Raw genomic sequence first — 57,671 nt, 5'->3', positions numbered from 1 at the left:
GGTTGCATCCCTTACCCCTCCCATTCCGCAAAAAATTGCAAAATTGTTTCTTTCGCTGTATCAATCATGAAAGTCATTTCTTCATCTGTTATGATATATGGCGGCATGAAGTACAATACATTCCCAAGTGGACGAATAAGTAAGCCCTTTGCTAAAGCTCTTTTATAAATCTGATAGCCAATCCGTTCTTCACTTGGTAACGCTTGCTTCGTCACAGCATTCGCTACAAGTTCAATTGCCCCGACGAGCCCTACCTGACGATATTCTCCCACATATGGCAACTGATTAAAGGCTGCTCTTGCAAGCTTATCCATGCGCTCTCCTTTTTCTTGCACAATGTCGATATAATGTTCCTCCTCAAACATTGTCAATACTTCTAATGCAACGCGGCATGCCAATGTATTGCCAGTATAGCTGTGAGAGTGTAAAAAGGCTTTCATTGTCCCATAATCATCATAAAAAGCGTTATATACTTTGTTCGAAGTTACGACAGCAGAAAGTGGCAAATAACCACCAGTAAGTCCCTTTGATAAGCACATAAAATCAGGGGTAATTGCTGCTTGCTCGCAGGCGAACATCGTCCCTGTACGACCAAAACCAACAGCAATTTCATCGGCAATTAAATGTACATCATACTGTGTACATAACTCCCGTAATTGCTTCAAATATATCGGTGGATACATTTTCATGCCTGCTGCCGCTTGAATCAGTGGTTCAATAATGACTGCGGAAATTTCTGTATGGTGTATGGCGAGTTCTTTTGCGACAAAGCTAATACATTGGGCTTGGCATGAGACCGGCTGCTCTTTAAACGGACAACGATAGCAATCAGGCCCCTGTGCACGCACTGTATCCAGTAAAAGAGGCTGATACACCTCGTTATATAGATCTACCCCACCTACGGATAAAGCACCAAGTGTTTCACCATGATAAGCATCCGTTAATGCTAGAAAGCGTTTTTTGGATGTTTTTCCCGTTTGCATATGATATTGGAAGCTCATTTTCAATGCGATTTCTATTGCTGATGAGCCATTATCTGCAAAAAATACTTTATTTAAACCTTCTGGCGTTAAAGCTACTAACTTCTCTGCTAACTTAATAGCCGGTTCATGAGAAAAATTCGCAAAGATTGCATGCTCTAATGTAAACGCTTGATCACTTAAAGCTTGACTAATACGTGGGTTGGCATGTCCAAATAAATTAACCCACCAAGAAGACACTGCATCCAAATAACGCTGATCTTTTTCATCGTAAAGCCAAACACCTTGTCCTTTTTTAATTACAATGGGTGGGAATTGTTCATAATCTTTCATTTGTGAGCATGGGTGCCATACATGTTGCAAATCGCTTGTTTGTAATTCAGTTAATGCCTGTGTCATTTTGTATACAGCCTTTCGAACAATGATGTGTCTGTAATGCTATAATCAACAATCTCCGAAATATTTTGAAGCTGTGAAATGATTGCGAATGGTAAAGCATGATGGAGTAATATCGTCTCTACATTATTTTGCTCCATTCGGCTACCTGTGTCACCATTAAATACAATGCCAAGTACTTCAATATCACGTGTCCGCAAAGATTCTAAAGTCAAAAGCGTATGATTTATTGTTCCCAGTGTTGTGCGTGTTACGACTACAACTGGTAGTTTACTTTGAACAATTACATCAAGGAGTGTCGTCTTTTCGATTGTATCTAGCGGGACAAAAAGACCTCCTGCACCTTCACAAATAACGACATCGTAAGATTGCTGTAACAACTGCATTTGCTTTAATAAGTGATGAATATTTATTTGCTGCCCCTCCAGTTGTGCCGCAAAATGAGGTGATGCTGGCTCTTTAAACGAATAGCCATTCACATTCTCTAGATCAAGCATTTGCATCGAATACTTTTCATACATTGCTGTATCCTGGTAATAACCTTCACTATCCTTATACACTTCACCAGTTTGTACAGGTTTGTAGGGTGTAACTCGAAGACCCTGCTGCTGTAATTGCCGCATCAATAATGTGGTCACACATGTCTTCCCTACTTCCGTATCTGTTCCAACAACCCAAAAATGTTGCAACGTTAACCTCCCCCTCTTTTGAGTTAACTAACTACACAAATTAAGTTAACACATTTATTTTCGTTTTGTAAATGCTCTTTCATTTTTTCTACAAAAACACTTCACTTCTTTACAAAATATAGCGAATTTCGCGAGAACTACAATTTTCTTCAAGCACGAGAACCTTTCTACGTATTTCTCGGCTCTAACAGCGATTCTTACCATGCTATCAGTATAAATCCATCTTCTATTAGCAGATTTATTAACTATAATGCGGAAAATGAAAGGGTTTTGAAGTTGTTCTGTAGTATTTAAATACATGGGGGTGGCTGAATGTTTGGAATATTTAAGGAATCTGAAAAGATCATCGATACATATGAGCATGTTGGTTTTATTCTTAAATCATTGCTTACTTATGAACTTAAGGACTTACCGATGCGTTACGAATTTTGGTACCGTATAGCCATTTGCCAAGAGGAATTTAAAATATTACAGGCTGAACATCGAATGAAAAGCTCCATGCACAGTGCTATTGGACGTTTTCATCAAACACAGTATGAGGCAACAAGACATAAGTGTACAAAGCTCGCACGTCTTGCAGATATATATAAATATTTTTGTATGGAAGATGAGCGAAAATCCTTAAATCATCGACTTCATTTTTACAAAGAAACAATCGCTGAGATATATGACCATGTCCAAAAAAAAGAGCTCTATACTTATTGCGATTCGGTACAACAGCAATTTTGGGAGGCAGTAAGTGAAGACATACTAAATGCAATAGCCCACCTAGATTAACTAGGCGGGCTACAGTATTTCTTTATGCTTTTATGATTTTATCTATTTCCTTTTCAATTAGACAATATAGTCGTTTCTTATCCATCGCCACAAAACCCATCAAGACATGCAAGGCAAGTCCATCGATAAAAGCGTGTAAATGATCGATTTCATCTTGCACAACTATCTCCTCTTTGAGTAAATTTTCCTGCTGTAAATAAGCAAAAACCTTATGAATTCCTCGCAAAATACTGTCTTCTGTAGGTTCTCCACTTCGTAGTTTATAAGACACGAATTCAAGCCACACTTGCATTTCGACAATATGCTGTTCGGATATTGGTACAAGTTCCAATAATATCCCAACAATTAATTGCTTGATAGGTAAGGGCTTCTGTAAATGTTTTGCTATACGTTCGTTTACTTGCTGTTCCACTAGTTCCATCGCAAAGATAATTAATGCTTCCTGTGTATTGAAATAATAGCGGACAGCCCCTAACGACAGCTTCGCCTCCTTTGCAATTGAACGTACTGTTGCACCCTTTAAACCATCTCATGCGATGACTTTCCATGTGGCTTTTGCAATACTTGCTTTTCTTTCTTCATGGTTTACTACCTTTGGCATATCTATTCATTTAAGTCCCATACAATCTCAAGGCTTGTAAATATAGGTGCAATCAAAGCTATTGATAGTTTCTAGAAACAAATTTGCAAAAAACGAATAGTGGATGTCGTGTCATTTCGATGTTTAGCCCCTTTACCTTTGAGAGCATTTTAAACGTCACTAGTCACCGTTAAACCTTGTGATTTGTCATTAAAAATTTCTTGCGATAAACGTGCGGTGGGTATCCAGTATATTCCTTAAAGCGATCAATATAATAACTAACCGTACTAAATCCTGTACTGGAGGCAATAGTCGTTACGGATTGCTCACTATCACGTAACAGCTCCATACTTTTACGAAGTCTATAATGTAAAATATATGTGAACGGTGTTATTCCCACTATTTTCTTAAAAAAGCGACTACATTCAGCTCGACTTAAAAAAACATGTGCGGCTAAATCGTCAAGCGTTATCTTCTCCTGATAATGATTATGTAAATAATCTAACATTTCCTTTGCACGCTCATGCTGCACTATCACCGATGGACTCATTAGCTCCTCTGTTAGCAAAGATTGGGTCAACATTGTTTCCCAAATTAATAACAGTTCTCTCCATACTTTCATCTCAAAAAATAGTTCTCGTTCTTTCAACAGCAGTGCTACACCTTCAACCGCCTGTGCTAACGCGCCAGATAGCCTTACAAATGGTAGGCTGTTAGTCGTAATATAGGGGTCAACATATTTTATAGCCATAATACGCCCCTCTTGTCCCCCTAATAGCATAGGATCAACATTGACGCAGTAAATCTTTGCTTGCTCTATTTCATAAGGTCTTGCTTCATGTAAACAAGAAGCATTAACAAAGACACCATCTCCCTGTTCAAGCACAAATACTTCAGCTCCAACACGATATTGCACACTACCTTCTTTGACGTAAACAAATTGAATTTCCTTATGCCAATGTAAAGGTAAAAAATCCAGACGATCTAGTCGCAGTATAGTTTCATACAACGCCACAGGAAACGCCTTCGTACCATGCAACGTTAATTCTTGTAAGTCCTTTGCTACTTTAATATGTGTTAATGCCACTTTCTCCACCTCAATATATTGATATTTTTAGCCATATAATTCGATATTTCATGCCATTAATAACCTTTATAATTGCTCTATATTGATAGTTTAGGAGATGTTATTAGATGAATCAACAAGCACCACTGCCGAAAAATCGAACACTGGGTTTTATCCTTGTCATTCTTGGCGCAAGCTTTTGGGGAATTGGCGGTACCGTCGCTCAAAAACTCTTCCAGCAGGAAAATATTGAAGTGGGCTGGCTCGTTTCCAGTCGCCTTCTTTTAGCAGGCATTTTATTAATTAGCATTTATAAAATTACACATCGGAAAGAATCCATTTTTGTGATTTGGGGCACAAAGTATAATACTTTTAGACAAATATTATTTAGCTTACTTGGCATGCTAGCTGTGCAATATACCTATATGATGTCCATTGCTTTAGGTAACTCTGCTGTAGCGACATTACTGCAATATTTAGCACCTCTTTTTATCATGGCCTATTATTTCATCACGAAACACAGCCAATTGACAAAACAGGATGGTATAGCTGTGTCACTCACACTTATTGGAACATTTCTATTACTAACTAATGGTTCACTCTCTACACTTTCAGTTCCAATAACGGCGGTGTTCTGGGGTGTTTTATCTGGGCTTTCGGCCGCCTTTTATACATTATATGCTGTACCGCTTTTACAACAGTTTCATTCATTGCTTGTCGTAGGCTGGTCAATGCTTATTGGTGGTGTGGTCATGAGTGTATTTTATCAACCATGGCACATCAATATTGCAAATTGGGCACTTTCAACTACGCTTTATTTTGTCTTTATCGTAATTTTCGGGACAATGCTAGCATTTTGGTTTTATATTGAAAGCCTACAGTATTTATCGCCTAAGGAAACAAGTTTACTTGGTAGTCTTGAACCTTTAACAGCTGTTGTCACAAGTGTACTTTGGCTACAAATCCCCTTTGGTGGTGGCCAAACCATCGGGACGTTACTCATTTTAAGTATGATTTTATATCTCACGGTATTTCAGAAAAAACGCATGAAATCGTGACAAAAATGCCTATATACATCGGATTATACAGAATTCAGATAATTCAAATAACAAATAGTTATAAATTCCTATAACAGCAATATAAAGCTAAGAATTTATACATAAAAATTACATAATTCATATATCTTTTTTCCTTGTTTGTCCATTATACTGAATTTATCATCATATGAAGGAGGAAATAATATGGTTAAAAAAGTGATTTTCTTCGAGGTGCAAGGTGGTAATGACAAAGGACCAGATGGTTACCGAAAAGATACAATGCCAATGGTTAATGCGCTGAAACAACGAGGACAAGATGCTGAAGTAATTTTTTTTGATGTAACAAAACAGGGAGAAATTTTTAACTATGTAAAAGACCATGGCATCGCCTACGTATCACGCATCAATCCTGGAAATTTAAAGCATGAGGCAGAATATTTTACGATGCTACGTGAGTTGTGCGCAATGGGTGTGATTGGTATGCCTCATCCTGATGCAATGATCGGCTATGGTTCTAAAGATGTCTTATCAAAGTTAGTTTCAACAAATCTTGTACCCGATGATACGTTTGCTTATTACACGATGGAAGCATTTAAAGCCCAATTTCCTACTTCGCTTGCCAATACTGAACGCGTGTTAAAGCAAAATCGAGGTTCTACAGGAGAAGGCATCTGGCGGGTGAAATTAGTCAACCCACTCGCAAAAGGAGTTACTGAAGTGCCCCTAGATGCAGAGATTAAATGTACAGAAGCTAAAGATAATCACGTAGAATATTGGAAACTAGGTGAATTCATGACGTTTTGTGAACAGTATATTACTGGTGCAAACGGCATGTTAATTGATATGCGTTTCCTCCCTCGTATTACAGAAGGCGAAATCCGCTTATTTATGTTGCGTGATAAACCAGTACATGTGGTACATAAAAAGCCAGCTGATGCTGAGGATGCCTTTAGTGCGACGCTATTTTCAGGTGCCCAATATCGCTATGATGCACCTGAAGATTGGGAAGAACTTGTCCAAAACTTTTTAATACAATTACCCCTAGTGACAAGCTTACTTGGCAACTATGATCTGCCACTAATTTGGACAGCTGATTTCATGCTAGATACAAATGGAGCTGGTGAAGACTGCTACATTTTAGGTGAAATGAACTGCTCTTGTGTAGGTTTCACATCTGAACTCACATTAGCCCATCAAGTGGCTGAAGAAATTCTAGCCTGTATTGCAGAGCAAACACAAATTTTAACATAAATATAAAACTTGCGACAAAAGGTATTGAGAAGTGCTTCTCTCCATACCTTTTGTCTTTTTCCAGGTGGTAACTCCAGCGGAAAAGCGTGGGCTAGGTGCGACCCGGCGAGCTCACAGACCGACCTTGGCAATTTCTATATTTATAGTAAAACAAAAAAGACTGTCGACAAACTTGAAATTTCCAGTTTGTTGACAGTCTGCAAGTACAACATTCTGTCGCACTTTTTTACATATACACTTTTATTCCCTGAATAAATTCATAAATAAAATAACCTGCAAAGCCGATCAATAATACACCTGATACCATTGTCAGCGTTTTGATCATCTTACGGCTCATCGCCCTACGCGTCACGGAAACAATCGTCATTAGACCGATATCATGCAGTAAAATACCACTCAGCACACCTGCAGCAATTACTAAAAAACTAGTCGACTCCGTCTGATCATATGACTTGGCTAGCACGACACCAAAAACATTAACCCAAAAAACTAGATTGCCTGGTGATACTGCTACAAGTAAGCCATTTCGATAGGATTTAAAAAAAGACTTCGTCACCTTTTCACCAGCCAATGTAATATCATGGTCTGCATTTTTAATAGAATCGAGTCCTAATAACAATAAAAATCCTGCCCCAATAATCCACATTGGCAATTGAATCATTGGCATTGCTAAAATGGAAGCAAGGCCCATATACAAAGCGAAAATTAATGCAATGTCGATTGTCATGCCACCAAGCCCTACAGCCCAACCGTGCACAAAACCATTTTTTAATCCTTGCTTTGTCATTTCTACCGTAATGGCACCTACTGGCATGGCAATTGCTAGCCCTACCATGACATACGCTACATACAAACTCACAGAAACACTTCTTTCATGCAATAAAATAAGTTTCATACGTCCGTTTATATGACAATTCTAGCATAAAAATACGGAAACATCTTGAATTTTTTATATTTATTCAAAAAAATGAGTTCACTGAGATAGTGAGCATTGCTACTCTAACAAATTATAGTAGATACTGTGTATTAACAAAAACAGGTCATACCATAAAGGCACCTATAAACGATTGAAACCGATGGCGGCAAAAGCAGGACAACAGCACTGAGCGTAGTTAGGGTTTGCTTGGGTCAGCATTAGTGAATCACACACTTCGTCAACTAGCTTTATAAAACAAAAAAGCTGCAAGACAATCTCGGAATTTTTCCAAGGTTGTCTTGCGGCTGAGCCAGCTTAAATAATAACAGATGCCTGTTTTCTTTATAACATTTGCTTTTTCCACTGAACTAGGAGATCTTCTGACTTCGCAATGTCAATCTTTAATGCAACCTGCTTGGCCGTGCAGCGTTTTTTCGCTTTGTTCCAAGCTTCCTCTAAAGCAGGCAAATAGCTTAAATTTTTCGTAGATGCGACAAGCTGTAAAAAGATATTGCCCTGTATGTAGTACCAACGAGCGTTCATGCTATCTAACTGAATAGCTTCTTCAATAAGACGCAGTGCTAAATAAGGGCTCGCTTCAATACGATTTAAAAACAGTGCAAAGGCTCCCCAGTAAAGTGCTGTATTGGGTTGTAATTTAATAGCTTCTGCATATTGAGCCATTGCTTTATCATGTTCGTTGGCAAGTATAAAATACTCCGCCATCGTATAGTAAGCGTTCGCCTGAGCCTCAATGGGTCCTGCCAGTAATTCATCTACCACTTTTCCAAACTGCTCATCATCCTGAGTGCCTAAAAAGCCAGCAAGTACATCACGCTCCGGATATGACCCATCCGCACGTTCGACACTTTGTTTCACCTTTTCACTAGTAGGGGTTGGCATATTGGCATAGCCATTGGCCTCTAAAAGTGCGACATGCTGTTGAACAATAGAAAAAGATGCATCGATTGTAAACAATTCATTAGCTAATAATGCCTTCGCAAAAGTATAGCTTTCTTTGACGCTACCATTTACAAATAATTCGTTTATTTGTTGAACTTGCTCATTAAATTGTTTTATCACTATTAAAATCCTCACCTTCACCAAAAGAAAAAGTCTTATAGGTAGTTTACCATCTTTAGCAGGATAAATAGCGATTATCGAAAAAAACAAAGTGAAACCATGCTATATTTAAATTTTTACTACTCTTGCAATTTAAACGTTTCTACATATTTATGGAGTTCCTTTGCCAATTGACTTGTTTCATTTGATCCATTTGCTACTTCATCAATACTTGCCGTCGTTTGTTGCGCAGCTGCTGTGATATGATTCATCGTCTCTTCGATTTCACGAATAGCCTGAGTTAACTGTTGAATCATTTGTACAACATGATCGGATTTCTCTGTCTCAATGGTCATTAACTTAGAAATACCTGTTATTTCCTCAACTGTTTCTGCAACTGCAGATGAAATATCACTTAATGACTGTGCTGTTAAACGTACGGTATTCGTACCTTTTTCAATATATTTCGTATTGTCGTTTGTGGAAGAAATAACATGTTGAATACGGAGCATGATGTCTTGTACTAATTTTTCTACTTCTAATACTTCTTGATTTGATTGTTCGGCAAGTTTACGTACTTCCTCTGCTACAACTGCAAATCCTTTGCCATGTTCACCAGCTCTTGCCGCTTCTATGGACGCATTAAGCGCTAAAAGGTTTGTTTGTGTAGCGATGCCCGCAATTGAATTCGTAATATCTTGAATTTTCGTTGCCGATACCACTAAGTTTTGCACCGTTTGACTGACTTCATCAGAACCGTTGCGTATTAACGCCATATCGTTACTTATGTCCTTCGCACGTTGCTCGCCCTCGGTTGCAATTTTCATCGTGTCATGTGAAATTTCAACGCTATAATCCGCCTTCACTTTCATATCTTGTAAATCCTCTGCCAATGAAGAAAGTGCTCCAGTAGCATTTTCTGCATGATGCATACCTTCTGTCACTGCTGTCGTTACCTCACCAATATTATTTGCAACGATTTGCACAGTGTTGGTCATTTCATTAAGTGTATTAGACGTTTCAACCGCATTGGCGGTTAATGAATCAGATGTGGATTGCATTGTTATAATCATATTTTGTAAACTCTTCGTCATACGATTTAAAGTATTGGCTAAATCCCCTACTTCATCATGACTTTTGACATCCGTCCCCTTAACGGCCAAGTTGCCATCCGCAATTTGTTTCGCCTGTTCAATCAGTAGGCTAATCGGTCTTACTTTTCGACGAATTAAAAAGCCTGTAATAATTGAAGCTAAAAGCATAGGAATAATGCTGATTAAAATACCATCTCGTACAACAGCCCACGTTCGTTCTTTCACGATGTTGGCATCGAAATCTATAACACTAATGGCTATAATTTCTTTACTGGCATCATGATCCTTAAAAATGGGTGCATAACCAGAAAGACGGTTCATTCCGCCGAATGTATATGGTTCAGAATAAGTTGGATGTTTCATGTCCAGTAGCATTGCAATAGCATCTTCGTCCATAAAAAAATCATCTCCAGGCACAAACCCCTTATCCGCTAAGTTTTTATCAAGTGCAAGTAGTGTGCCATCTAACGTTAAAATGTACTGTGTTTGGAATATATTTTTATGATTGGTAGTCCAATTTAAATCATTTCCGATACGTTCCATTGCTTGTCGATCTCCATTAAGCGCTTGTTCTATATCTGCTGGACCAATCAACCCTGTCGTTATATTGGCACAGCCATATGCCTCGACGCCAGCTGCATCATATAACTTGTTATAAGCCGTTATGTATGTAGCAATCGAAGTAATACCTAGCATCACCACTAAGATACCAGCAATAATCGTTCCAAGTTGAAAAGTTAATGAATTTCGTAAATTCACAATTCATACTCTCCCCTTTCTTGTAAAAATCTATGAAAATTCGTCCTTCTCAACCATCATACTATAATAAGATGTATTTAAAAAGCATCTTTTAATCTCAAACTTTTGCAAAGGTCTTGGTTATTTTTCCGAATTATGCGATAATTGAAGTGTATTTTCTTCATCTGAGAGGCAGTATTACATTAAAGGGGGGCTTGCTATGAATAGACGTTTTCATTTTTTGACACTTATTATGGGAAATCTGTTAACACTAGGGGCTATCTTCGTATATGCCATACAAAGCCAAGTACAGGTCGCCCTCAGCACCTATGGCCTCGTGATGGGATTTTTAAGCACGCTATTAATCTTTATTTTTTATTTATGGGGGAATGACAAGCCGCATGTTTCAAACCGTTTTTTCAAATAGCGCAAATGACTGAAGGTTGTAGTGAGTGCCATTGCTACAATCTTTATTGCTTTTGACACTATTTTAGAGTTACTAGCATTCTCCCTATTTTCTAAAAATGGCCACTTTATTTGTATTCCTACACAATAGTCTCGCAAGCACTTACGGTTCTTTAGCTAATTTTCCAAAAAATCTCCTCGTGTTCTCAAAGAGGAACATAATTAAAGATATTTTTTTAAAATGTCTTCGTCCTTTTTTACGTAATTTCCTTCTATTTTCGGGCTATTCACCGCTGAAAATGTTTGATGATTGTAGAAAAATAAAATTTTTTGTAGAAAATTAAAAAACAATGATTGAGTAGTAAATCAATTTTCTGTATAATCAGCTTGTTTGACAATACTTTAGATGAACTTGGGGGTAGACAATTGGGTAAAGCATTGATTATAGGAGCTGGCGGAGTTGCCAGTGTTGTGGTACACAAGTGTGTTCAAAATTCGGACGTATTTGAGGAAATCTGTATCGCAAGTAGAACTGTTTCAAAATGTGACGCTCTAAAAGAAAAACTAGACGGCGGAAAAACAAAGATTCATACTGCACAGGTAGACGCAGATAATACGGACGAGGTTATTGAGCTTATTAAAGCCTTTGGACCAGACGTTGTTATTAACGTTGCACTACCTTATCAAGACTTAACGATTATGGATGCTTGCTTAGCGACAGGTGTGCACTATGTGGATACTGCAAACTACGAGCCACCTGAAACGGCAAAATTTGAATATAAATGGCAATGGGCTTATAAAGAGAAATTCGAGAAAGCTGGCTTAACGGCACTACTAGGTAGTGGTTTTGATCCAGGCGTAACGGGCGTTTTCACAGCACATGCACAAAAGCATGAATTCGATGAAATTCATTACATTGATATTGTCGATGCCAACGCTGGTGACCATGGTTATCATTTCGCAACTAACTTCAATCCAGAAATCAATATCCGTGAAATCACAGCAAATGGCCGTTATTGGAAAGAAGGCGAGTGGATTGAAACAGCACCACTTGAGAAAAAAGAGGTATACAACTTACCCGAAATCGGTCCAAAAGATATTTACCTGCTATATCATGAAGAATTAGAATCAATTGCGAAAAACATTAAAGGCTTAAAACAAATCCGCTTCTGGATGACTTTCTCTGAGAAATACTTAACACACTTAAAAGTATTAGAGAATGTTGGCATGACATCGATTGAGCCAATCGAATTTGAAGGACAAATGATTCAGCCAATCCATTTCCTTAAAGCAGTATTACCGGATCCAGCATCACTTGGACCACGCACAAAAGGGAAAACAAATATCGGCTGTATCATTCGCGGATTAAAAGATGGCAAAGAGAAAACTTACTACGTCTATAACATCTGTGATCACGAAGAATGTTACAACGAAGTCGGTTCACAAGCGATTTCATACACAACAGGTGTACCAGCTATGATTGGTGCAATGCTTGTCATGAACGGTCAATGGCAAAAACCTGGAGTTTGGAACGTTGAAGAATTCGATCCAGATCCATTCATGGACGCATTAAACAAATGGGGTCTTCCATGGCAAGAAAGCCATAATCCTGAACTACTTGACCTAAATGTAGACAATAAGGAACTAAGCCGATGAAAGCAATCGATTTCACAAAGGTCCCATCCCCTTCTTACGTTGTGGATGAACGCTTATTAACCAAAAATCTAGAGCTTTTAAAATCGATTCAAACTCGTACAGGCTGTCGTATATTACTTGCCCTTAAAGGATTTTCGATGCATTCGACATTCCCTTTAGTGGGTGAATATTTAGCAGGAATTACGTCAAGTTCATTATATGAAGCGCGCCTTGGCTACGAAAAAATGGGCAAGGAAGTTCATGTTTATGCACCTGCTTATGTAGAGCATGAAATGGACGAGCTACTAGGCTATGTCGATCATATTGTATTTAACTCATTCAACCAATGGGCACAGTACAAGGACAAAGTAAAAGCAGCTGGTAAAACAATTGAATGTGGTATTCGTGTTAATCCTGAGTACTCTGAAATTGAAACGGCACTTTACGACCCTTGTTATACAAATTCACGTCTTGGTACAACATTAGCCAACTTCGACAAGACACAACTTGATGGTATTGACGGTCTACACTTCCATGCGATGTGTGAGCAAAACTCTGATACGTTAGAACGTATTATCAAAGTGGTCGAAGAAAACTTTGGTGATGTATTGCACCAAATGAAATGGTTAAATTTCGGTGGTGGTCATCATATTACACGTGATGATTACGATGTAGAAAAGCTTGTAAGCATTATTAATTACATGCAAGACAAGTATAATCTTCTTGTTTATTTAGAACCTGGTGAAGCAGTAGCATTAAATACAGGCTACTTAGTGGCAACTGTGCTAGATGTACAGAAAAATGGTATGGACCTAGCTATTTTAGATACATCGGCAACATGCCATATGCCGGACGTATTAGAAATGCCTTATCGCCCTGTTATAATCGGTGCAGGTCAGCCAAATGAACTTGCCTACACATACCGCTTAGGAGGGCTTACATGCCTTGCAGGTGATGTTATTGGTGATTATTCATTTGAAAAACCTTTACAACCAGGCGATCGTCTTGTTTTCACAGATATGGCACATTATTCGATGGTGAAAAACCATATGTTTAATGGCGTCAATCTTCCTTCTATCGTTTCTTATAATGATGAAGAAGGCATTAAAGTCATTCGTGAATTTAAGTTTGAAGATTATAGCGGTAGACTTTCTTAAATGAACTTAGAGCCCCTCCAACCAAACTTGAGGGGCTCTTAAATATTTACAAAGACATTCACTGTAAACATGAAAACACAGTACCTCCGCTCTTAGGAAGTACTGTGTTTTTCTTTACGGCAACATCGTCATCCAACTACCCACATGATGGATGGCAACGCCCTTAAAACTTGGTAAATGATTATAATGATGTTGAACAAGTGTTAATTGCTTATACATAAAGGCTTCACCTTCTTCATAGAAGGTAATCTGTTGCCCTTCACTAGAAGGACCCGTTTCAACGCCTACAACGATAGCTTTGTTTACTTTGTTTGCATAGACTATCTCATTTTCAACAATATTGATAATCTCTTGAGCGACATCACGATATGCCATAATCGTGACACTTTCTACTTGGTCAATAACCCATTCAGCTAATACACCATTCCCATATTGATTGTCATACGAAATTTCATCAAACCAAAATGGCATATCTACTTCAAGAGGAACTTGTAATTGCTGTGCCCCCTCTTTTGCTTGGAGAAGTATTGCTTGATATGCTTGAATTGTTTGTGCTTGGTTCATTTGCCATCCACTATTTAAATAAGGCTCTACATCTATATGAATACCTACAAATCGTGCTGATGGTATTGCATTATTATTGTAGGATTTTAACCAACCTATAAACTGATCCTGCTCACTATAGCCTTTAGCGGAAACCCAACTTGCAGAACCATCTAATGCGTATACGTTGATGCCGTTGGCAGTTGCTTTTTCAATAAAGCCGCTATAAATATCATGTGTTATTTCATAATTAATTTGTAAATATACTTTGGTAATGTGTTTACTTTCTAAAAATTGCAGTACACCCGCTTCATCTTCGATAAGCATTGCGGTATCCCATAACCAAGCAGTTCTCTCTTGTATTGACATCGCGTCAGCCTTTCCAAATAAAACCCCAAATGTACTTGTAATCGTTATCACGAAAATAATTACAGTTTTTAACAGTACAGACTTTACCATTTTTTCGCTTCTCCATTCATTCACCAAGGCTCATAGAATAGAACCTGGCAGCCTGACAATCTTACACTGCAATATTGTTTATGTCTGTAGGACAAATGGATAATTATCAAAACCTTAGGAACCAAAAACTCGCTCACACAGGTAGATTGATTTATGTCTCTCACTAATTAAAAGATAAATTGAAAAAACGTAGAGACTCAGGCCTCTACGTTTTCTTGTTCGTTTTCAAGCATTTTGTGTAAATAATTAATAATTTCACGGATACCATCCAATGAGTTAACAAGTATTTTAGGGTCAACGTAAGTAATCATACGATTTTCTAGGTTAGCCACAGCAGTAAAGTAACGGGTTTTTGAATAATTAACAAGCCCCATCTGTTTTAATACCGACTCTTCTAAATCAAGAATTTCACGAGCCTCCGTTACAAGCAAGCCATAATTCACAACATCTGTATTTAATACGATAACACGTGCCGTCTGTGAATTTGATGAACGATTATATAAAATACGCTCAAAATCTAGCACAGGTACAAGTTCTCCGCGTATTCTTGTAAAGCCTAGTAAATAATTGGGCAAATGAGGAATCGGCGTAACATGCTCTAGTTTTTCAATGGATATCGCTTGTTCAACTGGCACTGCATATTCCTCTGTTCCACAAGCAAAAACGACTGCCTTTACACTTTCCATGCGGTCACCTCCTCTAATTCTATGTTATTTTTTCGCTGTTTCTTTGACTACTTCGACAAGTAAATCTGCTAATTTTTCTAATTCTTCTACTGGGATTTTTTCATTTGTTGTATGAATATCTTCATAACCAACAGATAAATTTACCGTAGGAATACCAAATCCTGCAATGATATTGGCATCTGAGCCGCCACCAGAAATACCAAGCTGTGGTGTACGATTAATGTTACGAGCTGCGGCCATCGCTACTTGCACCACTTTATCATTTTCTGTCACACGGAAGCCAGGGTACATCAGCTTCACTTCTACTTCAGCACGCGCCCCCATTGTTGCAGCCACTTGCTCGAAGGTATCCTGCATGTGCTTTGTTTGAGCGTCTAATTTTGAATTATCAATAGAACGTGCTTCTGCTAAAATCATCACTTCGTCACAGACAATATTGGTTGCCTGACCGCCTTCAAAACGACCAATATTTGCAGTTGTTTCTTCATCTAAGCGGCCAAGTTTCATTTGTGCTATACATTTTGAAGCAACTGTAATTGCCGAAATACCTTTTTCTGGTGCAACACCTGCATGAGCTGTTTTACCAATTATCTTTGCGAAAACTTTTGCTTGGAATGGGGCTGCTGTCACGATACCGCCAACTTTGCCATCACTATCTACTGCAAAGCCATATTTTGCTTTAATTCTCGAAGGATCTAATTCTTTTGCGCCAGCTAGACCACTTTCTTCTCCTGCGGTAATGATAAATTCAATATCCCCATGTGCAATATTTTGCTCTTTTAAGCGCTTCACCATTTCAAATAATGCTGCCATACCCGCTTTATCATCAGCACCTAATATTGTTGTACCATCAGAAACGATATAGCCATCCTCACGAATGGATGGTTTTATGCCTTTTCCGGGTACGACTGTATCCATATGACAAGTGAAATAAATTGGCGCTACATCTAAAGTACCTTTTAAAGTAGCTATTAAATTTCCTGCACCATGTCCATTACGCGTATGCGCATCATCTTGCTCTACTGTGAATCCGAGTGCAGTTAATTTGTCGATTAAAATGGGAGCAATCACTTGCTCATATTTTGTTTCTGAATCGATTTGTACGAGTTCAAAAAACTCTTCTACTAAACGACTTGTCATATTGTAAGACTCCCTTAGTTTACGTGTTATTCCACGTCATAGTATAGGTATTATTTTAGCACAACCAATGTAGAGTTGAAATAATTCACATGAGATATCTTTCCTTTTATGGGGAAGCACAAAGAAATACCTGTGAAAGAGGTGTGATTCCCTTCCCACAGGTTTCGTTAAAGTTGTAAAATAGCATCCTTTTCTTGTTGTAATGTCTCTAAATAGTCAATTGCTTTAGTATGTTTATCCTGCAAGCGCCAAATGGTATTATGTACATCATCCTGTACACGAGATACCTGTTCTCTTGCTGTCGATATTTTTGAATGCACAGACCACGCTGAAAAAATATCATCAAAGAAATAATCGGCAAATTTCACAAAGCCATCCGTCTCAATGTGTAGAGATTTAGTAGCCATATCCTGAACGTCTAAGAGCTCATTTTGAAAACGTTGTAAAGCAATTTGAGCATTATGAAGATAGCTTTCGGTTTTATCGAGAGCGTCATGCTTTAAATGAGTAGCAATTAGACCACCACCAAAAAACGTATCCCAAGTCGAGTAACCATTTGCTGAATGCAATGAAGCTGCTGCTTGGCCAAGTTTCGTAAGAGCGAAATCTCCTGCTTCTTCGGCTTCTTTTATTTCTATCAGAAGTAGCTTTGTTAACATTTCTTCATTTGCCAATTGTGCTAATCTCTGTGCTTTTTCTGGTGCATGTAATTGGAGATAACCTTTCTTTTTTGCATTCAATTGAGATAAGTTTTCTTGTAGTTGTTGTTCATTGATTTGAGCTAATTTTGTATGTACCTGCCCAAGATCCTCCGTCAAGTCTTGTAGCATATCGTGCGCTTCTTTTATTTTTAACTCTAGAATTGCTGCTTTATCAATTTTTTCTGCACGTAGCTCATCTTGTTGTCCAGTCCATGTACGAATCATATTCATGAACGAAAATCCTTCTAACTTGTCGAGTCTACTCCGAATATGATTGAGTGCTGTTGAATGGTTGTTAATGTCCCGTTGTGCATGGTCGATTTGCCCTTCAATTAAAAGCTTTTGTTCACTTAACCTACTAGCCTTTCTTAACTGTGCATGAATCATTTCTTGATCTTTTTGTAATTGTTGCCATTCCATTCATCTCAACTCCCCTTATATAGTTGTACGAATGAACATAAAAAATGTTTCAATAATCTGTTATTTCGGGTGATTCTTTTGCTGTCTACACAAGAAAAACCCAGTAACAAATGGTTACTGGGCTCGTCCGTCCAACTTATAGCGGAATATTACCGTGTTTTTTCTCTGGACGTGTTTCTTGTTTATTGGATAGCATATCTAAACCTTGGATGAGCTTAATACGCGTATCACGAGGATCGATAACATCGTCTACCATACCGCGAGATGCTGCAACATAAGGGTTTGCAAATTTTTCTTTGTATTCTTCGATTTTTGCTGCACGTGTTGCTTCTGGATCATCAGATTTTGCAATTTCACGCGCGAAGATAATATTTGCTGCACCTGCAGCACCCATAACAGCGATTTCAGCGTTTGGCCAAGAGAATACAAGGTCAGCGCCGATAGATTTAGAGTTAAGTGCAACATACGCACCACCGTATGCTTTACGCAGGATAACTGTAATTTTCGGTACAGTTGCTTCTGAGTATGCATACAGGATTTTTGCACCATGACGGATGATACCACCATGTTCTTGTTTAACGCCTGGGAAGAAACCAGAAACGTCTTCAAATGTAATGATTGGTACATTGTATGCGTCACAAGTACGGATGAAACGTGCTGCTTTGTCTGAAGAGTCGATATCAAGACCACCAGCTAATACTTTTGGTTGGTTACATACAAGACCTACCGATTCACCTGCGATACGTGCAAAACCAACTACAACGTTTTTCGCAAATTCTGCGTGAACTTCCATGAAGGAACCTTCGTCCACTACTTGTGCTACTACTTTACGCACATCGTATGGTCGAGTTGTTTCAATCGGCACAGTATCGACGATTTCTGGACGGTAGTCGTCACCCTCTGGCTTCGCTTGACGAGGTGCTTTCTCTTTATTGTTTTGCGGTAAATAGCTTAATAATTGTTTAATTTGATCAACAGCTGCCTCTTCTGAAGGAGCACGGAAGTGAGCATTTCCACTAATTGCATTATTAACTTTTGAACCACCAAGGTCTTCAGCAGAAATTTTTTCTCCTGTTACCGTTTCGATTACTTTTGGTCCAGTAATGAACATTTGAGATGTTTTATCTACCATTAGGATAAAGTCTGTGATTGCTGGAGAATATACAGCACCACCCGCACATGGACCCATAATGACAGAGATTTGTGGAATTACACCAGAGTAGATTGCATTACGGTAGAAAATATGACCGTAACCATCAAGGGAAAGAACACCCTCTTGAATACGTGCGCCACCTGAATCGTTGATACCAATGAATGGTGTACCATTCTTCGCAGCAAGATCCATTACTGTCGCCATTTTCTTCGCGTGCATTTCACCAAGTGCGCCACCGAATACAGTGAAATCTTGAGAGAACAAGTATACAGGACGTCCGTTAATTTTACCGAAACCAGTTACTACACCGTCCCCAGGGCCTTCCATTTTGTCCATACCGAAGTCTACAGTACGGTGTGTAATGAATGGGTTAATCTCGAAAAAAGTACCTTCGTCTAGTAATAATTCAATACGTTCACGAGCCGTTAATTTGCCTTTTTCATGTTGCTTCTCGATGCGCTCATAGCCACCACCAAGTTCAATTACCGTCTTACGATCATACAAGTCATTAATTTTGTCGAACATATCCATACTGATCACTTATCCCCTTTTCCACTTTTATCGCATAATTCATACAACACACCGAAAGATGATTTAGGATGCATGAACGCAACCTCTGCACCACCAGCACCTGGGCCAGGCTCATCAGATAAAAGACGTACGCCTTTTTCACGAAGTTCTGCCATACGCTCACGAATCCCTGTTACACCGAATGCAACATGGTGAATACCTTCCCCACGTTTTTCGATGAATCCGTGAATAGCGCTTTTCTCACTCATTGGTTCTAATAACTCAATTTTTACGTTGCCAGCGTCGATGAATGCAACGCGTACCTGTTGAGATTCAACTTCTTCCACTTTTAGTAACTTTAATCTTAAAGTTTCTGTATAATATGTAATGCGTTCATCAAGATCACGCACCGCAATCCCAATATGATCTACTTTCTCCATGGTGACATCTCCTTCTGTTATGGTACATAATCTATTTTACAGACTTTTTTGTCAAAACTCTACTACTTGAGAAATTTTTCAGATTTGCTAAACTATTTATAAGAAAAGAAGGAGCGAACGAGCATATGAGTAATAAAAAATTTCAGAAAATCGTTATTTATGCCATGATAGTAATCATGCTAATTTCATCTCTTGCATTCGGTTTATCAATGCTAGTCTAAAGGAATGATAGGCGTCCACACTACTGTGGGCGCTCTTTCTTTGCCTTCAATCCTTTAAATGATTGCTTTATTTCTAAATAACGGTCCATTTCTTCGATAAATTGATAGAGAGCCGCTTGCGCTAAAAATTCAGCATGGTTTATGGGCAATGGTAATTGTGAAAAATCTCGTTTCACGCGCTCTAATTTCTCCCTAAAATGGACTGCCGTATTCCCTGAATGAACATGCTCTCCTAAGTCCTGCAAAAAGTCTGCCACGATTGAAGCCTCTTGTACTATAACAGGAAGTGCCGTCACTTTTGGTAACACTCGCTCAATTATTTCTAACTGTTGTTCACGCATATCAAAATACACATAATAATCATTTTCTCGTCTCGTAAAATGGTTTTCAACATCTTTAAACGCTAATGACTTAGCACTATTCAATACTTTGATAGCTTCAATTAATTCCTGTCCGCCCCATAAAGTATCGCCTTCTCTTAAATACACGGCAATTTCTAAAAAAATCTTACTGTAAAGTTCCTCGATTTTCACCCGATAATAATTTAATTCTTTTTGAATATCTGGCATATACATATTAATCGCAATCCCTGTTCCATAACCAATCGCCATTAATGCCAACTCATTATAAACAAGTGATAATGAAAAGCCCTCAGCTGCGTAGATATGCATAATAATAACCGCACTAGAGACAAAGCCATCTGCTACCTTTAATGACACAATTGTTGGTATAAACAGCACAAGCATGCCTGCTAACGTCAGTGGATGATACGTAAATAGTTCAAAACTCACAAATGCATAGAGCATGCCGACCATACTTGCGATGAAGCGTGTATAGGCAGCGTGAAGAGATTTTTTCTTTGTCGGTTGCACACATAGTATCGTTAAAATACCTGCTGACGCATAAGAAGCTAAATCGAAATACTGGGCAATGGCAATGGCAATGGATGCACCAATTGCTGTTTTTAATGTACGATAGCCGATTGAAAACTTTTTCAAGTCGACTGCCTCCCATCCTGCAAAGTTCTTAACAAATTTTTATTCATTAGCTACTGTGAATTGTAATCGTTGATGCTGTATCTGAGTAGACTTACTTCCTTGTTAAATCCCCTACACATTGCGGTACTAATAGATGGATGTTCATGCGAGTGTTGCTACTGAAATGGGCGCTTTTAGGCTTTTTTGCTACTCTGTTTCATATAAGAGTCTTCCTCCACAGCTCATTTTCAAGGCTCAAGTTGTAGGCACTCCTATCAACTTAGTAACAATAAGGAAGCATAACAAAGTCATCCATTAATAGCGGAGAAATTGTTCAAGTGTTCATCTACAAAAATAGCCAATATTACAAAAATTCGAAAAAGGAATATGACTAAAGTGCTCGAAACACTCTAGTCATAGTCGTATGAATCTTATAGTTCTTCGCAGTATTCTTCAAAATTTGCTTGCAAATTTGTCACAACTGACATTGGGTCATGACCTTCAATTTCATAGCGCCCAACTTCTGCTACTACTTGTCCATCTTTTAGCAGAACAAATGATGGAGATGATGGTAAGTGATCTTCACCAAAGTGGTAACGAGCTGCCGCTGTTGCATCTTTATCTTGCCCCGCAAAAACAGTTACAAGATGGTCTGGACGTTTATCGTAATGCACGCATTGTGTTGCTGCTGGACGTGCAATACCTCCTGCACATCCACAAACTGAGTTCACCATAACTAATGTTGTGCCTGGACGCGCAAACGCCTCTTCAACAGCTTCTGGTGTGCGTAACTGCTCATAACCTGCTGCCTCAATTTCAGCACGTGCTGTTTTTAAAATTTCTTGCATAAATAAATCGTAATCCATATTCATAAAGCGATAGCTCCTTTCAAGTTCGCGCCATCTAAAGCGATACTTTAGATATTAAAACGCTAATACATCTCCTATCATAGCAGTAAGTGACGATTTTGTGCACCTACATGCTCATATAAAAGCGTACATTATTTCTGTGCCTGCTCATCGCTAAACAAACGATCTACACCTTGTGTGACTGTCAGTTGTCCATTGAGAATTTGACGCTCAAAAAGTTGTACCTGGGCTTTACGTTCCGGATCCCCATAAAATGTATCAATTAAATGGTCAGTAATCATTGACTGGAACCATTCTTTTGTCTGATTTTGACGCCTTATGGACCAGTAATTATTGGCTTCAACAGTCTCTCTAAATTCGCCTATTGTATCCCAAACTTTGTCGAGCCCTCGTTTTTCCCACGAACTAACAGGCATCGCTGTAGACATCCAACCCGGTGTTGCTGGCTGCAGGAAATGCAAAATTTGCTTGTACTCAGATACAGTTTTTTTCGCTAGACGTACATTATCGCCATCGGCCTTATGCACAACAATGGCATCAGCTAATTCCATAATGCCCTTTTTCATGCCTTGCAGCTCATCTCCTGCGCCCGTCAATACTAACAGTAAGAAGAAATCAACCATACCTCGGACATACGTTTCACTTTGCCCAACACCAACCGTCTCAATTAAAATGACATCATAGCCTGCTGCCTCACAGACAAGCATCGTCTCACGCGTCTTTTTATGAACACCCCCAAGGGTACCAGCAGACGGTGATGGACGTACAAACGCATTTGGCTTTTTCACAAGCTCTTCCATACGTGTTTTATCGCCTAGAATACTACCACCCGATAAAGAAGAACTCGGGTCTATTGCAAGGACCGCTACCTTTTTCCCCATCTCACAAAGCATTGTTCCGAAAGCTTCAATGAATGAACTCTTTCCTGCACCAGGTACGCCTGTAATACCAATTCTGACACTATTTCCTGTATGCGCAAGAAGCTCTTGTAATAACTCTTGTGCCTGCACTTTATGGGCTGTGTTCGAGCTTTCAATAAGCGTAATGGCCTTCGACAATTGCGTACGAGAGCCTGCACGTACTTCACGCGCAAGCTCCTGTATATCAATTTTGTCTACTTTTTTCTTTCGGAATTTTTTCGGTACACCGTATTGCATACCGTCGTGAGATGCCTCTACGCCACCCATGACAAATAGTGCACTTTCCTGCGTCCCTTTGTTTTTGTCCATTATTTAGACACTTCCTCGTAACCTAAACGTTTATAGATTTCCTCGATAATTTTAATTGCTGAAACAGGAATAACTGTACCTGGTCCAAAGATTGCAACTGCGCCAGCTTCATAAAGGAAATCATAATCTTGTGCTGGAATAACACCTCCAACAATAATAATAATGTCTTCGCGCCCTAACTTTGTTAATTCAGCAACCAGCGCTGGTACCAATGTTTTATGACCAGCTGCTAAAGAGGATACGCCGATACAATGCACATCATTTTCAACTGCCATCTGTGCAGTTTCCTCTGGTGTCATGAATAACGGTGAAATATCTACATCAAACCCTAGGTCAGCATAGCCTGTAGCAATAACTTTCGCACCTCGGTCATGGCCATCTTGGCCCATTTTTGCGACTAAAATACGTGGACGGCGTCCTTCATTTTCAAGGAATTCATCTGTCATATTTTTCACTTCAGTAATTTGCTCTTCGTCAGAGAAGTTTGCAGAATATACGCCAGAGATAGAACGGATAATCGCTTTATGGCGACCTGATACAACTTCAATAGCATCTGAAATTTCACCTAGTGATGCACGTGCACGGGCTGCGTCAACAGCTACAGCTAGTAAGTTTTCTTCACCATCTTGTGCCGCTTTTGTTAGTCGAGCTAAATGTTTTTGCACTTCAGCCTCATCACGAGATGCCTTCATCGCATCTAATTGCTCAATTTGCTTTTGACGTACAAGCGTATTGTCGATGTCGAGAATATCAATAGGTTCTTCTTTGTCTAAACGATATTTATTTACACCCACAATTGTTTCTGATTTAGAGTCGATTTTTGCTTGTCGTTTTGCGGCAGCTTCTTCAACTTTCATTTTTGGAAGACCTGTTTCAATCGCTTTCGCCATGCCGCCAAGCTCTTCAATCTCTTCAATTAATGCCCAAGCAGATTGGGTAATTTCATCTGTTAATTTCTCAACGTAGTAGGAACCACCCCATGGATCGATTACTTTCGTCATAGCAGTTTCTTCTTGTAAGAATAACTGTGTATTACGTGCAATACGCGCAGAGAAGTCTGTTGGTAAAGCGATGGCTTCATCAAGTGCGTTTGTATGCAATGATTGTGTATGACCCATTGAAGATGCATTTGCTTCGATTAAAGTACGTGTCACATTATTGAATGGATCTTGTTCTGTTAAGGACCAACCAGATGTTTGTGAATGTGTACGTAATGCTAATGTTTTTGGGTTTTTTGGATTGAATGTTGACATCATTTGCGCCCAAATACGACGAGCAGCACGCATTTTCGCAACTTCCATGTAATAGTTCATACCAATTGCCCAGAAGAAAGATAAACGCGGTGCAAAGGCATCGATGTCAATACCAGCTTTTAGACCTGTACGAACATATTCAAGTCCATCTGCAAGTGTATAGGCAAGCTCGATGTCGTTCGTTGCACCCGCTTCTTGAATATGATAACCAGAAATAGAAATTGAGTTAAACTTCGGCATGAATTTCGCTGTATATTCGAAAATATCTGCAATAATTTTCATCGACATTGCTGGTGGGTAAATATATGTGTTACGCACCATATATTCTTTTAAAATGTCGTTTTGGATTGTGCCAGCTAGTTGATCAGGTGTAACGCCTTGCTCCTCAGCTGCAACGATATAGAATGCAAGTACTGGTAAAACAGCACCATTCATTGTCATTGAAACCGACATTTGATCTAAAGGAATTTGGTCAAATAAAATTTTCATATCTTCTACAGAGTCAATCGCTACCCCTGCTTTACCAACATCACCAGTTACACGTGGATGGTCAGAATCATAGCCACGGTGTGTTGCTAAGTCAAAGGCCACTGACAGACCTTTTTGACCCATAGCAAGGTTTCGTTTGTAGAAAGCATTGGATTCCTCAGCAGTTGAGAAACCTGCATATTGTCGTACAGTCCAAGGACGAGCAACATACATAGTAGGGTATGGCCCACGTGTGTTTGGCGCAATACCTGCCACGTCATTTAAGTGTTTTGCATCTTTGATATCTTCTTTTGTATAGATATCTTTTATTTCAATTCCCTCGTTCGTCATGAATTTTTCTTCTGACGCCGCTGGTGCTTCCACTGTTAATACTTTTTCGATTTCAACAGCACTAAAATTTGGCTTGCTCATCGTTGGACCTCCTTCATGCTAGCGAACACTGAATTTAATTTTTCAATGATGTTTTGTCCTGCGAAAATAAAGCCGTTTAAGCCATTTGCTAACCAAGCTTCTTCTTCGTCTTTAAATTTACCTGCAACGTCTATCATCACATCTGCTGGTTTACCTGCCAAAATGGCTGGTACTAATGCTTTTGTATGGTCATCACTTGCTGCAATAACAACATATTTAGCATCTGTGGCATTTAACCAAGCTAAAGCCTCCTCAACTGTTGTTACTGGTTCGCTTTTTTCTGGAACCAGACCCATCGTGTTCAAGAAACCAGATACGAAATCAGCACGCGGTTTTGAACTTTTCAAGGAGCCTAAAGCTAAAATACCTGTTTTCACATTAGCGGCGGTCATGTCAGCACGCAATTGCTCGAAAGGTACAGCAATACGCTTAATTTCTGCAAATAGTGGGTTTGTTTCATGGACAAGATCGTCTGCAGGATTCGCATAAATGTTCGTACCAATTAATGATTGCTTACGAGTTTGTGCTGCTTTCAGACGTGCTTGGTAAGATACTTCTAGTTCTGCCGCTAATTTACCGGATGCTGTGTAAGCGTCCATGCCCCCAGCTGCTTCGATTTCTAGGAATAATGCCCATGCCTTTTTCACGAAGTCTGCAGTTAATGATTCAATGAAGTATGAACCACCTGCTGGATCGGTTATTTTTAGGACATTTGTTTCTTCTTTTAATACTAATGATACGTTTCGAGCAATACGAACAGATTGTTCTGTTGGTTTCGTTAACGCATCATGTGGGTGAACTGTAAAGACATCCGCACCGCCAATTAGTCCAGAAAGCGCTTCATTTGCAGCTCGCAGTAAGTTTACATAAACGTCTAATTTAGAGAAACTACGAAGTGAAGTTTCTACTACAGTCGGAATTTTTACGTTTTCTGTTATGCCATAAGCAGATGAGAACGCTTTCCAAAGAACTTTAAAAGCACGGAGTTTTGCAATTTCTGTAAAGAATTGTGTATCCACTGCAAATGAAACATAAAATTTCTTCGAGAATGCTTCAAAGCTTTCTTCTTGCTCTGCATATTTTGCCGCAGTTGCAAGCGCATACGCCAATTCTTGCACAGCATTCGCACCTTCATTGTGATAAACTATTGTGTCAGCCACATAAGTGCGTACATTAGGGAAGTCCGCAAGAGTGATTGGATTTTGAGATACAATGAAACCGTTAACAACTTTACGTTTGTCAGCAGCGATGTTGTCAAATACTGCTAATAAAGGGTCTTTTGCGCTTTTTACGGTAATTTTAAATGAATATTCTGAGAAATAAGTCGCTAATTGTGCCACTACTTCTTCTGTCCATTCAAAGTTTACACGGCTATCAACTGTTACGATTTCATTACCACGAGCTAAGCTATCATCAAGTTGTGCAAAGAATGCTTCGCTTGTGTCTGCATAAACTTGTTGTGCCACACGAAATACTTGTCTATTTTGTAGGGAACGGATTGTGGCAACTTGTTTATCAAGTTCTTCACCAAGTTTTGCTACTAAACTTTCTTGTGTGTAAAGAGGTTCTAATGTAATACCTTCACTTGTTTTCGTTAAAAGAGACTCGAATGGTTTCCCTTTTAAAGCTTTGATTGCTGCATCTTGCCATTCTGAAAAGGACGGCTTTTCAAATTCTATATTTTTCATGTTGTTTGACATGCGGACGCTTAATCAGCTTCCCCCCTTAGTAGTTTCTATTTGTTATTCTACATGACAAATTGCGACTCGAAAAGCAAAAAAAAATCGGAAACCGTTATACAACAGGTTTCCGACAAGTCGTCAGTAGACTGACGTTGAGGATAAATTTGTATTTTCGAGTATTTCTTTTACTCTATTTAGGAATTTACCACAAACTAATCCATCTAATACACGATGATCCAAAGATAAACATAAATTCACAATATCACGCGCTGCAAACATACCACCTGGTAAGACAACTGGTTTTTTAACAATACTTTCCACTTGTAAAATGGCTGCCTGCGGATAATTAATAATGCCCATAGACTGAACAGAACCAAAAGCACCTGTATTATTTACTGTAAATGTGCCGCCTTTAATATCATCCATCGTTAGTTTTCCTGCACGAACTTTTGTAGCAAGCTCATGTATATCTCTGGCAATACCTTTAATAGATTTTTCATCTGCATGTTTTATAACAGGGACATATAATGCATCATCTGTTGCAACTGCAATGGAAATATGAATATCATGCTTTTGAATGATTTTGTCTTCTGCCCACATGGAGTTCATCATCGGGAATTCCTTTAAAGCCTGCGCAACGGCTTTGACAAAGAATGCAAAGTACGTAATATTAAAGCCTTCTTTTTGCTTAAACTCTGACTTAATACTATCTCGGTAAGCAACTAAATCTGTGACATCAACTTCCATCATCATCCAAGCATGCGGCACTTCTTGGGCACTACGCACCATATTATTAGCGATGGCACGGCGCACCTTTGTTACAGGTATTTCTATATCGCCTGCATGAACAGCTGATGATAGGACTGGTTTTTCCTGTGATACTGGTGCCGATGTTGCCTGCGGAACAGCAGTGGTAGCCACTGGCTCAGAAGGTGTTGCCTGTGTCGTCGGCACATGTCCAGCATCTATCAATTGCTGCAGGTCTTTTCTTGTTATTCGCCCGCCTTCACCTGTTCCAGTCACGTGTTCAAGTGCAATATCATGCTCTTGTGCAAGTCTTAGTACAGCTGGTGAGTAGCGACCTTTATTCTGTCGTACTGGCTTTTCAGCAGTAATAGTAGCTGTAGTTGCCTTAGGCGTTTCTTGTTTTTTTTGAACGCCTGCATTTAAAATCGCTGTGCTTACTGCTGATTTTTTCGCAGGAAGTGGTGGTGGTAATTCACTGTCACCCGCTATTTCAATTGAACAAACAACTGCTCCAACAGGTAAAGTTTGCCCTTCCTCTGCAAGTAGCTCTGTAATAACCCCTTCAAAGGAAGATGGGATTTCTGCATTTACTTTATCGGTTACAACTTCTGCTAATGGATCATATTTTTTTACCTTATCGCCTGGTTGTACGAGCCACTTTTCAATCGTACCCTCTGTCACACTTTCACCAAGCTGTGGCATTGTAATATTTTGAATCGCCATCATTTATTCCTCCCATCAATTAGGCCTCGACGAAAATAAGTCCGAAATTACATAGACCATAATTCCAAACTCGTGACATCCGCCGGAGGCTTTAACTGCTCCAGCAAGCGCCCCTTACGCCCACTCAATAGTTACTACAAATTAGTACTTCTCTCACCATTTATAGCGGCGTAAGAATGTTACCGAATATGTTTAAAATGCAGCTAACTGTCGCATCGCTTTTTCTACTTTTTCAGGATTAATCATGAAAAACTTTTCCATCGTTGGTGCATATGGCATCGCTGGCACGTCCGGACCTGCTAAACGTTGAATTGGCGCATCAAGATCAAATAAGCAATGCTCTGCGATTATTGCTGCAACCTCACTCATAATGCTTCCCTCTTTATTGTCCTCAGTGACTAGTAATACTTTACCTGTTTTACTAGCAGCTTCAATAATCGCTTCTTTATCTAGTGGATAGACCGTACGTAAGTCAAGAATATGCGCAGAAATGCCATCAGCCGCTAGTCTTTCTGCTGCTTGTAAAGCAAAATGTACAGCTAGCCCATACGTAATAACAGTAACATCATCACCTTCGCGCTTGACATCCGCTTTACCTATTGGGAGCGTATAGTCATCTAATGGAACCTCACCCTTTATCAGTCGATATGCGCGTTTATGTTCGAAAAATAAGACCGGATCTTCGTCGCGTATTGCAGCTTTTAATAAGCCCTTGGCATCATAAGGTGTTGATGGTATAACAATTTTCAATCCTGGTGTACCCGCAAAAAGTGATTCTACTGATTGCGAATGATAAAGCGCTCCATGTATCCCTCCACCAAATGGTGCACGTACTACAATGGGACAAGTCCAGTCATTGTTTGAACGATAACGAATTTTCGCTGCCTCTGACACGATTTGGTTAACAGCCGGCATGATGAAGTCAGCAAATTGCATTTCAGCAATGGGGCGCATGCCATACATTGCTGCGCCAATTCCAACTCCTGCAATCGCACTTTCTGCAAGCGGCGTATCAAGCACTCGATATTCACCAAATTGCTCGTAAAGACCAGTAGTTGCTTTGAAAACACCGCCTTTGCGGCCAACGTCCTCTCCTAAAATGAAAACTCGCTCATCGCGTTCCATCTCTTCTTTCATCGCTAATGTAATCGCATCAATATAAGACATTACTGCCATTACACGTCACCTCCGTCCACTGGTGCATATACGTATTTCAAGGCCTCTTCAGGCTTCGCATAAGGTGCTGCTTCAGCATAATCTGTCGCCTCATTCACCTCTGCCATGACACGTTCTTCTATTTCAGAACGAAGCGTTTCTGTCATCACGCCAACATCTTGCAAATACTTTTCGAATAACACAATAGGGTCTTTAGCCTTTCCTTCTGCAATATCTTCTGCTGTTCGATATTGACGATCATCATCATCAGAAGAATGCGCTGTTAATCGGAAAGTCACTGTTTCTATTAGACTTGGGCCACCACCGCTACGTGCACGATCTGCTGCTTCTTTAATAACTTTATATACTTGCAATGGACACTTACCATCGACAGTCACACCCGGCATACCGTAGCCAATGCCTCGATCAGATACTTTAGCACAGCCTAACTGGCGCTCTACTGGTACTGAGATTGCGTATTGATTATTTTCTACCATAATAATAACTGGCAGTTTATGCACACCTGCGAAGTTTGCCCCTTCATGGAAATCCCCTTGGTTAGATGATCCTTCACCTAACGTAACAAAGGAAACGAAGTCCTCGTTTTGTAATCGTCCCGCAAGCGCTATGCCTACTGCATGTGGTACTTGTGTTGTAACTGGTGAGGATCCCGTCAATATACGATTTTTCTTTTGTCCAAAATGTCCAGGCATTTGGCGACCGCCTGAATTTGGGTCCTCGGCCTTGGCAAAAGCGGACAACATTAGCTCTTTTGGTGTCATTCCGAAATGTAACACCACACCCATATCTCGATAATATGGTGCGATATAATCTTTATCCTTATCAAGAGCAAAGGCTGCCCCAACTTGTGCTGCCTCCTGTCCCTGACAAGAGATAACAAACGGAATTTTACCTGAACGATTTAACAACCACATACGTTCATCTAGTCTTCTAGCCATTAACATTGTTTCGAACATAGCAAGTACATCTTCATTTGATAGACCTAAATCTTCATGTTTGATTTGAACATCTTGCATACGAACACCCCTCTCGTATTAAAAAAGTGCTATAGCGCTTTAATCCCCACGTAGCATGCGCCTTAGTCTACATATTTAAAAGTGAATTGCACGATCATCGACTGCTAACGCAGATTCCACCAATACCTCATTCAAAGATGGATGCGGGTGGACAGCCTGACTAATTTCCCACGGAGTGGCATCCAGTAATTTAGCTAGTGAAGCCTCTCCTATTAGATCTGTCACGTGCGGTCCTACCATATGAATGCCCAATATATCGTCTGTTTGTTCATCAGCAATAATTTTTACAAAACCATCAGTTTCACCATTAACTAGCGCTTTTCCAATTGCCTTAAATGGAAATTTACCAACTTTTAATGCATATCCCTGTTCACGTGCAGCATTTTCTGTTAAGCCAATACTTGCAACCTCAGGATAGGAATAGATGCACTTTGGTACGTTAAGTATATTAAGTGCTTCTGTTGTCCCTGTGGCAATATGTTCAATAGCGGACAATCCTTCATGGGAAGCCACATGAGCCAATTGCAAGCCGCCGATAACATCGCCTATCGCATACATATGTGATTCTTTTGTTTGATAAGTATCACGTACTTGGATAAAGCCATGTTCAACTTCAATTTCTGTATTTTCTAAACCTATACCTTGCGTATTTGCTTCACGACCTACACAAAGCAATAATTTGTCTGCCTCAAATAACTCTTCTTTGTCATTCAGGTTAGCCGAAATGAAAACGTTATCATTTTCAATTTTAAAAGTTGCAGGATCTAGCTTTGCATTCGTCACTATACGGACGCCTCTTTTTTCAAGTTGCTTCGTTACTTCTTTAACAATATCTGCATCTTCCGCTGGTAAAATTGATGGCCCATACTCAACAATCGTTACATAAACGCCAAAATCACAAAGCATGGAGGCCCACTCAATACCAATAACACCGCCACCAACTATTAATAACGACTTTGGTAATACTTCCATTTGTAACGCATGATCCGAGTTCATGACGTACTTTCCGTCCACAGTTAGACCTGCCATACCTCTAGGTTTTGACCCAGTTGCGATTACAACATTAGTCGGTACAAGCATTTCATTTTCTTCGCCATTGTTCATCTCTACAGAAATGGTACCTGGCATTGGTGAGAAAATGGACGGTCCTAAAATTCGTCCTGTACCTTCATAGACATCGATTTTGCCTTTTTTCATCAGTGTATTCACACCTTGACTCAGTTGCTCAACGATGGCTTGCTTTCTAGCCTGCACTTTATCGAATTGCAATGTAACGCTTGCAATATCTACACCAAATTCACTAGCCGTTTTATTCGCCATACGATATACTTCCGCACTTCGAAGTAACGCTTTGCTAGGGATACAACCTTTATGCAAGCATGTGCCTCCAAGTCGCTCTCGTTCAACAATGGCTGTTTTCAAGCCAAGTTGCGCCGCGCGAATAGCAGCCACATAGCCTCCTGTACCTCCGCCTAAAATGACAACATCATAATTTTGAGCCATTTATTATTCCTCCTTATGAGAAAAGTGCTAATGCATCCCCTACTCAAGACAAGCGCTGACCTGTGGCAATTGCTCAATTAGAGAGCAGCACTCCAGCAAGGTTTTACTACTCCCATACTAGTCAGAGAAACCACTATAAACGTATGATTCACTTCACTTAAGAAAGGATGACTCTTTAGCCCAGACATCATTTAAAGCATATTTTTTAATGTGTATAATAGAAGAAGTCGACAAAGCGACTTCTTTTCGTTTCAAGACGGTTATTAACGACCGTGCAAAATATTTTTTTCATTTTTTAAAAATTGGCTGCGTGATTTAGCTACTCGAGCAATACGCTCTTCTGCTAATCGATTGGCTGCAACATAAGTTGGCACACCATCACGTTTTGAAATAGCAAAGATTCTTTCAATGCTATCGTAAATACCATCCACACGCTTCATCGCACGTTCACGATTATAACCGTATAATTCGTCAGCAACGTTGATTACGCCACCTGCGTTAATAACATAATCAGGTGCATACGCAATACCTAATTCATGTAAGTAATCTCCATGGCGAGAGTCCTGTAACTGGTTGTTTGCAGAGCCCGCAATGACCTTAGCTTTTAACTGTGGAATTGTGTCATCATTTAAAATTGCCCCAAGTGCACACGGTGAGAAAATATCAACATCTTGTGAGTAGATTTCCTCCGGAGCCACTGCTACTGCACCAAAGTCATTCACAACACGATCAATCGCTGCTTGGTTAATATCAGTGACAACAAGTTTTGCACCTTCATTATGTAAATACTCGCAAAGCTTGTATGCTACATTTCCTAGACCCTGTACAGCTATTGTACGACCATCTAACATTTCTGAACCAAACGCTTCCTTTGCAGCTGCTTTCATACCACGGTACACACCATAAGCAGTCACTGGCGATGGGTTACCTGATGATCCAAATGCTGGAGAGATTCCTGTTACATAATTCGTCTCCTCATGAATTAAATCCATATCTGTCACAGTAGTACCAACATCTTCAGCCGTAATATAGCGACCGTTCAGTCCTTGAATAAATCGGCCTAATGCACGAAACATTTCTTCATTTTTATCTGTAAATGGGTCACCGATAATGACCGTTTTTCCACCGCCAAGGTTTAGACCAGCAGCCGCGTTTTTATAAGTCATCCCGCGTGCCAAACGCAATGCATCTTCAATCGCATTTTCTTCTGTTGCGTATGTCCACATACGTGCACCGCCTAGTGCTGGTCCAAGTGTTGTGTCATGGATAGCGATAATCGCTTTTAACCCTGATGCTTCATCTTGGCAAAATACCAATTGTTCATAATCATACTTTTCCATATACTTGAAGATTTCCATGAAAACTCGCCCCTTTGCTTTGAAAAGTGCATCCCCAAATGCCCATTCCAATCAAGTTATAAATAGTGAGAAAACTATTTTGTAATGGATAATATTGCTCCATTTAATTTTACAATACTGACAATTTCACAATTTCGCAACTATTATTACACATTCTCGTTTAAGTAAGAATTTTCTAAAAATTCAGTTCCTATCACTAGTTTTCTATAACGCATTACAGCGCTTGCAAACTATGACTGGCACGTAGGCTTTCTTGACATTCCATCATCCGCAGGTACAATTAAACTAGGTATGAGGAGGGATATGCATGGCTCGTTTTGCTGCATTCATTGTAATGCTGATTCCAGGTCTTATGGCTGCGGGTGGCATTAAATTTATGCGTGATACATTATTCGGTAAGCTCATCTCACCTTTCCCATTTCTATGGCTACAATTTGTTGTTGGCATCATATTTTTTGTTGTCGGCTTTGGCTTTTTCGCAGGCTTTTTACTTCACCGCGATCGAAAAAAAGGAAAAGTGGCTCCGCGCTTCCAAAAAAAATAAAAATAGCTATCCAAATAAGTCGTTTGACTTACTGGATAGCTATTTTTATTGACGGCGCTGCACTGAAATTACCTTATCGGGGAAATCTGTAATCCAACCAATAACTGATGAATGCGGATTCTTCAGAAATTTTTCACTCCCATCAATTGCATAAAAACGACATGCTTTAGCGCTTGCTACACACGCCTCTAAATAACGAGGTTTATAATACTTTTTATGCATATGTACACTGTCAATTGCTTGGTAATCACATAGCAAATCCCATTTCAATTTTTTCGTGGCAATAAGTGCTGTCTCATATTGTGGAGTATGTTGTTTCACAATCTCTAATAGCTCATAATGAAAAGATGAAAAATGACTGCCCTCTGGTAATGTTAGTCCATGAAGCATTCGGACAAGTGCATCTTTATTGTCAAGAATGGTTGATTTTAATTCGATATTTAGTGGTAATTGTTGCGTATTAGCCCACACTAAAACTGCATCAAAGACTGGAATTTTATACGATGAAAATAGCCTTCTCCACGGCTTTCCAAGTTTAAAACGCTGTAGTTCGTCTATCGTACATTGATTCACAAGTTTATTGATGCCAACTAGTCTAGATAATTGTGGATCATGATACACAACGGGTATCCCCTCTTTTGACAGCTGAATATCTATCTCAATACCGTCAGCTCCAAGCTCTAGCGCTTTATCAAAAGCTTTGAAACTATTTTCAAGTGCATAGGCAGAAGCCCCTCGATGTGCAAAAACAGGGACAAACGATTCTTCAGACATTTAATTCACCAAATTCTAGTATAAATTTACCATTGGTCATTTTAGTTAATAAAGATGATTTTTTGCCAATTTGAATATAGGTACCTGGATGCGCTTCCTTTGTCACCGTAATTTCTTCTTTTCCAGCATGACGCATTTCATCCATCATTAACTTTATTTCACGGTCTACCGTCACTGCTTCAGCCTTCATCTTTGATAAACTCTGTTTTGTTTGCTCAAAAGCAGCAGTTTGTTGCGTAGTCATTTGATTGAGGATTGGTAATAAGCTCTTAATCTTCGCCTCATGACCAGCAATCTCCGATTGTAGTTGTTTTAACAGAGTTGCCTTTTCCTGCATCAAAGAATAGCTCTCCTGTTTATTGACACTTTCAATAATTAAATCTGTTCGACGTTCTAAACGATTTCCAGATATAGCGGTTACAATAGAACTTTTTGCAACAGCTTGACCACCAATAATTTTACCCTTTCGTTCATCTACAAAAATAGAATGTGCCGAAAGATGCGAGCCCAGTGAATAAAAGCCTATATGAATACTGTCAGCCGCTACTAAATTGGCTTCGTTTACATGTTTTACGAAAATGTTGCCACCTGCTTCCACAAGCGTTGAACCAAGGCCAAAAATGCCACCGCGAATAAATACATCACCCTCTATGGATTTGATGAGTTTCGCGCCACTTACGCCTTCTGCTCCTTCGATTGAAATATCACCTGTTGCAATAACTGTATAACCCGTGGTAACTGTTCCCTTAATGCTTAAAGAACCATTAAATTCTAGATTGCCTGTTTCAACTCCAACATCCCCATGTATTGGTAAATGACGATTGACGCCAATCATCCCTTTGACATCATCTAAAACACCAGCAATTTTTGACCGGATGACAGTTTTTCCGTCTTCTTCTACTTCATATGCTGATTTTTTGTCATAGCGAATAGGGTAATCACGACCTGGTGTCGCGGCTAGTATTTCACCACAAACATTTTGGCCTTGCTTGCCTAATGTTGCAGGAATTTTCTCCCCAAGCCATGAACCTTCTGAAATTTCTGATATAAAATTCATATCATAGTAATCCGCTTTCCCGTCATCACGAATAACTGGCTTTCTCTCTGGTTTTGGTAAGTATGTAATTTGTGCATCCGTTCCTGCCACAGCTGGTGTTCCTTGAGCAATTAAAAATGCTTTACCGGGTTCAATCTTCGTAATATCAAAATCTAAAATGCCATGTGTAATTCCTTCGTTCGCTAGTGTATCGAGAATTTGTTGATTTAGCTTTTCTTTATTCTTATGAATGTAGTCCGTTTTTTCATATATAAATATAGTAGCAGACATTTTGTCTCGTGCAATTTCAGCTTCTATATTTGGAAGCCAACGTCCAATTTCAACAGGACTTGTACTTTCTGTCGCTAATACGCTTTTTAAAATAGAAAAATTTGACAGTTTCAGTCGGGGATGACTACGTAAGATGCCATCAAATTCTTTTAATGGAAAACCGGCACTGTATGTGAGCATAAATACCTTTCCGTTTTCCTCCGATATTTCGAAGTTATCATTTCGAACTAGAATCACGCTACCTCCTCCTTCCCTCTATCTGTAAGTATATACAATCTATTTACATTTGTTTAGAGACAATTGTCACTACTCACAAAGAAAATACCCCTACTTTATCAGTAATACTTCATTAGAATCCAAGCATTTTTATCAGTAATAGTAGACTATTTTTCCTACACAAAAACATTTTTTACACCATTAAAAAGCTAATACTGTCATAATTGTACAAAATTTCTGTAAAAAACAGCCAATCTACATTTTATTTTTTTCAAATTAACTAATCAGAATGTCTTCCTCACTATTTTTCTTTTATCAAGTATTGGGTCTTGTCTCCTAAAGGACAAAAAAATACGCCCCTCAAACAGTCGGCGCAAACTGTCTAAAAAGGCGTTATAAAATATGCAATATATGCGTTCTAAATAATAAGTTCACCGCTTGTTCATCGCTACGCTAAATAGTCAAAACTCAGTCATATCAATCCTTAGCTCGCCATCATATCGATGCGAATCTTGTCTGCAATCATGGCGATGAATTCGCTATTTGTCGGCTTCGACTTTAAATGATGTACTGTATAACCAAACATCGACGAAATCGATTCATAGTTACCGCGATTCCATGCAACTTCTATAGCATGACGAATGGCACGCTCTACACGGGAAGGCGTTGTGTTAAATTTTTTAGCAATTTCTGGATATAGAATTTTCGTCACAGAACCTAATAACTCGATATCTTCATACACCATTTGAATCGCTTCTCGTAAATAAGAGTAACCTTTAATATGGGCAGGAACACCGATTTCTTTAATGATGGCTGTAATCGTACTATCTAATTGATGTTGATTTAATTTTTGAGGAGTTGCTTGTTGTAAAACACTCGTCTTTTTCGGTAATGTGGCCTTCTGACCTGCACAATGCAAGATTTTTTGAACCAACTGATCAAACTCAAATGGCTTAAGCATAAAGTAAGAGGCCCCTAAATCTACTGCTTGTTTCATAACATCCTCTTGTCCAAATGCAGTTAGCATAATTACTTGAATCGATGACATACGATCATTTTGATACATTGCCTCTAATACCGCTAAGCCATCAAGATGGGGCATAATAATATCTAGCAATAAAATATCTGGTGTAAATTCTTCAAGCATTTGAAGACAAATTTTCCCGTTTGAAGCAGTTGCAATTATTTCAATCTCCGGATGTCCTTGAAAATACTGCTCCATTGTTTTTAATAATTCACGATTATCATCTGCTATCGCCACTTTTACCTTTGTCATTTCAATTCCTCCTTCTGGACTTCGCCTTGAATCATCAAAGCGTTAAACCTTTTACCCTTATGCCATTTTGACACACTGTGGAATTTTCGACATTTTTGTGTTAAAAACCTTTTCTATTTCCAAAAATGAGTATGTAGTCCGATACTTTCTTTTCATATCGACAATTTACGATATTTCCCAGTGGAATGGTTAGCGTGCAATATGTTTATTTTAGTGAAAAATCCCATATAAAACTACACTTTTTTTTAGGTATCGATAAATCCTCCTTAATTTTGGTATGAAATACTTGGTGAACGCTATAATAAATTGCATAAACTTTAGAGAACGGAGCTACCTATGGCAGCCCCGTTATTTCTTCATGAAGATTTTTTTAGCATTTCTGCTACTGTAATTGCTGCCCCTTTTTTTGGTTCTTCCACAAACATATGCGTTACTGCGCCTACAAAACGTCCGTCTTGAATAATAGGACTGCCACTCATTCCCTGCAGGATGCCACCTGTTTTCTCAATGAGCTTTTGGTCAGATACTATAAATTCGAGTCGTCCATTTTCAATCTTTGTTATTTCAATTGAAAATTTCTCCACCTTACTGCCCTCAATTGCTGTAAAGATTTCAGCTTTCCCTGTTTTTATATCTTTTTCATGCATAATTTCAATTGCTTTTGGCAATCTTTGTTGATAACCGACTTCCCAACGTCCAAAGATACCGTAAACTGTATTTTTATCAATGCTACCTAGTCGTTCTTGGTGTTTTTCGATGGAGGAAATTTTGTAGCCTGGTTGCCCAGGTGTACTTTTACGGATTTGTTGGATGGAAGCTAAAAAAATCGAGCCTGCTCGAAAGACGGGGGCTTCTTGTAAGGTTGAGTCAACGATTTGATGACCTAATGCACCATAATTTTGTGTCTCTGGATCAATATATGTCAATGTTCCTACTCCATCTGTTTCATCTTTCAAAAAGGAAATAACATGTTCTGCTTCTTGTGCCTTTAATTCAACTGTTACTTGCTTTCCTTCACTTTTAATCGTCCATGTCTGTTGCTCCTGTTGCGCAATAGCTTGTTTGGCATCATCAAGGGTTTTTACAGTGGTGTCATTAATTTTTTCAATGACTGCACCACCTTTCACCCATTGATTGGAAGCTAACAACACATCATGAGCAACAAATACATGAGATAACTGAAGCTGAATCCCAATTGCTTCGCCCATCGGAATAAGCTTTTTGGCTGCAAAAGCTTGAATAGGCAAACATAAGAACACGATGAGCATAGGCAAAATGACAAATTGACGCCAACGACGATTCATACGACACCTCCTTTTCATTATAGTCTTGTTACTATGTGTTTTTGTATCATTCTTATGAGCGGTAAATATTTGCGCAAAATGAAAAAAACCCAGAAACACTTGAAATCGTTTCTGGATTTTTTTTAAATTATGCTACGCATGTGCTTTTTTCGCTCATTGGCCATGTTTAAAAGCTCTGTTGCATGCTGTAAAGTTAAGTCAGTAATTTCTGCACCTGACATCATACGACTTACTTCTTCAATACGAGCATGTGTATCTATTTCTGCCAATGACGTAAAGGTACGATCATGTTCGACTTCTTTTTTTATAAAATAATGATGATCTGCCATTGCAGCCACCTGTGGTAAATGTGAAATACATAAAACTTGAGAATTAATCGAAACGGCAGCAATTTTTTCAGCAATGGCTTGTGCCACTCGACCGCTTACACCAGTATCAACCTCATCAAAAATAATGGATGTTACACCATTGGATGAAGAGAAAATAGTCTTCAACGCGAGCATCATACGCGATAATTCTCCACCAGAGGCAATTTTCGGTAAAGATTTTGGTGGCTCACCAACATTCGTTGAAATATAAAATATAACTTGATCTTTACCATATGCATCGAAATATGATAATTCATCAAAATTTACAATAAACTTTGCTTTTTCCATATGTAATTCACGTAACTCAGCCATAATGGCTTCACTTAATTCATGTGCAGCTACTTTACGTACATTAGATAGTTCAGCTGCAAAATCATATAAAACCTCTTCCATCTCAAGTACTTTGCGTTCTTTCACCTGTAAAATTTCATCACGATTTAATAGCTCGTTTAGCTCAGTTTTAATTTTTTCATAATAGGCTAAAATATCTTCAACAGTTGCTCCATATTTACGCTTCATGTTTTGTAATAGTGCAAGCCGTTGCTCGACTTCATTTAATCGGGCTGGATCAAATTCTAGTTCATCAAGGACATTTTTCACCTGATAGGCTGCATCCTGCAAAGCATAAAACGCGGTTGTAACCGCTTCAGAAGCCTCTTTAAATTGTTCATCAATAGTTGCCGCATCCTCTAATGCGTCCATTGCATTGCCGATCCAATCCAGGCCCTTTGTTTCGCCCTGGATGGCTTCATAGGCCGCACTAGATCGTTCAAAAATTTTATTGAAATTCATGAGACGGCGACGCTCATCGAGGAGATCGTCTTCCTCACCTAGCTTTAAATTTGCATCCTCTAGCTCCTTCATTTGGAACTGGTACAAATCAATACGCTGTGCCATTAACTGCTCATCAATAGAAATCGATGCCAATTCTTTTTTTAATGCACGATATTCATCATATTGCTTACTGTACTTATCTTGAATTGGTGCAAGCTGGTCCTCAGCAAATTGATCAAGTAAATGAATGTGTTGCTTTTCATCCATTAATTCTTGGTTTTCATGCTGTCCATGAATATCAATAAGACTGGCACCAACATCACGTAAAACAGATAATGGCACAAGCTTGCCATTTACACGACAAATACTTTTTCCGGTGTCATTTAAATCACGACGTAAAATAATGGTATCTTCTTCTATTTCAATACCAGCATCATCTAATTTTTTGTATACAGGGTGTGCAGGACTAGCAATTTGAAATAAACCACCTAACTCTGCTTTTTTAGCGCCATGGCGAATAAATTCTGAATTCCCTCTCCCACCAGCAAGCAAATGCACCGCATCAATAATAATTGATTTTCCTGCTCCTGTTTCACCTGTTAACACCGTTAAACCATCTGAAAAACTGACTGTTAAATCCTCAATGATGGCAAAGTTGCGAATACTAAGCTCTCTTAACACAAAATGTCACCTCTGTATCAAATTCACCCTGTTATTACTAACTGGTGTTACTATTAAGTCTTTCATTTTAAAACGAAGACAGTGGAAAATCAAGCACCCATTCGTTCAACTAACAATTAGGGACCCAGCGATTAAATTTGCAATTATAGCATTTCTAACAAGCGATTTTTTGTATTTTCACGCTCATTTTCATCGCGACAAATGATTAAAATTGTATCATCCCCAGAAATAGTTCCTAAAATTTCTGGCCAATCTAAATGGTCAAGTAGTGACGCAATGGCATTAGCATTACCAGGAAGTGCCTTCATGACTAAAAAATGCGAAGCGCCATCAATGCTGATAAAAGCATCTGCTAATGCTCGGTGTAATTTTTGGACAGGATTGAATCGCTGGTCCGCGGGTAAGCTATATTTATAGCGTCCATCTTGCAATGGCACCTTTACAAGGTGCAGTTCTTTAATATCACGTGATACTGTTGCTTGCGTCACATTATAGCCTGCATCTTTTAAAAAATCGACTAAATCATCTTGTGTTTCAATCTCATGATTGGCAATAATATCCCTAATCCGTATATGTCTTTGGCCTTTATTCATGTCCTTCACCTCTTATAAATAATTAAGTATTTGTATATTTACACTACCATCTAACACATAAAAGCACAAGAAAAAACACGGCTCTACGAGCGAGCACGTGTTATTTTAGTGCACTATGCGCTTCTTCAACGAGTGCATTAAAAGCTGTATACGCAGGAATTTCTTCTGTGGTAATTGGATTAACTAAATGGAATAAAAATTCAATGTTTCCTTCGCCACCCGTGATTGGCGAAAACGATGCATCCTTGACAACAAATCCAACCTCAGTTGCCATTTTAGCAGTCTTTTCTAAGACATCAAGGTGTACCTTTTTATCACGTACAATACCCTTTTTGCCCACATTTTCTTTCCCTGCTTCAAACTGTGGCTTCACAAGCGCCATTATATCACCGCCAGGCATTAATACCGTTTTTAAAACTGGCAAAATTAACGATAATGAAATGAAGCTGACATCTATTGTAGCAAATTCCGGCAATCCCTCTGTTAAATCAGCCGCCGTCGTATAGCGAAAGTTTGTTTTTTCCATAACAGTTACACGTTCATCAGAGCGGATTTTCCATGCAAGCTGATTCGAGCCTACATCAAGTGCATAACAATGTCTTGCACCATTTTGTAAGGCACAATCTGTAAAGCCTCCTGTAGAGGAGCCGATGTCGAGCATCAGCTTACCTTCTACAGACATATCAAAAATTTGTAGTGCTTTTTCTAGTTTCAAGCCACCACGGCTGACATATTTTAAATCAGAACCTTTTACTTGGAGCGGTGCATCAATAGCAATTTTTTCTCCTGCCTTATCAATGCGAATTTCATTGGAAAAGACTAGTCCCGCCATAATAGAGCGTTTCGCCTTTTCGCGTGTTTCACTTAGTCCACGCTCTACAAGTAAAATGTCTACACGTTCTTTTGGTTGTTTTGTCATTATTTATTTAAACCTACTTGCTGTTTTTGTTGTAGTAACACATGCATACGTGCTACTGTATCTTCTGCTGTCATATGAATTTCTGCGAGCAATTGGTCGACGTTACCATGCTCGATAAATTGGTCTGGTATCCCCATGCGATCGATAATGGCATTTAAATAACTATGATCATGCGCAAATTCGAGTACACCGCTACCAAAACCACCTTGTAATACGGCCTCTTCAATCGTAAGCACTGGCATGCGATTCGTTAAAATACGATGCAGCATATCCTCATCCATTGGTTTAATAAATCGTGCATTGACCACTTCTACTTCAATACCTTGTTGCGCTAAAATATTTGCCGCTTCCATCGCCATTGGAATCGTCGTACCAAATGTTAAAATAGCCGCGTCTTTTCCTTCACGTAATACTTCCCAGCTACCAATTGGCAAACTCATTGGTTCATCATCCATCGGCACACCTAAACCATTGCCACGTGGATAGCGAAGCGCAATCGGTCCGTCATCATAATCGATGGCAGTTTTCACCATATGCTGCCCTTCATTTTCATCCTTTGGCATCATAATTGTCATATTGGGCATATGGCGTAGGAACGCAATATCAAAGACACCTTGGTGTGTTTCACCATCTGCACCAACTAGGCCAGCACGATCAATACCAATAAAGACATTTAAATTAGGGCGTGCTATATCATGGAGCACTTGATCGTAAGCACGTTGTAAAAACGTTGAATAAATAGCTAAGAAAGGTTTCATTTTCTGTGTAGCAAGTCCTGCCGCCATCGTGGCAGCATGTTGCTCAGCTATCCCTACATCAAAGAAACGTTTAGGGAAATCCTGCTGTATACCTTGTAATTTAGAACCAACTGGCATCGCAGGCGTAATTGTGACAATACGCTCATCTTCATGTGAAATTTTACGAACTGTCTCCGCGATTAAACTACTCCAAGCAGGGCCTCTCGTCTCTGATTTCACAAATGCGCCAGTCTCCATTTTATAAGGACCTGTCCCATGCCAATTACCAATCGTATCATCCTCAGCCGGCTTGTAGCCTTTGCCCTTTTTCGTAATAACATGCAAAAGTACAGGGCCTTTTACCTTTTTAGCATACGATAACGTCGTTTCAAGTGCTTCAAAATCATGACCATCAATTGGTCCTAAATATTTAAAGCCCAATTCTTCAAAGAATACACCTGATACTACTAAATATTTCAAGCTATCTTTTAAACGTTCCGCGGTTGAAGCAAGCTTACCACCAAGAACAGGGATTTTATTGATTAAGGATTCTAATTCTTCCTTGGCTTTTGAATATTCCTTAGCAGTACGCATACGCCCAAGTACATTATGCAAGGCACCAACATTTGGTGCAATTGACATTTCATTATCATTTAAAATGACAATCATGTTTGTTTTTGCGTGACCGATATGATTTAACGCTTCAAGTGCCATACCGCCTGTTAAGGCGCCGTCCCCAATAATAGGCACAACAAAGTTTTTTTCGTTTTTTATATCACGTGCTGCTGCCATACCCATGGCTGCTGATAATGAAGTCGAGCTATGACCTGTTTCCCATTCATCATGTTCACTCTCCACAAGCTTTGGAAATCCACAAAGCCCTTTGAACTGACGTAATGTATCAAATTGACTAGCGCGACCTGTCAAAATTTTATGCACGTAAGCTTGGTGGCCAACATCCCATAAAAACTTATCTTGTGGACTGTCAAACATTTTATGAAGCATAATCGTTAGCTCCACAACGCCTAGGTTTGGTCCAATATGACCACCTGTGACAGAACATTTTTCGATTAAGAAGGCTCGAATGTCTTTTGCAAGCTGTTCAAGTTCCTTCTTATTTAAGTTTTTTAAAAAGGATGGACTAGAGATCTTGTTTAAATCCACCTTTCTCACACACCTTTTCAATAAATTATTCACCGCAATCGTGTTTCCACCATTATAACAGTGTTATCATTATGCTAAAAGTACGAACACTTTCTTGTTTACACATTGGCAAACGTCCCCACCTATTCTAGCATATTCTTTGCCTATAAAGCCTTGTTTTTCTCTTAGTTTTTACGATGAACAATATACGTTGCGAACTCATGTAGTAAGCTTGCATTTACATGTAATCTCTCTAGTGCAGCAATAGCAAGTTGATAATGCTCGTCAAGTTTATCTTTTGCTCCATCTAACGTTAACAATGCCGGATATGTGCTTTTATTACTCGCTACATCTTTCCCTGCTGTTTTACCTAGTTCCTCTGTTGTTCCCTCAATATCTAAAATGTCGTCTTGAATTTGGAAAGCAAGGCCTATATGATGGGCGTATTCCTTTAAAGTTGCACGGTCTTCTTCGGAGACATCCGCTAATACGGCCCCTGATTCAATACTAAATCGTAATAACGCACCTGTTTTATTGACATGGACATGCTCAAGCTCTGTTAGGTTTAACTGGCGTTTCTCACCTTCCATGTCCAGTACTTGACCGCCAACCATACCTTCTGCACCAGCTGCTACACTTAACAGATTCACTAGTTCAATTCGTTTTTCCGCAGATAAATCCAGACGCGCTAAAATTCCGAAAGCTAATGTATTTAATGCATCACCTGCAAGTGTGGCAAGTGCCTCACCAAATACCTTATGATTCGTTGGCTTACCTCGACGGAAATCATCATTATCCATACTTGGTAGGTCATCATGAATCAAAGAATACGTATGAATCATTTCAATAACCGCACCTACAGTAAGTCCGTGCTCTTTGTCTTTCGCAAACAATTCTAATACTGCTAATACGAAAAGCGGACGAATGCGCTTGCCTCCTGCTTGTAAAGAATAGAGCATCGATTCCTTTAAATCGGCCGGTGCATCAATTTTTTCAACAAGTGCGAACATTTCAGCTTCTACTTGTGGTGTATTGCTTTCAATAAAATGTTTTAATTGCTCGTTCATTGATTAGTTCTCTCCCTTTAGCGGATCAAATGCTGTCGTTTCTCCTGTTTCTTGAACAATCGAAATTAACTGTTCTTCTGCGTGTTGCAGCTTACTATGGCAAAATTGTGAAAGCTCCATACCTTGCTTATATAAATCAATTGCATTTTCTAATGGTACATCCCCTTGCTCTAACTGACGGACAATTTCCTCCAGTTCCGTCATTGCTTCTGCGAATGTTTGTTGTTTCTTCGCCACATCTATTCCTCCTCATTATTTGGCAAGACATTAGTCACTTCAGCAAGTACTTTCCCATCATGGAAGGAAAGTGTTAGCTGATCTTTCTGCTTTAAGTTAGCTGACGATTTCAACATTTTGTCATCTTTATAAGCAACCGTAAAACCCCTTGTTAAAATAGCAAGTGGATTTAATGCTTCAAGTGTTCGGACAGATGCCTCGAATTGTTGCTTTTGCTTCGTTACAAAATGTGTTGCCGAACGTGTTAGCTGATGGACGCGTGTTGCCAGTTCTTTTTGATGGAATGCTAATGCTTTTTTCGGTGATTGCTGTTCTACAGCACTGTTTAGTTTTTGAAGCTGTGCAGCTTTTTTCATTAAGTCAACCTGCATTGCTTTTTGCAAACCCGACTCAAGCTGTGCTAGTTTTTCTGTAAATGGACGATACAATCTCTCCGGCATCGATAGTGGATAAGACTGTTGGAGCTTATTTAGACGTTGTCGTTCTGTCATAAGTTGCGCTCTCACAATTTGATGAAGTTGCGACTTCTGAGCAAGTACACGCTGGAATAATTCCTGTTGATCTGGCACGGCCATTTCAGCCGCTGCTGTTGGTGTGGGTGCCCGCAAATCTGCGACATAATCAGCTATCGTTGTATCGGTTTCATGACCAACTGCACTGATGATGGGTATACGACTTTCAAAGATTGCACGTGCAACCATCTCCTCATTAAATGCCCATAAATCCTCAATGGAACCTCCACCACGACCAACAAGCAATACGTCACAACTTGCATCCCGATTAGCACGTTCAATACTTTGGACAATACTTGGAGCGGCCTGTGCTCCTTGCACAAGTGTTGGATAAATCAAAATTTCAGCAAGCGGATATCGACGTTTCAACGTTGTACAAATATCTCGAATCGCCGCTCCCGTTGTGGACGTTAAGATACCAATTTTTTCTGGAAACTTCGGTATCGACTGCTTCCATTCAGTTTTAAAAAGTCCTTCTTTTTGTAACTGTTCCTTAAGTTGGTTATAGGCAACAAATAAGCTGCCGATTCCATCTGGTTGCATTTCCTGCACATATAATTGATATGTACCATAACCTTCGTAAACGTTTACATCTCCTCGGATAAATACCTGCATGCCATCCTTTGGCTCAAATGCTAGTCTAGATGCTGCTGTTTTAAACATCGTTGCCGCAATACGTGCACCGTCATCCTTCAACGTAAAGTAAATATGCCCTGACTGATGTACCTTGACATTTGATAGCTCTCCCTTGACATAAACCTCACGTAGATGTGGGTCAGCATCAAATTTTCGTTTAATATATTTTGTTAATGCTTTTACAGTTAAATAAGAAGCTGATGACATTTTATTCGGCTCCTTTACTAGAATCAAGTTTTTCACAAAACTACACCTATCATAACATTTTTTATTGTGCCTGACCTGTATAAATGCAGTTTCGTAAGAAAAAAGGCCAGTCTTAAAAGTATATAATAAAAATTTATTGACGAACGAAAAGATAAAGCCGCATAACGAGAGTATCGTCATGCGGCAAAGGATTTAATAGAAAATCAACAATAATATACCGACAATAAAACAATAATAGGTAAAGTAACTAAGCTTGCCACTTTTCATAATGCCCATAAACCAGCGCATTGCAAAGTATGTCATAAATAGTGTGGCAATAAATGTCGCTGCATAAGGAACCGCTAAAGCACCTTTATTTGGCTCATCTAAAAAATCTGTAATCCCAAGTACGACGCCACCGAGACTGACTGGAATATAGAGCATGAACGAGAAGCGTAAAGCTGTGTCCTGTCTCATGCCAACTGCAATGGCTGAAATAATTGTTGCACCTGAGCGACTAATACCAGGCGTTAATGCAACAGCTTGACCAAGCCCTACTATAATTGCATCTTTCACACTCAAATCAGCATCCTTCTTCGTACCGCGCATATTACGAATTAACCAAAGTGCAATCCCAGTTACAAATAACATCATAGCAATGGTCGTCATGCTTATATTGTCTGCAATGACATCACTTAATAAAACGCCTAATACACCAGCTGGAATGGAACCAATAACAATGTATAGAGCAAAGCGAAAATCCGCTTTATATCGTCTCTCATGCGTTTTGATATAAAGGAAAAAATTCGTAATAAGGCGTACTATATCTTCGCGATAAATATAGACAATGGCTAATAATGACGCCGTATTCGTTAAAATCGCAAAAGTAAAGCCTTGATCACCTAGACCAAGAATTTCACTAGCAATGAGGACATGACCACTAGACGATACGGGAATTGGCTCCGTGAATCCTTGGACAAGTCCAATAATAATATGCTTCAAAATAAGCATTATATCTAAATTTTCCATTAATACCCTCCATATTTAGGATGTATTGTATAACGCAAACTTTAAATTAGACGTTGAGTCCGTCTTAAAGGTTCGCACAAAAAAGAGCATATCTCAATTTATGAGACATGCTCTTTAAATAGTATTTTCATTTCGCCTTGAACTATTTTTTTGTTTAGTTTTCTAAAAACGCCAGGGAAGAAAATTCTCACCTGTTATTGTTGTACTTTACTGGCAAGCGTATATTCTGCTGCTTGCACTGTGTTGAAAAGTAACATTGTGATAGTCATTGGCCCTACACCACCTGGTACTGGTGTAATATGTGACGCAATGCCATCCACATCTGAAAAGTTTACGTCACCGCATAGTTTGTTATTTTCATCGCGGTTAATACCAACATCAATAACAACTGCACCTTCTTTGACATGCTCCTTCGTAATAAAGTTTGCACGTCCAACTGCTGCAATTAAAATATCCGCTTGTTTAGTAAATGAAGGTAAATCAGGTGTTTTTGAATGCGTGTATGTCACTGTTGCATCCTTTTGCAATAGCAATTGTCCCATAGGTTTCCCTACGATATGACTACGGCCGACAATGACCGCATGCTTTCCTGCAATTTCAATTCCTGAATATTCAAGAAGCTTCATAACACCAAACGGCGTACATGGTAAAAAAGTTTCTTGGCCAAGCATCATTTTCCCAACACTTACTGGTGAGAAGCCATCTACGTCTTTTTCAACAGCGATTGTCGCAATAACCGTATCCTCATCAATATGTTTTGGTAGTGGTAATTGTACTAAAATACCGTGAATATCTTCACGTTCATTTAATAATTCGATTTGCGCTAGTAATTCTTCTTGCGTAGTTGTTTCTGGTAATTTTACTAGTTCAGAAAACATACCAATTGCTTCACAAGACTTTTGCTTGTTTTTAACATATGTAGCAGAAGCTTGGTTGTCCCCAACTAATACAACCGCTAAGCCTGGTGTTAATCCTTGTTCTTTTAAACGAGCTACACGCTCTGCTACAGAATTACGAATTTCTTGACCAATTTCTTTACCATTAATAATTGCACTTGACATAAACCTATGTTACTCCTTCCAATACAACACGTTTTTATTGTTCTGTAAATTTAGAAAGTACGCCATTAACAAATTTCGACGATCCCTCGTCGCCAAATGTTTTGCATAACTCGATTGCTTCGTTAAGTACTACTCTTTTTGGTGTTTCTGGCATGTATAAAAGTTCATATACAGCTAAACGTAACACTGTTCTTTCAATTTTCGGTAGACGGGCAAGTGACCACTTTTCTAGATGCTGCGCAAGGGCCGCATCGATTTCCTCCAAATTTTCAGCTGTTCCATTTGCAATCTTTTCGTAGAAAGCATTTGTCGGTTGACCTTTAATATGTCCCATTGCTTCTTCGACTGTTAGATCGGTATTGTCTAGCTGAAACAAAACTTGCAACGCTTTTTCGCGTGCTTCATGTCGTTTCATGTAAAGCTCTCCTTCTTAAGTGGCATTAAGGTTTATAATAGCATAAATTCGTGTGAGAAACACGATTTCAAGCAAGTTTTCAATAATCTGAAACCTTTTTCAAGCAACTTTCTGCTTATTTTAACTTTCTTAATCAATGGTTTTTTGTGCAAAACGGAAACGACAGCGACAAATTGTTTTTTGTGCGAAAGTAAATCGACAGCAATAGATGTTTTTTGTGTAAAAAGGAAACACCAAAGACAAATGTTTTTTGCACAATAAGAAAGCGACAGCGTCAGATGTTATGCACGTGGTGTAGCTTAGCGACTGCCGCAATGTCATTGTAAGCTTGTGTAAAAATGATAGGGCTAGCCATATTTTTTTAAATACCTTGAATGTTATAATAAAAACGATTCAATTCTAGCTTTAGAGGTGTTTATCGTCATCATGAAGTAAAGAATTAGAAATTTCTTTTTTACTGCTAGGGAGGCTATCTATGAAAGAACATTATTATACAATTGGAGAGGTAGCAAAATTATCCAATCTTTCTGTCCAAACACTTCGCTACTATGATCAAATAAATTTATTTAAACCTGCTTATACAGATAACTCTAGTAATTACCGCTATTATAAAGATGATCAGATTTTTTACTTAGATCTCATTAAATCGCTTAAGTATATCGGTACATCACTTGAAGACATAAAAAAAGCACTCATGCTGACACCAGAAGAACTACTCGTTTTTTTAGAACAAAAAGAGCAACGTCTAGAAGAAAAAATTTCCCGATTAAATGAAGTAAAATATACCCTTCTAAAAACAAAAAAACAAATGCAAGAGCAAATTGATATTCCTGTCTTTGGTGAGGTTTATACGCAGTTAGAAGAAGATATGGCAATTTTACAAGTTACAACCAACGAACTAACACCGACATCTAGCACAAATTCGTACTACAGTACATTAACTAAAATCATCGAAAATGAAGGGAGTGTGCTAAATAGTCGTTACGGTTGCAGCTATCCACTTGCCAACTACATAGATGTAAATGATATTATTTATGATGCCATATTTACACCCCTACTAACCGAGCGAACCTTTTCTAAACTTTCGACTGACGTAAAACAAACAGTTGTACCCGCGGGCATTTATGTATGTATTGCCTTTATCTATCACCCCGAAACGTATTTTTCATATTATGAAAAACTTAAAAATTATGTAGATTCACAAAAAAAAGCGTTCGAATCCACTGTATATGAACTATATATGCCGGCTACATTAATAGCAGAGCAAGAAAAAAAGTTTATCGTTGAATTGAAAATTAGGCAAAAATCCCTCAACTAATGTCATTTCCTTCTTTTTTTGAAACAAATCTTTTGACCCTATAGCTACTATAGGGTTTATTGTAATACTTGAAAATATTCTAGTAGATTGGATTTTTGGTATCTTATGTAACGTGAAATGTTGAAGGAGTAAAGAAAATGAACAAGAAACAAATCTTAACGTTAACTATTTTGTTAACTAATCTATTTATCGCCTTTTTAGGCATCGGTCTAGTTATTCCTGTCTTACCAACAATTATGAACGAGCTTAATATTACAGGGTCTGTCGTCGGCTATATGGTTGCAGCATTTGCGATTACACAGCTTATTGTTTCACCAATTGCAGGTAGACTCGTAGACCGCATTGGTCGGAAAGTTATGATCGTTGCAGGTCTTTTTGTTTTTGGACTTTCTGAGCTATTATTCGGGATGGGCCGTACCATTGAAGTGTTATTTATATCGCGTATGCTTGGCGGTGTAAGTGCGGCATTTATTATGCCAGCGGTCACAGCGTACATTGCTGATATTACAACAATGGCCCAACGTCCCAAGGCTCTTGGCTATATGAGTGCTGCCATTAGTACCGGCTTTATTATTGGACCAGGAATCGGTGGCTTTTTAGCGGAATATGGTACCCGAGTACCATTCTACGCTGCGGGTATACTTGGTTTCTTAGCAGCCATCTTATCATTGACATTGCTAAAAGAACCAACACGAGCAGCCGATGATACTGAAGCTGCAAGTTCTATTTTTGGTAGTGCAAAACGTATAATTAGCCCTTTATATTTCATCGCCTTCATGATAATTTTTGTACTATCATTTGGCCTTGCTGCGTTTGAATCTTTATTTAGTTTGTTCGTAGATCATAAGTTTGGATTCACGCCTAAGGATATTGCAATTATTATTACTGGTAGTGGCATTATTGGGGCACTTGCACAGCTTTTATTATTTGATTGGCTGACAAAAAAAATGGGCGAAATTAACGTTATTCGCTACTCACTTGTTTTATCGGCTATCCTTACTTTTGCCATGACCATCGTAAATCATTATGCTGCAATATTATTTGTGACTTTCTTTATTTTTGTCGGCTTTGATTTAATACGCCCTGCCGCTACTTCTTATTTATCAAAAATTGCAGGAAATGAACAGGGCTTTGTAGGTGGTATGAACTCCATGTTTACCAGTCTCGGCAATATTTTCGGTCCCATTTTAGGTGGCATGTTGTTCGACATTAATTTAAACTATCCGTATTACTTTGCAACAATTGTATTAGTTGTCGGGGTGATACTTGCATTTTTCTGGAAAAAACCAAATCATGTTGAACTTTAAATTATTATTAAGTTAACAGAAAACGAGGCTATCTCAAAATTTTGAGATAACCTCGTTTTTCTTATTCTTGTACAGCCACTTCTTCTTTTTCAAAATGAATGCCTGTAATATGTACATTCACTTCTGCTGTTTCAAGTGCAGTCATATTTAAAATCGCTTGGCGAATTTGCGTTTGTACGTCCTTTGCCACTTTAGGAATTGCATAACCATATTTTACAGAGCAAAATACATCAATGGCAATTTCACCACTTTCAGTGACGCCAGATTTGATGCCCTTGTTGTGTACTTTTTTACCAAAGCGTTCTACAACGCCTGTTGCAATATTACCACGTGTTGCTGCGATACCTTCTACCTCGCTAACAGCAATCCCAGCGACAATTTCAATTACTTCCGCCGCTACCTCAATTTTACCAAGTTCCTCTTTACCAGATGGTGTTGGTTGTACAAAAGATTGTCCTATTTTCTCTGCCATGCAAATATCATCCTTTCCCTTACACATCGCAAGCAAATGCTGTTGTTACGTTTATTATACTATAAAAAGGAAGGTTTGGCTTTGGAAAGCCGTTATAATTTCAAAGTAGTCAACTCTATGGAAAGTTCATATCAATATTTTCAAAAAGTTAGGCGATAAATTCCCATACATGCTCGATAAATCAAGAAACAATAGCTATTAAATATAAAAATGTCTCGATAAATCATGAAAAGCGAAGAAATCATAAGGATTTCTTCGCCTTTGTATGAACGATTATTTGCTTGTCCCTAATACGTCGTTTTCTTCTAGGAATTTCGTGTTGAATTTCGCAGATTTGAAGACGTCGTTATTCATTAATGCTTCATGGAACGGAATGGTTGTATTGATACCAGGACCAGAAACTTCAAATTCCCCTAGTGCACGATTCATTTTCGCAATTGCTTCCTCACGCGTATCTGCATGAACGATTAGCTTCGCTACCATTGAATCATAGTATGGAGGGATTGTATAACCGGCATATACAGCAGAGTCAATACGTACACCATAACCACCTGGAGTGATGTAAGTATCTACAGTACCCGCTGATGGCATAAAGTTTTTGTATGCATTTTCTGCGTTAATGCGGCATTCAATTGCCCAACCGTTTAATTTAATATCTTCTTGTGCAAATGGTAGTTTTTCACCAGATGCAATTTTCAATTGTTGTTGAACAAGATCGACACCAGAAATCATTTCTGTTACTGGGTGTTCTACTTGAATACGTGTGTTCATTTCCATGAAGTAGAACTTGTCTTCTTGGTAATCATAGATGAACTCGATTGTACCAGCACCTTCATAATTACATGCTTGTGCTGCTTTCACCGCTGCTGCACCCATTTCAGCACGACGTTCAGAAGATAGTGCTGGAGATGGGGCTTCCTCAACTAATTTCTGCATACGACGTTGAACTGTACAGTCACGTTCGCCTAAGTGTACAACATTACCGTGACCATCCGCTAACACTTGAATTTCACAGTGACGGAAGTATTCAATGAATTTTTCTAGATATACGCCTGGGTTGCCGAATGCTGCAGCAGCCTCTTTTTGCGTAATGTCGATACCTTTTACAAGGTCTTCTTCCGTACGAGCTACACGGATCCCTTTACCGCCACCACCAGCTGTTGCTTTGATGATAACTGGGTAACCAATTTTAGCAGCCCACTCTTTACCTGTTTCGATATCTGGCACAATACCAGTACCTGGCACAAGTGGAACCCCTGCTGCTTCCATTGTTGTACGCGCAACGTCTTTAATCCCCATAATTTTGATAGAATCAGATGAAGGACCAATGAATTTAATGCCTGCGTTTTCACATGCTTCAGCGAAGTCAGCGTTTTCAGATACGAAACCGTAACCTGGGTGGATACCGTCTGCACCTGTTTTCTCTGCTACACTCAGTAAAGCTGGGAAGCTAAGATATGAATCTTTTGATAGTTTAGGACCGATGCAATAAGCTTCGTCCGCTAATTTCACATGTAATGCTTCTGCGTCTGCTTCAGAGTATACGGCAACTGATTTGATACCAAGCTCTTTACAAGCACGAATGATTCGTACAGCGATTTCGCCGCGGTTAGCAATTAAAACTTTTTTCATGGTTGTGAACACTCCTTACTCAGCTTTTACAAGGAATAATGGTTGACCGTATTCTACTAATTCGCCATCTTTTACAAGTACTTCAACGATTTCGCCTTTAACTTCTGCTTCGATTTCGTTGAATAGTTTCATAGCTTCTACGATACATACAATCGCTTCGTCGCCCACTTTGTCGCCCACTTGTACATAAGCTGGAGATTCTGGATTTGGAGCTGCATAGAAAGTACCAACCATTGGAGATACGATTTTATGTAACGAAGAGTCGTTGTTTGTTGGTGCTACTGGAGCTTCTTCAACTTTTGCTGGGGTTGCTGGTGCCGCTTGAGTTGCTGCTGGTGCAGTTTGTTGTACAACAGGAGCTGCAACTTCTTTCTTAGGTGCTACAGTTTCAGTAACAACAACACCATTCTTTTTTAATTTAACTTTTGCGCCATCTACTTCATAAACGAACTCGTCAATTGAAGAAGAATCTACTAATTTAATAATTTCACGAATTTCTTGAATTTTGAACATGTCTAAGTCTCCTTATGAAATAATATCTACTACACCCACTATTCTATATTTTTTTCGAACAATTTGAAATAGTTTAATGAAAATTAAGTAAATATAAACATAATAAAAGGCTTTCTTTTACTAAACGAAAGCCTTTTCATTATCCTGATATATAACAACGACTACCTAATAAACAGAATATTCCTTTTTTTCACTAAGTTTTAATAGTTGTTCGCACTAAACTTAACTTGCACGTCATTTGCGCCTTCCCATTCCGTTTTCACCAAATAGATTATTTCATTTGCTTGTGTTTTAGAAAGCTCTTCCGCCATGACTGTGACAGATACTTTTTCACCTTCCGCTTTCACAAAGGCATCTGAATACCCTAAAGATTTAACTAGCATTTCTAACATCGCTTCTGCTGATTCTTGCTTAATAAGACCATCGATTTCATTGAACGCCTTATTTTTTTCTTCCGCTGTGTATTCTTCAGATGCAATTTTTTGCGTTAATTGCTGGCGTAATTGGCTTCTCTCATCACTCACTTGCATACGCATCTCTTCGAACAAATGACTTGGTGACGATACTTCAGTCGTCACATCTTTCTTTGAAGCCTCTTGATCTGTTACACCCGTTATCGCTGTTTGCTGTAATGTATCATCTGAGAAAATAGTTAAACCATTAAATTGTTTTGCTGGGTCAACTAAATAGTATACTGAAATTACTGCTACTAGACTTAATAATGTCATAAACCAAACAGTTCTTCTACGCACGCGCATTCATTTTTCCCCCTTATTTTCCATTGGAACGATAATAATTCGATGAATAGGCAATTGCATCACTTGACTGACGACAGCACGAATTTCATTTTTAACAAAAATATCCGATGCTCCCTCTGAAACAATGAGCATTCCTGTTACATCCTTCACGCCTTTGTCAGTCCCCCTAAAATATTGGCTAAATAAATTATTTTCATCCGTCTCATTCGTCATCTCTCCATAATAAAAATAAACTTTTACCTCCCCAACACCTTGCATAGCTCGCAGTGTCTGTTCTAGCTTTTCCTCATTTGAAGACGGTGTGACTCGCTCATTTGTTGAACTTGTTTGAAACATTGGCAACACGATGAAAAGTCCCACGGAGGCGGCAATAAGCATTAAGACCAAAAATGACTTTGTTTTTTTTCCTGTCTTTTCCACATCACTTGTACATTGCCTCCCTTCATCTTCTCTTTTTCAAGTGTATGTACGCTTGTTTCCTCCTATGAGTTGATAAATGGAATCTTTAATAGCAATTGCAAAAATACTAACGTAATGACGAGTTTTGTTAGTGAAATTATCTGCTTATCATCCGTTAGAAACACGAAAAGCTGACAAATAAAGAGCAACGCCAATAAAAGAATCAATTTATCTCCCCCCTGCCATAACCTGCACAAAAACGATAAGGAAAAAACAAGAAAACATAAATGAAAAAGCAATTAGAAATGATACTGCACATAGAGTAAATAGAGATTTACTAACATGATCTAGTAATCTACAAATATCATCAAAGGCAATTGGTTCTAAAATAGCAGCTAACATCTTTAATGAATAGGCACTGACAACAAGCTGTACAGTTGGAATAAACGAAATTGTGATAACCGCTATAAAAGCACTAATACTACTAATAGAAGAAGAAAATTGTGTCATATGCTGAAACATGGAAAAACTATCAACTATAAAAGACCCGACAACTGGAATATTTTCTTCAATAAGTTTTTTCACAGGTTCTGAAACAGCTTTGTTGACGCTAAATGCTGCAACACCACTTGCCGACATTAAAATGATGTAACATATGACAGATGCTGATACGATACTCATAATTGTGAATCGAATGAGATCTGCAATTCTCGTAAAGGATATTTCTTTTACAATTACGCTACAAACATCAAAGACAATGGCAAAAAGCACGCCAGGGATAAGCCATTTACTACTAATTATTGTTAAGACTTGTACAAAAAAAAGTAAAAAAGGCTGCCAAGAAGCAATCGCTGTAATACTACTAGACAAAAGAAAACTTGATGTTAGAATCGGATAGAATGCCGTAAATATATGCGAAAGTCCCTGTGCAATTTGATCGATTAATTTAAATGAGTTGACCACCACAGGTCCAATTGTCGCTAATACAATGAGAAAAAATAGAATCCTTGTCCCTTTTTCAAATTCAGGTAACACCATATTGACAATCAGAATGATAATGACGTAGCCACACAATATAAGTGTCATTTTGAGCAAGAGAAAAAAAGGATCTATCAAAAACGAAAGTAGTTGCTCCTGCAATGTATTCGCTCCTTAGCTTATCCTTTGTAAAATGGCCGACACCTCCTGTAAAACAGCCAGAAATTCTTTGAACCAGTACAACAAGATAACAATTTTCACCGCGTCAAAAACCAACCCACCGAGTACCTTATAGCTATGTTCAACCAGCAACAGAGACACCCATTGCCCTACATAAAAAAGGCTAGCGCTCATGACAATAGCTTTTGCATAAGGCAAAAAAGCTAACATTTCGAGGAGCTGCTTCACGAGTGGCAAGAGGAGTGTCGAAAACAATAAACTGAACAGTAAAAACGAAAACATTACACTAATGAGCGCATGGAGTGGTTTTATAACTTCTTTTATAAGCAATAATAAAAGCAGCATGACAACAGCGACAAGGACAATTTCCATCTACATTACCCAGAAGAGGTTAACCATTGAAAGAAGGTTAAAATTTCGTTGAAAAATAACCTTAAAAATCGCAGTAATTCTGCTGTCATATATAAGTAGGCAATAAAAAATAAGAAAAACGAAAACTCTTTCTTCCCTGTTTGATCAAAGAAAACATGAAGAAGCGCAACTACTAGTCCCACTCCAGCGACTCTTAATACGTCTTGTAATTCCATTCATACGCCCCCTCGTGTACAGCAATATATGTCGCTAGCAAAAAAAAAAGACCTCCATACAAATGATATGCTCCCTATTAGGTAGACAGATTAAAAAATAAAATCTGTTTATCTAAGGGGAGCATTTTTATGGGGCGAAGTAAACATTCACTCGAGTTAAAACTACATATCCTTCAATTGTACGAAGAAGGTCACTATTCAATCAATGAATTGTGTGAAAGGTTTTCATTAGATCAACA

The 57,671-nt window shown here is 38.8% G+C and carries 56 protein-coding genes (1 of these 56 running past the window's edge); 10 read left to right on the top strand and 46 right to left on the bottom strand.

Annotated elements, in window-relative coordinates; all coding sequences use genetic code 11:
* The 3 genes in view from C9J35_RS06725 to bioD are tightly spaced (at most 3 nt apart) and all read right to left on the bottom strand, a layout consistent with a single transcriptional unit that may run on beyond the window.
* Nucleotides 1–8 carry the 5' end (the start) of a biotin transporter BioY gene (locus C9J35_RS06725; RefSeq protein ID WP_107923907.1) on the bottom strand. 568 nt of this gene lie to the left of the window's left edge, so the window shows 8 of its 576 coding nt (coding positions 1–8); its start codon is at nt 6–8; its stop codon lies off the left edge, out of view.
* Between the two features lie 3 nt (nt 9–11).
* Nucleotides 12–1,379 carry an adenosylmethionine--8-amino-7-oxononanoate transaminase gene (gene bioA / locus C9J35_RS06720; protein WP_107923906.1) on the bottom strand — a complete coding sequence of 456 codons (1,368 nt, stop codon included), beginning with the start codon at nt 1,377–1,379 and terminating at the stop codon, nt 12–14.
* Entirely contained in the window at nt 1,376–2,065 is a 690-nt protein-coding gene (gene bioD, locus C9J35_RS06715) for a dethiobiotin synthase (RefSeq protein ID WP_054767499.1), read from the bottom strand. The genes bioA and bioD overlap by 4 nt, the downstream gene beginning before the upstream one ends.
* A gap of 312 nt (nt 2,066–2,377) precedes the next feature.
* On the opposite strand from bioD, the gene C9J35_RS06710 reads away from it, so the two are divergent.
* The gene (locus tag C9J35_RS06710; protein ID WP_054767498.1) at nt 2,378–2,842 is read left to right on the top strand and encodes a hypothetical protein; all 465 of its coding nucleotides are present in this window, start codon (nt 2,378–2,380) and stop codon (nt 2,840–2,842) included.
* Nucleotides 2,843–2,864: 22 nt separating this feature from the next.
* Here the strand turns inward: C9J35_RS06710 and C9J35_RS06705 are convergent, their stop codons facing one another.
* Both C9J35_RS06705 and C9J35_RS06700 read right to left on the bottom strand, forming a co-directional pair.
* Nucleotides 2,865–3,254, bottom strand: coding sequence for a TetR family transcriptional regulator C-terminal domain-containing protein (locus C9J35_RS06705; RefSeq protein ID WP_167395931.1), 390 nt, complete (start codon nt 3,252–3,254; stop codon nt 2,865–2,867).
* Nucleotides 3,255–3,612: 358 nt separating this feature from the next.
* Nucleotides 3,613–4,509, bottom strand: coding sequence for an AraC family transcriptional regulator (locus tag C9J35_RS06700; RefSeq protein WP_107923904.1), 897 nt, complete (start codon nt 4,507–4,509; stop codon nt 3,613–3,615).
* 107 nt (nt 4,510–4,616) lie between these two features.
* On the opposite strand from C9J35_RS06700, the gene C9J35_RS06695 reads away from it, so the two are divergent.
* Nucleotides 4,617–5,546, top strand: coding sequence for an EamA family transporter (locus tag C9J35_RS06695; protein ID WP_107923903.1), 930 nt, complete (start codon nt 4,617–4,619; stop codon nt 5,544–5,546).
* A 183-nt stretch (nt 5,547–5,729) separates the two neighbouring features.
* Nucleotides 5,730–6,776 carry a Cj0069 family protein gene (locus tag C9J35_RS06690; RefSeq protein WP_107923902.1) on the top strand — a complete coding sequence of 349 codons (1,047 nt, stop codon included), beginning with the start codon at nt 5,730–5,732 and terminating at the stop codon, nt 6,774–6,776.
* A gap of 226 nt (nt 6,777–7,002) precedes the next feature.
* Here C9J35_RS06690 and C9J35_RS06685 read toward each other — a convergent pair whose 3' ends face one another.
* The 3 genes from C9J35_RS06685 to C9J35_RS06675 form a co-directional block, all read right to left on the bottom strand.
* Nucleotides 7,003–7,635, bottom strand: a complete 633-nt coding sequence (locus C9J35_RS06685; protein WP_107923901.1) for a LysE family transporter — start codon at nt 7,633–7,635, stop codon at nt 7,003–7,005.
* 399 nt (nt 7,636–8,034) lie between these two features.
* On the bottom strand, nt 8,035–8,775 hold the full coding sequence (locus tag C9J35_RS06680) for a tetratricopeptide repeat protein (protein ID WP_235616220.1): 741 nt from the start codon (nt 8,773–8,775) through the stop codon (nt 8,035–8,037).
* 119 nt (nt 8,776–8,894) lie between these two features.
* Nucleotides 8,895–10,607 carry a methyl-accepting chemotaxis protein gene (locus C9J35_RS06675; RefSeq protein WP_054767496.1) on the bottom strand — a complete coding sequence of 571 codons (1,713 nt, stop codon included), beginning with the start codon at nt 10,605–10,607 and terminating at the stop codon, nt 8,895–8,897.
* 199 nt (nt 10,608–10,806) lie between these two features.
* Here C9J35_RS06675 and C9J35_RS06670 point away from each other — a divergent pair, with 199 nt between their 5' ends.
* The 3 genes from C9J35_RS06670 (at nt 10,807) to nspC (ending at nt 13,783) form a co-directional block, all read left to right on the top strand.
* The gene (locus C9J35_RS06670; RefSeq protein WP_107923900.1) at nt 10,807–11,013 is read left to right on the top strand and encodes a hypothetical protein; all 207 of its coding nucleotides are present in this window, start codon (nt 10,807–10,809) and stop codon (nt 11,011–11,013) included.
* A 404-nt stretch (nt 11,014–11,417) separates the two neighbouring features.
* Complete coding sequence (locus C9J35_RS06665) at nt 11,418–12,647, top strand: saccharopine dehydrogenase family protein (RefSeq protein ID WP_107923899.1); 1,230 nt, start codon at nt 11,418–11,420, stop codon at nt 12,645–12,647.
* Nucleotides 12,644–13,783: a carboxynorspermidine decarboxylase gene (gene nspC / locus C9J35_RS06660; RefSeq protein ID WP_054767495.1), complete on the top strand. Its 1,140-nt coding sequence runs from the start codon at nt 12,644–12,646 to the stop codon at nt 13,781–13,783. Before C9J35_RS06665 ends, nspC begins: the two co-directional genes overlap by 4 nt.
* A gap of 114 nt (nt 13,784–13,897) precedes the next feature.
* On the opposite strand, the gene C9J35_RS06655 is transcribed toward nspC, so the two are convergent.
* The 6 genes from C9J35_RS06655 to mce all read right to left on the bottom strand — a co-directional run bounded on the left by C9J35_RS06655 (nt 13,898) and on the right by mce (nt 19,835).
* Nucleotides 13,898–14,785 carry an amidase gene (locus C9J35_RS06655; protein WP_107923898.1) on the bottom strand — a complete coding sequence of 296 codons (888 nt, stop codon included), beginning with the start codon at nt 14,783–14,785 and terminating at the stop codon, nt 13,898–13,900.
* 197 nt (nt 14,786–14,982) lie between these two features.
* Nucleotides 14,983–15,471 carry a chemotaxis protein CheW gene (locus tag C9J35_RS06650; RefSeq protein ID WP_054767494.1) on the bottom strand — a complete coding sequence of 163 codons (489 nt, stop codon included), beginning with the start codon at nt 15,469–15,471 and terminating at the stop codon, nt 14,983–14,985.
* Nucleotides 15,472–15,495: 24 nt separating this feature from the next.
* On the bottom strand, nt 15,496–16,611 hold the full coding sequence (locus tag C9J35_RS06645; RefSeq protein WP_107923897.1) for a M20/M25/M40 family metallo-hydrolase: 1,116 nt from the start codon (nt 16,609–16,611) through the stop codon (nt 15,496–15,498).
* Nucleotides 16,612–16,778: 167 nt separating this feature from the next.
* A complete protein-coding gene (locus tag C9J35_RS06640; protein WP_107923896.1) occupies nt 16,779–17,732 on the bottom strand; it encodes a hypothetical protein in 954 nt (317 codons plus the stop codon).
* Between the two features lie 136 nt (nt 17,733–17,868).
* Nucleotides 17,869–19,416, bottom strand: a complete 1,548-nt coding sequence (locus C9J35_RS06635) for an acyl-CoA carboxylase subunit beta (protein WP_107923895.1) — start codon at nt 19,414–19,416, stop codon at nt 17,869–17,871.
* 5 nt (nt 19,417–19,421) lie between these two features.
* The gene (mce, locus tag C9J35_RS06630; RefSeq protein WP_054767493.1) at nt 19,422–19,835 is read right to left on the bottom strand and encodes a methylmalonyl-CoA epimerase; all 414 of its coding nucleotides are present in this window, start codon (nt 19,833–19,835) and stop codon (nt 19,422–19,424) included.
* A gap of 125 nt (nt 19,836–19,960) precedes the next feature.
* Here mce and prli42 point away from each other — a divergent pair, with 125 nt between their 5' ends.
* A complete protein-coding gene (gene prli42 / locus C9J35_RS23390; protein ID WP_153062525.1) occupies nt 19,961–20,056 on the top strand; it encodes a stressosome-associated protein Prli42 in 96 nt (31 codons plus the stop codon).
* 20 nt (nt 20,057–20,076) lie between these two features.
* On the opposite strand, the gene C9J35_RS06625 is transcribed toward prli42, so the two are convergent.
* The 10 genes from C9J35_RS06625 to C9J35_RS06580 all read right to left on the bottom strand — a co-directional run bounded on the left by C9J35_RS06625 (nt 20,077) and on the right by C9J35_RS06580 (nt 33,489).
* Nucleotides 20,077–21,054, bottom strand: coding sequence for an aromatic acid exporter family protein (locus tag C9J35_RS06625; RefSeq protein WP_107923894.1), 978 nt, complete (start codon nt 21,052–21,054; stop codon nt 20,077–20,079).
* Nucleotides 21,055–21,464: 410 nt separating this feature from the next.
* The gene (locus C9J35_RS06620; RefSeq protein WP_054767492.1) at nt 21,465–21,905 is read right to left on the bottom strand and encodes a BrxA/BrxB family bacilliredoxin; all 441 of its coding nucleotides are present in this window, start codon (nt 21,903–21,905) and stop codon (nt 21,465–21,467) included.
* Between the two features lie 128 nt (nt 21,906–22,033).
* The gene (meaB, locus tag C9J35_RS06615) at nt 22,034–23,131 is read right to left on the bottom strand and encodes a methylmalonyl Co-A mutase-associated GTPase MeaB (RefSeq protein ID WP_107923893.1); all 1,098 of its coding nucleotides are present in this window, start codon (nt 23,129–23,131) and stop codon (nt 22,034–22,036) included.
* Nucleotides 23,131–25,284 carry a methylmalonyl-CoA mutase gene (gene scpA / locus C9J35_RS06610; RefSeq protein ID WP_107923892.1) on the bottom strand — a complete coding sequence of 718 codons (2,154 nt, stop codon included), beginning with the start codon at nt 25,282–25,284 and terminating at the stop codon, nt 23,131–23,133. Before scpA ends, meaB begins: the two co-directional genes overlap by 1 nt.
* Nucleotides 25,281–26,972, bottom strand: a complete 1,692-nt coding sequence (locus C9J35_RS06605) for a methylmalonyl-CoA mutase family protein (RefSeq protein ID WP_369122289.1) — start codon at nt 26,970–26,972, stop codon at nt 25,281–25,283. The genes scpA and C9J35_RS06605 overlap by 4 nt, the downstream gene beginning before the upstream one ends.
* 132 nt (nt 26,973–27,104) lie before the next feature.
* Nucleotides 27,105–28,436: a dihydrolipoamide acetyltransferase family protein gene (locus tag C9J35_RS06600; RefSeq protein ID WP_107923891.1), complete on the bottom strand. Its 1,332-nt coding sequence runs from the start codon at nt 28,434–28,436 to the stop codon at nt 27,105–27,107.
* A gap of 192 nt (nt 28,437–28,628) precedes the next feature.
* The gene (locus tag C9J35_RS06595; protein WP_107923890.1) at nt 28,629–29,612 is read right to left on the bottom strand and encodes an alpha-ketoacid dehydrogenase subunit beta; all 984 of its coding nucleotides are present in this window, start codon (nt 29,610–29,612) and stop codon (nt 28,629–28,631) included.
* Entirely contained in the window at nt 29,612–30,628 is a 1,017-nt protein-coding gene (locus C9J35_RS06590; RefSeq protein WP_107923889.1) for a thiamine pyrophosphate-dependent dehydrogenase E1 component subunit alpha, read from the bottom strand. The genes C9J35_RS06595 and C9J35_RS06590 overlap by 1 nt, the downstream gene beginning before the upstream one ends.
* A 75-nt stretch (nt 30,629–30,703) precedes the next feature.
* Nucleotides 30,704–32,131 (bottom strand): dihydrolipoyl dehydrogenase, encoded by a 1,428-nt coding sequence (gene lpdA / locus C9J35_RS06585; protein WP_107923888.1) that lies wholly within the window; start codon nt 32,129–32,131, stop codon nt 30,704–30,706.
* A gap of 263 nt (nt 32,132–32,394) precedes the next feature.
* Nucleotides 32,395–33,489, bottom strand: a complete 1,095-nt coding sequence (locus tag C9J35_RS06580) for a Leu/Phe/Val dehydrogenase (RefSeq protein WP_107923887.1) — start codon at nt 33,487–33,489, stop codon at nt 32,395–32,397.
* A 307-nt stretch (nt 33,490–33,796) separates the two neighbouring features.
* On the opposite strand from C9J35_RS06580, the gene C9J35_RS06575 reads away from it, so the two are divergent.
* The gene (locus C9J35_RS06575; protein WP_010859733.1) at nt 33,797–34,033 is read left to right on the top strand and encodes a DUF2627 family protein; all 237 of its coding nucleotides are present in this window, start codon (nt 33,797–33,799) and stop codon (nt 34,031–34,033) included.
* Nucleotides 34,034–34,078: 45 nt separating this feature from the next.
* Here C9J35_RS06575 and C9J35_RS06570 read toward each other — a convergent pair whose 3' ends face one another.
* From C9J35_RS06570 to nusB, 14 genes are all read right to left on the bottom strand, one after another.
* Nucleotides 34,079–34,807, bottom strand: a complete 729-nt coding sequence (locus C9J35_RS06570) for a glycerophosphodiester phosphodiesterase (protein WP_107923886.1) — start codon at nt 34,805–34,807, stop codon at nt 34,079–34,081.
* Nucleotides 34,800–36,371, bottom strand: coding sequence for a flagellar assembly protein A (locus C9J35_RS06565; RefSeq protein ID WP_107923885.1), 1,572 nt, complete (start codon nt 36,369–36,371; stop codon nt 34,800–34,802). The genes C9J35_RS06570 and C9J35_RS06565 overlap by 8 nt, the downstream gene beginning before the upstream one ends.
* Before the next feature lie 463 nt (nt 36,372–36,834).
* Nucleotides 36,835–37,626 (bottom strand): sporulation transcription factor Spo0A, encoded by a 792-nt coding sequence (gene spo0A / locus C9J35_RS06560; RefSeq protein ID WP_107923884.1) that lies wholly within the window; start codon nt 37,624–37,626, stop codon nt 36,835–36,837.
* Between the two features lie 356 nt (nt 37,627–37,982).
* Nucleotides 37,983–38,930 carry a SpoIVB peptidase S55 domain-containing protein gene (locus C9J35_RS06555; RefSeq protein WP_107923883.1) on the bottom strand — a complete coding sequence of 316 codons (948 nt, stop codon included), beginning with the start codon at nt 38,928–38,930 and terminating at the stop codon, nt 37,983–37,985.
* Nucleotides 38,931–39,052: 122 nt separating this feature from the next.
* Complete coding sequence (recN, locus tag C9J35_RS06550; protein WP_107923882.1) at nt 39,053–40,753, bottom strand: DNA repair protein RecN; 1,701 nt, start codon at nt 40,751–40,753, stop codon at nt 39,053–39,055.
* A 143-nt stretch (nt 40,754–40,896) separates the two neighbouring features.
* On the bottom strand, nt 40,897–41,346 hold the full coding sequence (gene ahrC / locus C9J35_RS06545; protein WP_107923881.1) for a transcriptional regulator AhrC/ArgR: 450 nt from the start codon (nt 41,344–41,346) through the stop codon (nt 40,897–40,899).
* A 100-nt stretch (nt 41,347–41,446) separates the two neighbouring features.
* Nucleotides 41,447–42,265, bottom strand: coding sequence for a TlyA family RNA methyltransferase (locus C9J35_RS06540; protein ID WP_107923880.1), 819 nt, complete (start codon nt 42,263–42,265; stop codon nt 41,447–41,449).
* Nucleotides 42,265–44,166, bottom strand: a complete 1,902-nt coding sequence (gene dxs / locus C9J35_RS06535; protein ID WP_107923879.1) for a 1-deoxy-D-xylulose-5-phosphate synthase — start codon at nt 44,164–44,166, stop codon at nt 42,265–42,267. The genes C9J35_RS06540 and dxs overlap by 1 nt, the downstream gene beginning before the upstream one ends.
* 164 nt (nt 44,167–44,330) lie before the next feature.
* On the bottom strand, nt 44,331–45,212 hold the full coding sequence (locus tag C9J35_RS06530; RefSeq protein WP_107923878.1) for a polyprenyl synthetase family protein: 882 nt from the start codon (nt 45,210–45,212) through the stop codon (nt 44,331–44,333).
* 3 nt (nt 45,213–45,215) lie between these two features.
* Entirely contained in the window at nt 45,216–45,449 is a 234-nt protein-coding gene (gene xseB / locus C9J35_RS06525; protein ID WP_054767489.1) for an exodeoxyribonuclease VII small subunit, read from the bottom strand.
* Nucleotides 45,450–45,451: 2 nt separating this feature from the next.
* Nucleotides 45,452–46,804 (bottom strand): exodeoxyribonuclease VII large subunit, encoded by a 1,353-nt coding sequence (xseA, locus tag C9J35_RS06520; protein WP_107923877.1) that lies wholly within the window; start codon nt 46,802–46,804, stop codon nt 45,452–45,454.
* Between the two features lie 192 nt (nt 46,805–46,996).
* On the bottom strand, nt 46,997–47,812 hold the full coding sequence (locus C9J35_RS06515) for an undecaprenyl-diphosphate phosphatase (RefSeq protein WP_107923876.1): 816 nt from the start codon (nt 47,810–47,812) through the stop codon (nt 46,997–46,999).
* Between the two features lie 194 nt (nt 47,813–48,006).
* Nucleotides 48,007–48,873, bottom strand: a complete 867-nt coding sequence (gene folD, locus C9J35_RS06510; protein WP_107923875.1) for a bifunctional methylenetetrahydrofolate dehydrogenase/methenyltetrahydrofolate cyclohydrolase FolD — start codon at nt 48,871–48,873, stop codon at nt 48,007–48,009.
* Between the two features lie 34 nt (nt 48,874–48,907).
* On the bottom strand, nt 48,908–49,288 hold the full coding sequence (gene nusB / locus C9J35_RS06505; RefSeq protein WP_054767488.1) for a transcription antitermination factor NusB: 381 nt from the start codon (nt 49,286–49,288) through the stop codon (nt 48,908–48,910).
* 475 nt (nt 49,289–49,763) lie between these two features.
* Here nusB and C9J35_RS06500 point away from each other — a divergent pair, with 475 nt between their 5' ends.
* Complete coding sequence (locus C9J35_RS06500; protein WP_107923874.1) at nt 49,764–50,606, top strand: MerR family transcriptional regulator; 843 nt, start codon at nt 49,764–49,766, stop codon at nt 50,604–50,606.
* Nucleotides 50,607–50,743: 137 nt separating this feature from the next.
* On the top strand, nt 50,744–51,913 hold the full coding sequence (locus tag C9J35_RS06495; RefSeq protein WP_054767487.1) for an MFS transporter: 1,170 nt from the start codon (nt 50,744–50,746) through the stop codon (nt 51,911–51,913).
* Between the two features lie 61 nt (nt 51,914–51,974).
* On the opposite strand, the gene C9J35_RS06490 is transcribed toward C9J35_RS06495, so the two are convergent.
* The 8 genes from C9J35_RS06490 to C9J35_RS06455 all read right to left on the bottom strand — a co-directional run bounded on the left by C9J35_RS06490 (nt 51,975) and on the right by C9J35_RS06455 (nt 57,432).
* Nucleotides 51,975–52,385 carry an Asp23/Gls24 family envelope stress response protein gene (locus C9J35_RS06490; protein ID WP_107923873.1) on the bottom strand — a complete coding sequence of 137 codons (411 nt, stop codon included), beginning with the start codon at nt 52,383–52,385 and terminating at the stop codon, nt 51,975–51,977.
* Nucleotides 52,386–52,658: 273 nt separating this feature from the next.
* A complete protein-coding gene (gene accC, locus C9J35_RS06485; RefSeq protein WP_107923872.1) occupies nt 52,659–54,017 on the bottom strand; it encodes an acetyl-CoA carboxylase biotin carboxylase subunit in 1,359 nt (452 codons plus the stop codon).
* Between the two features lie 15 nt (nt 54,018–54,032).
* Nucleotides 54,033–54,530, bottom strand: coding sequence for an acetyl-CoA carboxylase biotin carboxyl carrier protein (gene accB, locus C9J35_RS06480; RefSeq protein WP_054767485.1), 498 nt, complete (start codon nt 54,528–54,530; stop codon nt 54,033–54,035).
* Between the two features lie 200 nt (nt 54,531–54,730).
* The gene (locus tag C9J35_RS06475) at nt 54,731–55,288 is read right to left on the bottom strand and encodes a SpoIIIAH-like family protein (protein ID WP_107923871.1); all 558 of its coding nucleotides are present in this window, start codon (nt 55,286–55,288) and stop codon (nt 54,731–54,733) included.
* On the bottom strand, nt 55,289–55,624 hold the full coding sequence (locus C9J35_RS06470; RefSeq protein ID WP_235616223.1) for a SpoIIIAG-related protein: 336 nt from the start codon (nt 55,622–55,624) through the stop codon (nt 55,289–55,291).
* A 291-nt stretch (nt 55,625–55,915) separates the two neighbouring features.
* Complete coding sequence (locus C9J35_RS06465) at nt 55,916–56,827, bottom strand: stage III sporulation protein AE (protein WP_107923870.1); 912 nt, start codon at nt 56,825–56,827, stop codon at nt 55,916–55,918.
* Between the two features lie 12 nt (nt 56,828–56,839).
* Entirely contained in the window at nt 56,840–57,217 is a 378-nt protein-coding gene (locus tag C9J35_RS06460; protein ID WP_107923869.1) for a hypothetical protein, read from the bottom strand.
* A 5-nt stretch (nt 57,218–57,222) separates the two neighbouring features.
* Nucleotides 57,223–57,432 carry a hypothetical protein gene (locus C9J35_RS06455; RefSeq protein ID WP_012295089.1) on the bottom strand — a complete coding sequence of 70 codons (210 nt, stop codon included), beginning with the start codon at nt 57,430–57,432 and terminating at the stop codon, nt 57,223–57,225.
* Between the last annotated feature and the right edge of the window lie 239 nt (nt 57,433–57,671).

The organism is Lysinibacillus parviboronicapiens (genome assembly GCF_003049575.1).
Lineage (GTDB): Bacteria > Bacillota > Bacilli > Bacillales_A > Planococcaceae > Lysinibacillus > Lysinibacillus parviboronicapiens.
Note: the sequence above shows the minus strand (reverse complement) of the source record. Positions and strands in the feature narration are given on the sequence as shown.

What these genes read in the sequence shown, in the direction of transcription:
- lpdA (WP_107923888.1), bottom strand. Translation starts at nt 32,131, where the DNA reads ATGGCTCAAAATTATGATGTTGTCATTTTAGGCGGAGGTACAGGAGGC.
- C9J35_RS06605 (WP_369122289.1), bottom strand. Translation starts at nt 26,972, where the DNA reads ATGAAAAATATAGAATTTGAAAAGCCGTCCTTTTCAGAATGGCAAGAT.
- mce (WP_054767493.1), bottom strand. Translation starts at nt 19,835, where the DNA reads ATGGAGAAAGTAGATCATATTGGGATTGCGGTGCGTGATCTTGATGAA.
- C9J35_RS06650 (WP_054767494.1), bottom strand. Translation starts at nt 15,471, where the DNA reads ATGGAAAGTGTAAAGGCAGTCGTTTTTGCTTGTGGAACAGAGGAATAT.
- C9J35_RS06490 (WP_107923873.1), bottom strand. Translation starts at nt 52,385, where the DNA reads ATGGCAGAGAAAATAGGACAATCTTTTGTACAACCAACACCATCTGGT.
- accC (WP_107923872.1), bottom strand. Translation starts at nt 54,017, where the DNA reads ATGAAAAAAGTTTTAATTGCTAACCGCGGCGAAATCGCTGTACGAATC.
- C9J35_RS06555 (WP_107923883.1), bottom strand. Translation starts at nt 38,930, where the DNA reads ATGAATCGTCGTTGGCGTCAATTTGTCATTTTGCCTATGCTCATCGTG.
- C9J35_RS06475 (WP_107923871.1), bottom strand. Translation starts at nt 55,288, where the DNA reads ATGCGCGTGCGTAGAAGAACTGTTTGGTTTATGACATTATTAAGTCTA.
- C9J35_RS06470 (WP_235616223.1), bottom strand. Translation starts at nt 55,624, where the DNA reads ATGTTTCAAACAAGTTCAACAAATGAGCGAGTCACACCGTCTTCAAAT.
- C9J35_RS06570 (WP_107923886.1), bottom strand. Translation starts at nt 34,807, where the DNA reads ATGTCTGAAGAATCGTTTGTCCCTGTTTTTGCACATCGAGGGGCTTCT.
- C9J35_RS06640 (WP_107923896.1), bottom strand. Translation starts at nt 17,732, where the DNA reads ATGGAATGGCAACAATTACAAAAAGATCAAGAAATGATTCATGCACAG.
- C9J35_RS06600 (WP_107923891.1), bottom strand. Translation starts at nt 28,436, where the DNA reads ATGGCGATTCAAAATATTACAATGCCACAGCTTGGTGAAAGTGTGACA.
- C9J35_RS06575 (WP_010859733.1), top strand. Translation starts at nt 33,797, where the DNA reads ATGGCTCGTTTTGCTGCATTCATTGTAATGCTGATTCCAGGTCTTATG.
- xseA (WP_107923877.1), bottom strand. Translation starts at nt 46,804, where the DNA reads ATGTCATCAGCTTCTTATTTAACTGTAAAAGCATTAACAAAATATATT.
- C9J35_RS06530 (WP_107923878.1), bottom strand. Translation starts at nt 45,212, where the DNA reads ATGAACGAGCAATTAAAACATTTTATTGAAAGCAATACACCACAAGTA.
- scpA (WP_107923892.1), bottom strand. Translation starts at nt 25,284, where the DNA reads ATGAGCAAGCCAAATTTTAGTGCTGTTGAAATCGAAAAAGTATTAACA.
- spo0A (WP_107923884.1), bottom strand. Translation starts at nt 37,626, where the DNA reads ATGACAAAGGTAAAAGTGGCGATAGCAGATGATAATCGTGAATTATTA.
- bioA (WP_107923906.1), bottom strand. Translation starts at nt 1,379, where the DNA reads ATGACACAGGCATTAACTGAATTACAAACAAGCGATTTGCAACATGTA.
- nspC (WP_054767495.1), top strand. Translation starts at nt 12,644, where the DNA reads ATGAAAGCAATCGATTTCACAAAGGTCCCATCCCCTTCTTACGTTGTG.
- C9J35_RS06595 (WP_107923890.1), bottom strand. Translation starts at nt 29,612, where the DNA reads ATGGCAGTAATGTCTTATATTGATGCGATTACATTAGCGATGAAAGAA.
- ahrC (WP_107923881.1), bottom strand. Translation starts at nt 41,346, where the DNA reads ATGAATAAAGGCCAAAGACATATACGGATTAGGGATATTATTGCCAAT.
- C9J35_RS06670 (WP_107923900.1), top strand. Translation starts at nt 10,807, where the DNA reads ATGAATAGACGTTTTCATTTTTTGACACTTATTATGGGAAATCTGTTA.
- C9J35_RS06710 (WP_054767498.1), top strand. Translation starts at nt 2,378, where the DNA reads ATGTTTGGAATATTTAAGGAATCTGAAAAGATCATCGATACATATGAG.
- C9J35_RS06540 (WP_107923880.1), bottom strand. Translation starts at nt 42,265, where the DNA reads ATGACAAAACAACCAAAAGAACGTGTAGACATTTTACTTGTAGAGCGT.
- C9J35_RS06690 (WP_107923902.1), top strand. Translation starts at nt 5,730, where the DNA reads ATGGTTAAAAAAGTGATTTTCTTCGAGGTGCAAGGTGGTAATGACAAA.
- C9J35_RS06495 (WP_054767487.1), top strand. Translation starts at nt 50,744, where the DNA reads ATGAACAAGAAACAAATCTTAACGTTAACTATTTTGTTAACTAATCTA.
- C9J35_RS06635 (WP_107923895.1), bottom strand. Translation starts at nt 19,416, where the DNA reads ATGGATATGTTCGACAAAATTAATGACTTGTATGATCGTAAGACGGTA.
- C9J35_RS06620 (WP_054767492.1), bottom strand. Translation starts at nt 21,905, where the DNA reads ATGAATATGGATTACGATTTATTTATGCAAGAAATTTTAAAAACAGCA.
- C9J35_RS06455 (WP_012295089.1), bottom strand. Translation starts at nt 57,432, where the DNA reads ATGGAATTACAAGACGTATTAAGAGTCGCTGGAGTGGGACTAGTAGTT.
- C9J35_RS06590 (WP_107923889.1), bottom strand. Translation starts at nt 30,628, where the DNA reads ATGCAAGATGTTCAAATCAAACATGAAGATTTAGGTCTATCAAATGAA.
- C9J35_RS06580 (WP_107923887.1), bottom strand. Translation starts at nt 33,489, where the DNA reads ATGGAAATCTTCAAGTATATGGAAAAGTATGATTATGAACAATTGGTA.
- meaB (WP_107923893.1), bottom strand. Translation starts at nt 23,131, where the DNA reads ATGGACAAAAACAAAGGGACGCAGGAAAGTGCACTATTTGTCATGGGT.
- folD (WP_107923875.1), bottom strand. Translation starts at nt 48,873, where the DNA reads ATGTCAAGTGCAATTATTAATGGTAAAGAAATTGGTCAAGAAATTCGT.
- prli42 (WP_153062525.1), top strand. Translation starts at nt 19,961, where the DNA reads ATGAGTAATAAAAAATTTCAGAAAATCGTTATTTATGCCATGATAGTA.
- C9J35_RS06500 (WP_107923874.1), top strand. Translation starts at nt 49,764, where the DNA reads ATGAAAGAACATTATTATACAATTGGAGAGGTAGCAAAATTATCCAAT.
- nusB (WP_054767488.1), bottom strand. Translation starts at nt 49,288, where the DNA reads ATGAAACGACATGAAGCACGCGAAAAAGCGTTGCAAGTTTTGTTTCAG.
- C9J35_RS06460 (WP_107923869.1), bottom strand. Translation starts at nt 57,217, where the DNA reads ATGGAAATTGTCCTTGTCGCTGTTGTCATGCTGCTTTTATTATTGCTT.
- C9J35_RS06695 (WP_107923903.1), top strand. Translation starts at nt 4,617, where the DNA reads ATGAATCAACAAGCACCACTGCCGAAAAATCGAACACTGGGTTTTATC.
- C9J35_RS06645 (WP_107923897.1), bottom strand. Translation starts at nt 16,611, where the DNA reads ATGACAAGTCGTTTAGTAGAAGAGTTTTTTGAACTCGTACAAATCGAT.
- C9J35_RS06515 (WP_107923876.1), bottom strand. Translation starts at nt 47,812, where the DNA reads ATGGAAAATTTAGATATAATGCTTATTTTGAAGCATATTATTATTGGA.
- C9J35_RS06655 (WP_107923898.1), bottom strand. Translation starts at nt 14,785, where the DNA reads ATGGTAAAGTCTGTACTGTTAAAAACTGTAATTATTTTCGTGATAACG.
- accB (WP_054767485.1), bottom strand. Translation starts at nt 54,530, where the DNA reads ATGTTCAAAATTCAAGAAATTCGTGAAATTATTAAATTAGTAGATTCT.